The organism is Streptomyces sp. HPF1205, assembly GCF_020400825.1.
GTDB lineage: Bacteria > Actinomycetota > Actinomycetes > Streptomycetales > Streptomycetaceae > Actinacidiphila.
Genome location: NZ_JAINVH010000010.1, coordinates 173,015 through 229,956, shown reverse-complemented (window position 1 = coordinate 229,956; position 56,942 = coordinate 173,015). Strand labels below are relative to the sequence as shown.

Below are 56,942 nucleotides of genomic sequence, written 5' to 3'. Positions count from 1 at the left end.
CGGTGCGCTGGGCCACGCAGGCCCGCAGCACGAGCGTGCCGGATCCGCCGCCGCCGTCCAGCCGCAACTGGTAAGTGGGGACCCAACTGGCGCCCGGCACCTGGTACTCGACGTCGATGTCGACCGGGACGCGGCCGTCGGCGGGGGTGGCCGCGTCGCCGGCCGTCGGGCCGCCGGTCGCCGCGTCGCCGGTCGTCGCCGTCCCGGCGGGAGTGCCCGGCGCCGAGGTGTCGGTGGCCCCGGACGTGGCGCCCGGCGCCGAGGTGTCGGTGGCCCCGGAGCCCGCGGACCCGGAACCTGCGGCCTTGGGGCCCGACCCCGTGGTGCCGGTGACCTCGGAACCTGCGGCCACGGAACCGGTGGCGGGCTCCGGCGCGTTCGCGCCTTCCCCGGGGCGCCGCTCCCGCGGGCCGCCGAGGGCGAGCGTCACGACGGCGGTGACGGTGGGCTCGGCGCGACCGGTGCCCGCGGCCGTCGACGCCTCGTACAGCCGGGCCCGCAGGACGTCGACTTCGTGGTCGGCGTCGGCCAGCAGATCCTCGGTGGTGCGCAACCGCTCGTGCAGCAGGGCGAGCCGGGAGTCGACGAACCCGGCGAGCGCGAGCAGGGACTCCACCGGCGCCCAGCGCGGCGGATCGCCCCGCCGGGGCTGGAGCGGCTCGGCCCGCAGCCCCGCGACCTGCGCGATCTCGGCCTCCAGTCGCTCCTTGCGGTCCCGCAGCGCGGCCTGGCGGTCCTCGGCGTCCTCCACGTCCATCCGCAGGGCCGGCACGTCCTGCCCCCGGTGGACCCGGGCCGAGACGTCCAGCCGCAGGTCGGTCACCCGCGTCCCCGCGGGTCCGCCCAGCACCCGCCCGCGCAGGGACCGCTCGTACAGCGTGGGCGGCAGACCGCCGATCCGTACGGTGACCTCGCCGGCGCCGTCCCGCGGCACCAGGACCCGGGCGCGCCGCGTGCACACCGCCCCGGCCGCGTGCACCACGACCGACCTCACCTCGGACCGCACGTCCGGCTCGCCCGCACCGCTCCGGTCCACCCCGCCCACCGCGCCTTCCCTGGTCCCGGCCGCCGTCCCGACCCCGGGACCGAACTCGGTCCGTACCCTAGCGAAGTCGCCCGCCCGGACACGTCCGTCCCGCGGGCGGCGCTCGCGCCCGCCCGGGCGCGGCCGACCGCGTGGATCGGCCGCGGGTGGCCCGGTCCTTCCGGCCGGCCCACCGGGCCAGCGGCCGTCGCGGTCAGCGCTCGGCCAGCCGGCGCAGCGCGGTGGTGTAGCGGCGGGCGACCGCCCGTTGCGCCCAGTGCCCGCAGCGGCCGGTCGGCCGCAGGTAGAGGGCCGCGTGCCGGCTGATGGCGAAGACGGTGAAGTCCACCGCGCCGTCGGGGGCGCGCCGCAGGACGAACGCCTCCTCGCCGCATTCCGGGTGCCCGGGCAGCGTCCCGTACGCGAAACCGGCCATGTCCCGCGTCCGGACCGTCCAGACGACCTCGCACGGCGCCCGGACGGGCCCCCAGCGCAGCAGCACGCGAACGCCGGGCGCGGCCTCAGCGGCGGTGGCCGAGAGCCGCAGCAACGGGACGGCGCGGTGCATCCGCCACGTGAACAGGGCCTGCGCCGCGCGGTCGTAGGAGTCCGCGGGCAGGGAGGCGCGCACCCGCAGGGTGCGGAACCCGTCAGGCGGCGGCGAGCCGTCGCCCGCCGTCATGCCCACACGGGAATAGGTGAGGCCGGGCATGCGCGGAAGGTAGCAGCCCGACGCCCCGCTCCCGCCACGCGCGGGGGCGGCCCCGTGTCCCGGCCGGCCCTCCCGTGACGTGCCGGCGGCGTCCGTCAGAGGTCCGCCCTGGGCGGGCAGCGTCCGGGCCGCCGCGGCGGCGGGGCCCGCGGCACCGACCTGCCGGCCGCGGTCCCCGAACGCCGCGCCGCCGCGCGCCGCGCCCGGGTGCGGTCGGGATCCGCACCTACGCTGAGCGGTGAGATCGCCGAGAGCGGGAAAGGGCAGGAGATGCCCGACGTACCAGAACCCGTGGTCAAGCTGGTCCGGTGGAGCACCGAGCCGGCCGCCGTCCAGATCCTGCGGTCCACCGCCGCGTCCGTCATCGCCTACGCCGTCGCCGTCTGGCTGCTGCCCCACCCGGCGCCGCTCACCGCGCCGCTGACGGCCCTGCTCGTGGTCCAGGTGACCCTGTACTCCACGGTCACCACCGGCATCCGCCGGATCACCGCCGTCGTCGTCGGAGTGGCGATCGCCATCGGCTTCAGCGCCCTGGTGGGGCTGAGCTGGTGGAGCCTGGGACTGATCATCCTCACCGGGCTGCTGGTCGGCCGCGTGGTGCGGGTGGGGGAGTTCGAGGCCGAGGTGGCCATCTCCGCGATGCTCGTGCTCGGCGTGACGCGGGTGGCCAACACCGCTCTCGACAGGATCTGGGAGACGCTGATCGGCGCCGTGGTGGGGCTGCTGTTCAACCTGCTGTTCGCACCGCCGGTGTGGGTGCAGTCGGCCGGCGGGGCCATCGAGAACCTCGCCGACCGGATGGGCGGCCTCTTCCGCGACGTCGGCGGTGAGCTGGGCGGGCGCCTGCCCGTCGAGCGTGCCGCCGCCCGCCTCCACGAGGCCCGCCGGATGGACCACGCGATCGTCGAGGTGGACGCCTCGCTGCGGCAGGCCGAGGACAGCCTGCGGTGGAACCCCCGGGTGCAGGAGGGCGTCCTGTCCCGGATCGTGCTGCGCACCGGCCTGGACACCCTGGAGATCTGCGCGGTGGTGGTGCGCGTGGTGTTCCGCACCCTCACCGACCTCGCCAAGCACCGCACCGACGAGTCCCTCTTCCCGGCCGACCTGTTCCCCGCGGACATCGCCGCGCAATTGGAGCGGCTCTTCGCGCATGTGGCCGACGCGATCGAGAGCTTCGCCGTGCTGATCACCACTCAGGTGGCGGCCAACGCGGAGGAGGCGGAGGACCGGCTGGCGAAGGCGCTCGTCGACAGCGCCCACTGCCGCGACCGGGCGGCGGACCTGCTGCTGGCCGGGGTGCAGCGGCACCCGAGGCAGTGGCAGTTGCACGGCGCCCTGCTCGCCGAGGTCGACCGGATCCTGGACGAACTGGCCGTCGAGAAGCGGTCCGAGCGCCTGGTGGAGGAGCTCGACCGGTACGGACGGGAGATGAGCGAGCGCTATCCCAGGCTGGAGCTGATCAAGCGCCGCCTGGCGGGCCGCGGCGTCCACCGCCGCGCCGAGGTCCCGGTCCGCAACGCCTTCCGCTGACCCCGGGCGCCCGCGGCCCGGCGCCCGAGCCGGGTCCGGTCCCGGCCCCGGTCACGGTCCCGGCACCCGAGGCCCCCACCCGCCCCCACCCGGGTCCGGCCTCCCCGGGATGTCGGTACCGCGGGGGACAATGCGGAGCGTCAGGCCGCCGGCGGGCAGCGGACCCGCGGGCGGCACCCCGTACATCCCGCAGGGAGCCATGATGAACCACGCGGAACTGCTCGCCGACGCCTTCGGCCGGGTCAAGGAGAACGTGCACGCGGCCGTCGACGGTCTCACCCCCGACGAGCTGGGCGAGCGCCTCGACCCGGGCGGCAACTCCGTCGCCTGGCTGATCTGGCACCTGACCCGGGTCCAGGACGACCATGTCGCCGAGGTGGCCAGCCGGGACCAGCTGTGGGAGTCCGACGGCTGGCGGGAGCGCTTCGACCTGTCCCTCCCGGCCGCCGCCACCGGCTACGGGCACACCTCGTCCCAGGTGGCCAAGGTCCGGGTCAAGGACGCCTCGCTGCTGACCGGCTACTACGACGCGGTGCACGACGCCACCCTCGGCTACGTCGCGGGCCTGTCCGAGTCCGACCTCGACCGCGTCGTGGACGAGCGCTGGGACCCGCCGGTCACCCTCGGCGTCCGGCTGGTCAGCGTGATCGACGACGACATCCAGCACGCCGGCCAGGCGGCCTTGCTGCGCGGCACGCTGCTGCGCCGCCGGTGACCGGGAACGGGCGGCAGGCGGGGTCGGCACACGAGCACTCCGATGATAGGATTACTTAACCTAAGTTAAATAACTCTTCCGGGTGGAGTGTGACCGTCCAGATGGCGACCGAAGAAGACGTGCAGGGAAGGACCGGCCGGCGGGCACCGCGCATCGCCGCCGACCATCCGCTCTACAAGTGGGTGGCACTGTCCAACACCACGCTCGGCATGCTCATCGCGACGATCAACTCCTCGATCGTGCTGATCTCGCTCCCCGCGATCTTCAACGGCATCCGCCTCGACCCGCTCCAGCCGGGCAACGTCAGCTACCTGCTGTGGATGCTGATGGGCTACATGCTGGTCACCGCCGTCCTGGTGGTCACCCTCGGCCGCCTCGGCGACATCCTCGGCCGGGTCAGGATCTACAACGCGGGCTTCGCGATCTTCACGGTCACCTCGGTGATCCTCTCCGTCGACCCGGTCCACGGCGGGGGCGGCGCGCTCTGGCTGATCGGCTGGCGCGTCGCCCAGGCCGTCGGCGGCTCCATGCTGATGGCCAACTCCGCGGCGATCATCACCGATGCGTTCCCCGCCCGGCAGCGCGGCATGGCCCTGGGCGTGAACATGGTGGCCGGCATCGCCGGCTCCTTCATCGGCCTGGTGCTCGGCGGCCTGCTCGCCGAATGGAACTGGCGCTCCATCTTCTGGGTCAACGTGCCGATCGGCCTGGTCGGCACCGTCTGGGCGTACCGCTCGCTGCACGACACCGGCCTGCGCCGCCCGGCCCGGATGGACTGGTGGGGCAACATCACCTTCGCCGTCGGCCTGACCGCGCTGCTGGCCGGCATCACCTACGGCATCCAGCCGTACGGCGGCCACACGATGGGCTGGACCAACCCCTGGGTGCTGGCCGGCCTGATCGGCGGCGCGGCCACACTCGTCGTCTTCTGCGTGGTCGAGACGAGGGTCGCTCAGCCGATGTTCCCGCTGCGGCTGTTCCGCAACGCGGCCTTCGCGGGCGGCAACGCGGCCACCCTGCTGGGCTCCATAGCCCGCGGCGGGCTGCAGTTCATGCTCATCATCTGGCTGCAGGGCATCTGGCTGCCGCTGCACGGCTACGACTACGCCGACACCCCGCTGTGGGCCGGCATCTACCTGCTGCCGCTGACCGTCGGCTTCCTCGCCGCCGGGCCCATCGCCGGATACCTGTCCGACCGCTACGGCGCCCGGCTGTTCGCGGCCGCGGGCTTCGTCGTCATGGCCGGCTCCTTCGGCGGCCTGCTGCTGCTCCCCACCGACTTCAGCTACTGGACCTTCGCCCTTGTGGTGTTCCTCAACGGCCTGGGCGGCGGCCTGTTCGCCGCGCCCAACACCTCGATCATCATGGCCAGCGTGCCCGCCGACGCGCGCGGCGCCGCCTCCGGCATGCGCGCCACGTTCCAGAACGCCGGCATGGTCCTGTCCATCGGTGTCTTCTTCTCGCTGATGGTGGCCGGTCTCGCCCGGTCGCTGCCGCACACCCTCAGCTCCGGCCTGACCGCCCAGGGCGTGCCCGCGGCCAACGCCCACCAAGTGGCGGGCCTGCCGCCGGTCGGCACCCTGTTCGCCGCCTTCCTCGGCTACAACCCGATCCAGCAGTTGCTCGGCCCGCACCTGCTCGGCACGCTCTCCCCGGCCCACGCCCGCACCCTCACCGGGCGGCAGTTCTTCCCGCACCTGATCTCCGGGCCGTTCCACGACGGGCTGGTCGTGGTGTTCTCCCTGGCGATCGTGATGTCCTTGGTCGCGGCGGGCGCGTCGCTGATCCGCGCCCGCGGCGGCACGCAGGAGTGAGTCGCGCGCGACGCGACCGAAGGAGGCGCACCCCCCCATGACCGACCTCGACGGGCGCGGAAGGCGTCCCGCGCCCCCGGCGGCCGCCCCTTCCTCCGCGCAGGTGGCGCGGCTGCGGCTGGTCATCGCCCGTCTCTACCGCCAGCTCGCGCAGGCGTCCGGCAGCGACCTGGACCTCACCTACGCGCAGTTGTCGGCGCTGGCCAGGACGCATGAGCACGGCCCGATGCGGATCGGGGAGCTCGCCGCGTACGAGCAGGTCGCGGCGCCCTCGCTGACGCGCACGGTGGCGCCGCTGGCCGCGGCCGGGCTGATCAGCAAGCAGCCCGACCCGACCGACGGCCGCTCCCAGCTGGTCAGCGTCACGGAGAAGGGGGCCGCCCTGATCGACCGGATCCGCAGGCAGCGCTCGGAACTGCTGGCCCGGCGGATGGCCCGGCTCACCCCCGAGCAGGCCGGGGCGCTGGAGGCGGCGCTGCCCGTACTGGAGCAGCTCCTGACCGAACCGGCGGACCCGGACGGCGGCTGACCGCGGTCAGGGATCCCGCCGGGCGGGCCCGCCCGGCTCCAGCGGGGGCGCGGAGAAGCCGCAGTTCGCCCGGCACTGCGGGTGCGCGCACTGCCGCGCGCCACCCTCCTCGGCCTCCTTGAGCGCCTGCGGCGGCACCAGCCAGAAGGCCAGCAGCGCGGCGAGCGCGCACAGCCCCGCGCAGACGGCCATCGACTTGCCGAAGGCGGTGTCGACCTTGTGCGCGGAGCGGTACGCCTGGTCGGACAGGCCCACCACCAGCGGCAGCGCGGCCACCATCAGCAGCTGGGCGACCCGGGCCGCCGCGTTGTTGACCCCGCTGGCGATCCCGGCGTGGTCGACGTCCACCGAGGCCAGCACCGTCGCGGTCAGCGGCGCCACGAACAGGCTCATCCCCAGCCCCTGCAAGGTGACCGCCGGCAGCACGTCCAGCGGGTACGAGGAGGAGCCCGGCCCGACCCTGGTGAGCAGCAACAGGCCGGCGGCCGTGACCAGCGGCCCCACGGTCAGCGGCAGCCGCGGCCCGATCCGCTGCGCCAGGGCGCCCGCCGGCGCCGACAGCAGCAGCATCAGCACCGTCACCGGCAGCGTCGCCAGCCCCGACCCCAGCGCGCTGTACCCGGCGGCGATCTGCAGTTGCACCGGCAGGACGAAGAAGACCCCGCCGATCGCCGCGTACAGGCACAAGGTCACCACGTTCATCGAGGTGAACAGCCGGGAGGAGAACACCGACAGCGGCAGCATCGGGTGCGCGCGGCTCTTCTCGGTGCGGACGAACGCCACCGCGCACGCCACCGCGGCCACCGCGGGCACCACCAGCACCGGCCACGACGGGTGGCCGGAGGCCGCGATCAGGGCGTAGGTGACACCCGCCAGGGCCAGCGCGGCCAGCGCGGCGCCGCGCACGTCGAAGGCGCCCGAGGCCGTACGGTCCCGGCTCTCGGGCACGTGCCGCGCCGCGATCGCCACCACCACCGCGGCGACCGGCAGATTGACCAGGAAGATCCAGCGCCACCCCGGCCCGTCCACCAGGAAGCCGCCCAGGAACGGGCCGACCGCGCCCGCCACCCCGCCCAGGCCCGACCAGGCGCCCACCGCCTTGGCCCGGTCCCGCGGGTGGAAGGTGGACTGCACCAGCGCGAGCGACCCCGGAGTCAGCAGGGCGCCGCCCACCCCCTGCAGCGCCCGGGCCGTGATCAGCATCGCGCCGCTCTGCGCGGCCCCGCACAGCGCGGACGCCAGCGCGAACCACACCACGCCGATCATGAACACCCTGCGCCGGCCGTACCGGTCGCCGAGCCCGCCGCCGAGCAGGATCAGCCCGGCCAGCGTCAGCAGGTAGCCGTTGACCGTCCACTGCAAGGTCGCGAGGGTCACACCCAGGTCGGTGCCGATCCTGGGCAGGGCGATGTTGACCGCGGTCCCGTCCAGCATCGCCATGCCGGACCCGAGGACCGAGCAGGCCAGCACCCAGCGGCCGGCACGTGAGGACAGGCGCACGCCTGCCTCGGCGGGCTGCTCCGCGGTGATCGTCATCGGAAGCCCTCTCGCATCGCGGCGGCGGCACCGTTCGGCGCCTGCCGAAGCGGTACCACCCTACCGTCGAGGGCATGGACATCGCAGAGCCGATCAGCGAGAAAGCCGCCGCCGGCCGGTCCGGCACCCACCGGGCGATCACCCCGCGCATCTTGTACTTCGGCACCCCCGTCGTGCTGCTGTCGACCCTCAACGAGGACGGCTCGCCGAATCTGGCCCCCATCTCCTCGGCCTGGGCGCTGGACCGCACCGTCGTCCTCGGCCTGGGCGCGAACGGGCAGAGCGCCGCCAATCTCTCGGTACGGCCCGAGCTCGTGATCAACCTGCCGTCCGCCGGGCAGTGGCGGTCCGTGGAGGCCCTCGCCCCGCTCACCGGCCGCGACCCCGTGCCCGCGGCCAAGCGGCCGGTCTTCCGCACCGAACGCGACAAGTTCGCGGCCGCGGGCCTGACCCCGCAGCCCTCGCAGGTCGTCCGCCCGCCGCGGGTCGCCGAATGCCCGCTGCAACTGGAGGCCCGGACGGTACGGATCCGGGGCGGCGCCGCCGGCGGCTTCCTCATCGCCGAGGCCGAGGTGGTGCGGGTCCACGCCGAGGCCGGCCTGGTGGTGCCCGGCACCCAGCACATCGACCCGGGCCGCTGGAACCCGCTCATCTACAACTTCCGGCACTATTTCGGCCTCGGCGAGCAACTGGGCCACTCGTTCCGGTCACAGACACCGGCGGCAGGCGGCCCCGCGGACGTGGCGGAAGGGGCCGGCGCGTGAGAATGGCGGCGGAGCAGTTGAGGAAGACGTAAGCGTTGAAGCACTTCGAGCAGCCGAAGCAGCTAAGGAGACGTGCATGCCGCACGAGCGCGCCGGAACCCCGGCCCGGCCGGACGACCTGGTCGACGTCCCCCGCCTGGTCACCGCCTACTACGCGCTGCACCCCGACCCCGGCGAGCCCGCCCAGCAGGTGGCCTTCGGCACCTCGGGGCACCGGGGATCCGCGCTGAACACGGCGTTCAACGAGGACCACATCGCCGCCACCAGCCAGGCCATCTGCGAGTACCGCGAACGCCAGGGCACCACCGGGCCGCTCTTCCTCGGTGCCGACACCCACGCGCTGTCCGAGCCCGCCAGGGTCACCGCGCTGGAGGTGTTCGCCGCCAACGGCGTCACCGTGCTCGTCGACCAGGGCGACGGCTGGACCCCCACCCCGGCCGTCTCGCACGCCGTCCTCACCCACAACCGCGGCCGGACCGACGGCCTGGCCGACGGCGTGGTCGTCACCCCGTCGCACAACCCGCCGGCCGACGGCGGCTTCAAGTACAACCCGCCCACCGGCGGCCCCGCCGCCTCCGACGCCACCGGCTGGATCCAGGACCGCGCCAACGAGCTGATCCGAGGCGGCTTGAAGGACGTGCGCCGCGTCCCGTACACCCGTGCCCTGGCGGCCGACACCACCGGCCGCTACGACTTCCTCGGCGCCTACGTGGACGACCTGCCCTCGGTGCTCGACCTCGACGCGGTCCGCGCGGCCGGCGTACGGATCGGCGCGGACCCGCTGGGCGGCGCGTCCGTGGACTACTGGGGCCGCATCGCCGAGACCCACCGGCTGGACCTGACCGTGGTCAACCCGCAGGCCGACCCCACCTGGCGGTTCATGACCCTGGACTGGGACGGGAAGATCCGGATGGACTGCTCCTCGCCGTACGCGATGGCCTCACTGATCGCCCGCAAGGACGAGTACGCCATCGCCACCGGCAACGACGCCGACGCGGACCGGCACGGCATCGTCACCCCCGACGGCGGCCTGATGAACCCCAACCACTACCTCGCGGTGGCGATCTCGTATCTGATCGGGCACCGGGAGCAGTGGGGCCGGCACCTCGCGGTCGGCAAGACCCTCGTGTCGTCCTCGATGATCGACAAGGTGGCCGCGGACCTCGGGCGGCCGCTCACCGAAGTGCCGGTCGGCTTCAAGTGGTTCGTGGACGGACTCATCGGCGGCACCCTCGCCTTCGGCGGGGAGGAGTCGGCCGGGGCGTCGTTCCTGCGCCGCGACGGGAGCGTGTGGACCACCGACAAGGACGGCATCCTGCTGGCGCTGCTCGCCGCCGAGATCACCGCCGTCACCGGCCGCACCCCCTCCGAGCACTACGCCGACCTCACCGCGAGGTTCGGCGCCCCCTCGTACGCCCGGATCGACGCGCCCGCCGACCGCGAGCAGAAAGCCGTGCTCGCCAGGCTCTCGCCCGGCCAGGTACCCGCCGAGGAACTGGCCGGGGAGCGGGTCACCGCCGTGCTGACCGAGGCGCCCGGCAACGGCGCGCCGATCGGCGGGATCAAGGTGGCCACCGACAACGCCTGGTTCGCCGCCCGCCCCTCCGGGACCGAGGACGTCTACAAGGTGTACGCCGAGTCCTTCCTCGGCGAGGAGCACCTGGCCCGGGTGCAGGACGAGGCGCGGGCGATCGTCGCGGAGGCGCTCAAGGGATGAGGCCGGTCCGGCCGGGCCGCCTCCCGTGGGCGGGCCCGGCCGGACCGCGCGTCACGCCGACCGGGCGGCTCTCGGGCCCGCGTACGCGCCGCAGCCGCACGGCACCCGCCGTCCCCCCGGCTTCGCCCAGGAGGCCCTGGTCAGCCGCGCCCGGAGCGGCCCGGACGGAACCGGCGCACCAGCGCCGCGCCGCACAGCAGAAGGCCCGCGGCGCCGCCGGCCGTCCAGCCGACGCCCTGCGCGCCGGTGTGGGCGAGCGACGGGTCGTGGTGCGCGGCGCCCCGCGGCTCGTTCGGCGGGGCCGGGACCGGGTGGTGGGCCGGCGGCGGGGCGGTCACGGGCCGCGGGGAGTCGCCGTGGACCGAAGTGCCGTTGTTCGCCGCGGTGTTGCCGAAGACGGGGTTGCCGACGCCCACCACGTTCACCGAGTTGCCCGAGACGTTGACCGGCACGTCGGCCGGGATCTGCGCCGATCCGCCCGACAGCACGCCGGGGGAGCCGTCGGCGCGGCCTGTCGCCTCCGCGCCCGCGTGCCGCCCGGCGGGCGGGTGCGGCCGCGGGTGGGCGGGGCGGGCGCCGGTCCCGCCGGGCCGAGTCGTCGTGTGCGAGGCGTTCGCGCACGAGTTTCCGAAGGCGGGGTTGAGCAGCCCCACCACGTCGACGGTGTTGCCGCAGGCGTTGACCGGAACGCTCAGCGGCACCTGCACGGAATTGCCGGACGCGACACCCGGGGAGTCCGCCGCGCCGCCGGCCGCGGTCGCGTCCGCCTGCGCGTACCCGGCGGAGGCCAGCACCCCGCCGGCGACCATCGCCGTCACCAGTCCCTTGCGGGCGACTGCGTTCATTCGATACCTGCCTTCCGGACAATCCGCGCGGACAGCGTGTCCGCACCGGGCACAACGCTCCGGAGGGCCGAACGGGTCATGCTGAAGCGTTAATTCATCCCAAAGGGCGACAACGGGCCGGTCCGTCCGCGCCCACGGGCCGGACCGGCGCCTGCCGCCCCTTCTCGCCCCTTGCCGCCTCCCCCCGCTTCAGGCCGCGGTCCCGTCCACGGCGCCGCGCGCGGCGTACGTGAACCGCTCGATGTGCTCGCGCGCGGCGGCCAGCGCCGCGCCTATCTCCCTGGTGCCGGTGGAGACGCACAGCGTGTAGACGGTGTCCTGCAGTTGCTGCGCGAGCTGCGCCGCCGCCGCGGCGCCGCCCGGTTCCCCGTTCTCGTCCCGGGCGCGCAGCGCCTCGTAGCGCTCCACCAGGTTGCGCAGCACTGTGGGGTGGGCCATCAGCATCCTTGAGCTCCTCGGTGTTGGGCGAAGTCGAAGCCCGTCTGCCCGGTATCGGGCAACTCATGCGCGGTACACCGACGATGAGCCTGTGGAGCCGGTCACACCCGTGCCCGGGACGGTGGACTCACGGGATGTTGCACCATTTCACCAGCGAGACAGCCGTGTGCGCGGTGGCCGAGTCGTCGCCGTACAGGACCCCGTCGTCGGCACCCGAGGCGCCGAAGGAGACCACGGAGTCGCCCCAGGAGTGCAGGGTCTCCGTCACCGTGGCGGTGCCGCCGGTGTACCAGGAGATGTCGAAGCCGATGTCGTCGCTTCGCGTCGACGAGAAGTTCGAGCGGTCGCTGAACTCCATCCGCACGTGGTCGGCCTTCAGGTGCGCCGGGACCACCACCGACCCTGTCGTCAGCCAAAGGATGTGCTGCGGGGTGTACGAGACGTAGGGGGCGTAGCCGTAACCGGCCACGCCATCGGCGCCGTTGAGCCGGCTGACGGCGATGCTCAGCTCCGCCAGGGTGCCCTGGCAGCTCGCCGAGCCGTTCGCCAGGTAGGCGGCGCGGTCGTCGAGGTAGCCGGTCGCAGTGGTGATCGACGCGGTCGACATGGCCGACGCGGTGCCGGTGCGCGCCGCCGGGACGCCGCCCGGACGCGCCTGGGCGGTGGTGGTCAACGCGCAGGCCAGTGCGGCCGCGCCGGCCAGGACGGCGGCCCGCCGCGGCCGTGAGCGGCGCGGGCGGGACGGACGGACGTCGTGTGTGGCGGATTCCATGGCTGCTCCTTCGGTCGTGAACCGGTCAGGGCAGCCTGGCCCCGAGGTCTGGACGCGCTCTGGACATCGCCTGTACGGCGGTGCCCGAGGCCGCTCACCGCTCGCGGCGCCGCCTGCCGCCGGGCGGTCACAGTTCCGCGAGCCGCCGGCGTATCTCCGCGGCCGTCGGCGCGGCCAGATCCTCCGCGATCGCCAGCGCCTGCCGCCAGCACTCGGCCGCGGCGTCGCGGCGCCCGGCGCTCAAATGGACCCGGCCCAGGCAGTCGAGGGTCTCGGCCTCGCCGGAACGGTCGCCGCAGCCGCGGCGGCAGGCCAGCGCGTCCCCGGCGTGCGCGAGGGCCCGGTCCAGGTCGCCCATGGCCAGGTGGACGCGGGCCAGACCGTCCAGCACGCTTCCCTCCAGGCGCCGTTCGCCCCACGCGCGGAACATCGCCAGCGCCTGCTCCTGCGCGGCCACGCTGCGTTCCGGCAGTCCGGCGTCCCCGTACAGCTCGCCCAGGTTGGCCAGCACGATGGCCTCCCCGGACCGGTCGCCCACCGTCCGGGCGATCTCCAGCGCCTGCTCCTGGCAGTCGATGCACTCGGCGAGCCGGCCCATCCGGCGGAAGGTGTTGCCGAGGTTGGTCAGCACCCCGGCCTCGCCGGCGCGGAACCCGGTCTCGCGCATCAGCGCCAGCGCCGACCGGTAGTGGCCCACGGCCGCCTCGTACCGGCGCAGGAAGTGCTCGGCCACGCCGAGGCCGACGAGCAACCGGGCCTCGGCCAGCTTGTCGCCGACGGACCGGGCGCTGGGCAGCGCCAGTTGGTGCGTGCTGATCCAGTCCGCCCAATGGCCGCGCGACTCGAAGAACCCCCACAGGCAGCGGGCCAGTTGCCAGGCCTGCCGGTGGTGGCCGTGGCGGGCCGCGGCCTCGACGAGCGGCGCGAAGTTGGCGCGTTCGCCGTCCAGCCAGGTCAGCGCCGCCGCCTGGTCCGCGAACCGCAGGCCGGGCACGCCCTCGGCCGGATCCGCCCGGTCCAGCCGCTGGGGCCGCAAGTGCTCCTCGGCGCCGTCCACCGTCGCCAGGTAGTGGTCGAGCAGCCGTCCCACGGCCGCCCGGCGCCGGCCGGCGTCCTCGGCGCGGGCGCACTCGCCGGCCGCGTACACGGCCAGCAGGTCGTGCAGCCGGTAGCGGCCGGGCCGCGGCTCCTGCAGCAACTGGCAGTCCACCAGGCGCTGCAGCAGCGCGTCCGCCTCGGCGGTGCCCGCCGCGGCCAGCGCGGCCGCGGCGGGCACCGCGATCCCCGTCCCCGGGAACAGCCCCAGCAGCCGGAACATCCGCCGCTCGGCCGGCTCCAGCGACCGGTACGACAGGGAGAACGCCGCCGCGACACTGCGGTCCTGCGCGGTCAGCTCCTCCAGCCTGCGGTCCTCGCCGGCCAGGCGGTCCCGCAGGTGCGCCACCGTCCAGGCCGGGCGGTGCCGCAGCCGCGCCGCCGCGATCTGCACCGCCAGCGGCAGCATCCCGCAGGCGCGCACCACCTCACCGGTCGCCTCCGGCTCCGCCGCGGCCCGCTCCTGCCCGGCGACCGCCGCGAAGAGCGCCACCGCGTCCGGGTACGGCAGCACGTCCAGACTCAGGCACTCGCCGGCGTCGAGGCCGGACAGCCTGCGCCGGGACGTGATGAGCACCAGGGACGACGGCGAACCGGGCAGCAGCGGCCGGACCTGGCCTGCGTCGGCCGCGTTGTCCAGCACCAGCAGGGCCCGCCGTCCGGCCAGTTGGGCCCGCCACAGCGCCGCACGGTCGTCGGTGGCCGCGGGAACGCGGTCGCCGGGCACCCCCACCGCGAGCAGCAGCCGCTCCAGCGCCGCGGCGGCCGGCACCGGCGGCTGCCCCTGGCTGTGCGCGTGCAGGTCCAGATGCAGCCGCAGATCGGGGTAGCGGCTGCCCAGCAGCCCGGCGACGTGCACCGCGAGCGTCGTCTTGCCCACTCCGGCCATACCGTCGATCGCGCACACCCCGCGCCCGGCTGCCGCCAGCACCCGCTCGACCTCGCGTTCCCGGCCCACGAAATGGTCGCTGTCCCGGGGCAGGTCGACCCGCTGCCCGCCCGGCCCCGGGCCCTGGGTCCCGCCGGCCAGCAGCGCGGGGTCGGCCACCACGATCCGCTGCCGCAGCCCGGACAGCAGCGGACCCGGGTCGAGCCCCAGCGCCTGCGCGCAGGCCGCCCGCGCCCGCTCGTACGCCGCCAGGGCCTCCGACCGGCGGCCGTCCCGGTACAGGGCCGTCATCAGCTGCGCCCAGGGGCGCTCCCGCAGCGGCTGATCGACGGTGAGCGGACGGGCCGCCGCGATCGCGTCCCCGTACCGGCCCCGCGCGAGCAGGGCGTCGATCCGCTCCTCGGCCACCGACAGCCGCTGTTCGGCCAGCCAGGAGCGCTGCTCCCGCGCGAAGGGGCCCGGCACGCCGCCCAGCGCCGTCCCGTCGAACAGCTCCAGCGCCTCGCCCAGCAGCCGCTCCGCCGCCTCGGCGCGCCCGGCTCGCCACGCCCGGCGGCCCTCGTCCCGCAGATGCTCGAACACGCCCAGGTCGGTGGCCTCGCCCGGCAGTTCGAGCCGGTAGCCGGCCGGATGCGACCGCAGGTGGCGTCCGGGATCGCGGCGGGGGCGGTCGGGTTCCAGCGCGCGCCGCAGGCGCGCCACGTAGGTGTGCACCCCGCCCTCCGGGTGGTCCGGCAGGTCCTCGCCCCACAGGGCGTCGATCAACTCGGCCCGCTCGACCACCTGGTTGCGGCGCACCGCGAGCACGGCGAACAGCGCCCGCTGCAGCGGCGGTCCCAGCGCCACCTCGCGCTCGTCCACGAACGCCCGCGGCGGGCCCAGCAGCCGTACCGACAACCGCGGCTTCGCGCCGTCCCCCCGCACCGCTCCCTGCACGCGGCCCCCCCACGTATCCCGGCAGCCCGACCGGTCCTTCGAGCCCTCGCCTTCCGGCCCGGTCCCCACCCGGGCGGAACCGGCGGCGGCCACCGCCGTCAGGCGGCATCCAGACGCCGTCCAGAGCCCGTTGCCAGAATGCCCGCCACACAAGGCCCGAGGGAAGTCAGGAGCAGAGGGTGGGACATCGTGGACCATGGCGGCGCCGGGACGGGCGCCGCGCAGTGAGAACGGCCCTGGCAGGCGCGGCGTCGGGGGCGCTCGCCGTGCTCGGCCTGCTCGGCGGACCCGCCGCGCACGCCGCCTCCGGCCCGGGCGGGCCGTCGGTGTACTACGTCGGCGACGACGGCGGGCTGTGGAGCTACGGGCAGCAGGCGGACGGCAGTTGGACGACCGCCGCCGCGCAGGGCCCCGCAGGGGTGGCGCCGCCCGGCGCGCCGGTGGCGGCGACCCGCCTGCCGGGCGGACCGCCGACGGCCTACCTCGTGGGTTCGGACGGCTCGCTGCTGGAGGACTGCCCGGCGACGGGCGGGCCGGTCGCGCTCACCAAGCCCGGCTTCACGGCGCCGGGCACGCACCTCACCGCCACCGTCAAGGCCGGGCACGCGCTGGTGACGGTGCCCCTGGCGGCCTTGGCGGGCCAGGTGCTGGAGATCCCGCACCCCTGCGGACCGCCCACGGCGCTGCTGGCCGGCACTCCCCTGGACGACTACAAGGGCGGTGCCCACGCCTCCACGGGGCTGAGCGACGGGGGCGACGCGCTGTTCTGGGTGGACGCCGGCGGTGCGGTACGCGTCCAGTGGCGGGCCGCGCAAACCGGCGCGGTCAGCGAGAAGCAACTCACCGCACCGGGCACCGCGAAGCCCGGGGGCGGCGTCGCGGTCGCCGACACCGAGGCCGCGGGCACCTCCACCGGGGTGGTGACGCTTCTGTTCACCGGCCACGACGGCAGGGTCTACGTGGCGCACCCGGTCGAGGGCGGCGCACTGGCCGACGTCCCGCTGCCCGACACCACCGCACCGGTCAAGGTGCCGGACGGCGCGGAACTCGCCCTGCCCGTCGGGAAGTCCGCGCTGCGGGCGGCCTGGGCGGCGGGCGACGGCACGGTCACGGTGGCCACCTTGTCCCCGGCCGGACAGTGGCAGCACACCGACGCCCTCAGCGGTCCCGGGTTCACCGCGCCCGGGTCCTCGGTCGCGACAGCGCCGCCGGCCGACGGCGGCGACGGTGGCGACGGCGAATTCTGCGGCACCTACCCGCACCGTCCGGTCCGCCGGACCGGCCCGCTGCCCGACCCACCGCAGTGGGGGTGGCAGGCGGCCGGGCCGGACAACGTGACACCGGGCGCGGTGTTCGCCTGGGCCTGACGCCCGGCGGCCGGCCGCGTGTTGAAGGAGGGCCGCCCGGACCGCGCTGGTCCGGGCGGCCCTTCGCCGTCCCTGCGGCGGTTCAGTCGATGCCCCGCAGGATGTGGGTCTCGGTGGGGTCGTCCTCGTATCCGGCCAGGCGGATGGGCGCGCAGCGGGACCAGACGTCCAGCGGTCGTTCCTCGTCGAGGAGGGCGGTGCGTTCGCCGCCCTCCGATGCCTGGTCCTTGCGCGTGAACTGTTCAGGTGACACCGAGCACTCCTTAGCGTCGCGTGGCCCGGATACGCCGACGCAGGCGCGTGCATGCGTCGTCGGCGCCCGGCTGGTTCTTCTGTCTTCGGGCGGTGCGGACGCGGTGGCGCCGTGTGGTCTCCCCTCGCGGTCCCCGGCGGGAGCCGAGGGGAAGGGCCGGAAGCGCGGCCGAGGTGCGACTGGTTCCGGGACGGGATCCACGGCCAGGTACGTGCCGAGGATCCCGCACATCACCCACAGTTTAAGCCGGGGCGACCCCCGCCACCAGCCGGTTTCCCATGTACTCCACCGAACGGCGGGACGACCCGGACGCGGGCGGCCCGGGCGCGGTTGCTACGGTTCCCCGTGCTCAACAGCGAAGAGGGACAGCGCGCGGAAGGCGCCGACGGTCGGGCGGCCCGTCCCGGCACACCGCGGACCGCCACCGCCGAGCGGCGCTCCCGGCTGCTCGCCGACATCCGCCCGCTGCGCGAACACCCCGACTTCCGGCGGCTGTGGTTCGGCAACACCGTCTCCTACGTCGGCCAGCAGATGACGTCCATGGCCGTCGCCCTGCAGGTCTATGCCCTCACCGGCTCCAGCTTCCACGTCGGCCTGGTCGGCCTGTGCACCCTGGTCCCGCTGGTCGCCTTCGGACTGTACGGCGGCGCGGTCGCCGACGTGGTCGACCGCCGCCGGCTCGGCCTGGTGACCGCCACCGGCGCACTGCTGCTGTCCGCCGCCTTGGCCGCCGTCTCGATCGCGCACATACGCGTGGTGGCGCCCCTCTACGCCATCGTCGCCCTCCAGGCGGTCTGCTTCGCCATGAACTCGCCCGCCCGCTCCTCCATGATCCCCCGGCTCCTGCCCGCCGAGCAGTTGCCCGCCGCCAATGCCCTCGCCTCACTGGCCGGCGGCGTCGGCCAGATGGCCGGACCCATGCTCGGTGGGGTGTTCGTCGGCTTCTGGGGCTACCAGGCCGCCTACCTCGTCGATGTCGCCGCCTTCACCGCCTCCCTGTACGCGATGTGGCGGCTGCCCGCCATGCTCCCCGGCGACGTGTCCGGCGGCGCGGCCCGGGCCGCCGGAGAACGCGCGGCAGCGGACGGGAGCAGGCCGGCACAAGCCGGCGCGGGCGGACCCGCGCGGGCGGACGCGGCCGCGGGGGTCGGTGGGTCCGCGGACCGGCGCGCGCGGGTGGAAACGGCCGCGGGGGACGGCGGGCCCGCGGGGGCCGGTGGGCCCGCGGCCGAGGCGGGTGCGGAGCGGCGGCGGCCCTCGGTCGCCGCCGGTCTGCGCTACCTGGCCGGGCGCCCCAACCTGCGGACCACCTTCGTCTCCGACCTCGCCGCCATGGTGCTGGCGCAGCCGCGCGTGCTGTTCCCGGCGATAGCCGGCCTCTGGTACGGCGGCGACTCCCGGACGGTCGGTCTCCTGGCCGCGGCGCCCGCGGCCGGGGCACTGCTCGGGAGCGTGTTCTCCGGCTGGCTCGGCCGGGTCCACCGGCAGGGCCTGGCCGTGCTCGTGGCCGTCGCCTCCTGGGGCCTGGCCGTGGCCGTCTTCGGCCTGACCCGCGACCTCCCGCTCGGCCTCTTCTTCCTCGCCCTCGCCGGCTGCGCCGACACGGTCTCCATGGTCTTCCGCAACACCATGCTCCAGGCCGCCGCCCCCGACGACATGCGCGGCCGGCTCCAGGGAGTCTTCCTCGTCGTGGTCGTCGGCGGTCCGCGCCTGGGCGACTTCCTCGCCGGATCGGTCTGCGACCTCTTCTCGCCGACCGCGGCCGTCGTCGGCGGCGGCCTGGCCTGCGTCGCGGCCATCACCCTTGTCGGCCTCCTCCAGCGCGGCTTCGTCCGCTACGACGCGAGGAATCCGGTGGCCTGAGCCCGGCTCCGGTGCGACGGGCCGCGTCGCGGGCGCCCGGTGCGCCGCCCCCTTTCCGGTGCGCGCAGGCGGCAGCCCCGGACCGCGGTATCGCTCCCCACCCTCCCCGTCCCTGGCCGCACGCCCTCTTCCGGGCGCGAGGGCGGGGTCAGCGCAGCACGGCCGTGCGCGGCGCGAGCGGCTCGGGACGGTCGGACGGCCGGTGCGGGCCCCCAGGGTTCGAGGCCGCGGGGTTCGAGGGCGCGGGCGATGCGGGCGGGAAGCCGAGGGCCGCGAACAGGGCGGGTATCAGCGGCTCGACGGAGGACGCCTTTGAGCGCAGGACCGCCTCCACCCGCGCCGGATCCCGGTCCCCGCCGAAGCCCGCCGCGCGGGCCCAGGCCAGGGCGCCGCGGGCGTCCACCGGCACGCCCGCGTCCAGGGCGGCGCGCTTGCGGGCGACGGCGGCGGCGAAACCGGGGCCGCCGATCCACATCGCCGGATCGGACACGTCGTCCGGCACCTCCGCCAGCTTCTCGGCGGCCGCGTCCAGGTTCAGCCACGCCTCCCACCAGCCGCCGGCCGGGGTGAGTCCGCGGGCCAGCCCGTACCGCCCGCCGTGGACGGACACCGCGCACGCCGGCGCCCGCGTCCACGCGACCAGGTCCCGCAGCACCGACGGCGGGTCGGCCGCCGACCCGCCGTACCCGCACCGCACGGACTGCCAGCCGCCCGGCCGCACGTCCTGCGCCGACACCGACCACCCGGCGCGGCGGAAGACGGGCGCCTGCGGCAGCGGCGCCGCGCTGCGTCCCGTCACGATCTCCCCGCTGAACCCCGTCCCCATGACCGCCTCCCCGCGGATCCCCATCGAGTCCATGCGGAAAACGGTAGAGGCACCCACTGACAAAACCCCTGACCAGCTGATTCGTCCTCAGCGCGACAAGGCGGCCTCGGCGCCCGCCGTCACGCCCCGGGGACCTCCGCCACGTACACCCACAGTCCCGCCTCGCGCACGAAACGGCTGTTCTCGCGCTGCTCGCCGTCACGGCCGCGGATGCGGAAGCGGGCCCGGAAGTCGACCCTGCCCTCCTCGTGGAAGGCGGTGCCACCCTCGGTGGCCAGCACCTCCAGACCGGTCCACCGCAGGTCCGCGTCGAAATCGACGGACGGCGGCCGCGTCGCGGCGGACCAGGTGCGCAGCAGGTAGCCGGCGTCGTGTACGACGAAGGCGCTGTAGCGGGACCGCATCAGCCGTTCCGCCGTGGGCGCGGCGCCGCTCCCCGCGTGGAGGAGCCCGCAGCACTCCCCGTACGTCGCGGGCAGACCGCAGGGGCACGGAGCCGAAGGGCCGAGCGGGGCGGGGGAGGCGGGGGAGGTGGGGACGGTACGGCGTCGCGGCATGACCCGATTGTCCCATCCGGCCCACGCCCGCCCGCGCGGCCCCGCCGTCCGCGTCCACCTGCGTCCACCTGCGCCCGCGTGCCCCCGCCGTCCGCCAACCGCTCCCGCCCGCTCCCGGTCCCAACCGCTCCCGCTCCCACCCGCCCCCGGTCCCGCCCGCTCCCGCCCGGACCCGCTGTCCGCCGCCCGCGCGGCCCGCCGTCGGCCGCCCGCGGCCCCCGTTCCAGCCGAACGGTCCGCCGCCATTGGCCGCACCCGCTGGTTTTGTCCGCCGCCGGACGGAAAAGCGCTCACCATGGTGCAAATCGGGTACACGATGATGACGGAGCAGGCCGGCCCCAGGGACCTCGTCGACCACGTGGTCGCCGCCGAGCGGGTGGGCTTCGACTTCTCCGTCACCTCCGACCACTACTTCCCCTGGCTGGAGTCGCAGGGCCACTCGCCGTACGCCTGGAGCGTGCTGGGCGCCGCCGCGCAGGCGACCACCCGCATTCCGCTGATGACGTACGTGACCTGTCCGACCACCAGGTACCACCCGGCGGTCGTCGCGCAGAAGGCGGCGACCATGCAGTTGCTGTCCGAGGGCAGGTTCCGGCTGGGCCTGGGCTCGGGGGAGAACCTCAACGAGCACGTGGTGGGCGGCGGCTGGCCCGCGGCCTCGGTCCGGCTGGAGAAGCTGGAGGAGGCCGTCGGCATCATCAGAACCCTGCTGTCGGGCTTCGAGGTCAGCGAGCGGGGCCGCCACTTCGATGTGCGCGGCGCCCGGCTGTGGGACCTTCCCGACACCCCGCCGCCCATCGGGGTCGCCGTCTCCGGCGACCGCTCCTGCGCGATCGCCGGCCGGCTCGCCGACCTCGCCGTCTCCACCGAGCCCAAGCCGTCACTGCTGGCCGCCTTCGACAAGTACGGCGGGTCGGGCAAGCCCCGCGTCGGCCAGGTGCCGGTCTGCTACGACACCGACCGCGACGCGGCGATCGCCCGGGCGCACGACGAGTTCCGCTGGTTCGGCTCCGGCTGGAAGGTCAACTCGGAACTGCCGAACCCGGCCGGCTTCGCCGGCGCCACGCAGTTCGTACGGCCGCGGGACGTCGCCGAGGCGATCCCGTGCGGCGACGACGTCGGCGCCTTCGTCGAGGCGGTGCGTCCGTTCGCGGAGGCGGGGTTCGACGAGGTCGCGCTCGTCCAGATCGGCGGCGACCACCAGGAGCCGTTCCTGGACTGGGCCGAGAAGGCGCTGCTGCCCGCACTGCGCGACGCCTTCTGACCGCCCGCCGGCCGCGCCCCGTCGCCCCGCCTGCGACCGCGGCGCTGCCCGCCCGCTGTTCTCGTCCCGCCAGGCAGGAAGGAACCACCGTGAGCACCCCGCAGGACCAGGCCACCGACCCCGCCGCGCACGTCACGGTCACCCTCGACAGTTGCTGCAAGGAGGACGCGCAGGCCGTGCTCGCCGCGCTCCAGGGCAGTTTCGCCTCCGACCGGGCCCGGGACGACGCCCCGGGCGACGCGCCGAACGGGCGTCCCATCGTGTGGACCGCGACGTTCGACGTCTCCCGCACCCTTGGGCTGCCCGGCCCGGCCCGTCTGACCGAGCCGGTCACCGTCACCGCCCAGGGCGGCTACCACGCGGTGGACAGGCTGCGCGAGAGCCTCGCCGAGGCGTTCGCCGTCCGGATCCTCGGCACCGCCTCCGGCGACCAGGAGGAGGAGGTCACGTTCCGGCTGGCCAACCGGTAGGCGCGGCGGCCCGTCCGCGGGCCCGGAACCAGGGCGGCCGGGCCTGCCCCGGTTTCGGGACCGCGGACGGGGACAGACGTGCCCGTGGCATCGGAGTGGCCCGCAAGGGCGTGTCCCCGCGGGGACCGCGCCGCGCCCCGGACCGCCGGGTATACCGGGCGGAGTCCGCCGGACGCGGGCGAGGGGCGAGGGCCGAAGGTCGAGGGAGGCGATCGCGGATGGTGCGGGGAGCGGTGGCGGCCGCGGTCGGCGTACTGGTGTGGTGGGGTTTGCTGTTCCTGCTGTACGTGGTCCTGATCTCCGGCGTCCCGCCGCTGGAGGTGATGGTCGGCGCGGGCTTCGCGCTGCTCGGCGCGATCGCGGCCGAGGCGCTGCGGAGGGCCGAGCACCCGAAGGCGCGGTGGGGACCGCGTCTGGCGTCCGCCGCCGCGGCCTTCCCGCTCACGCTGCTGCGCGAGACCGGCCAGTTGGCCGCCGCCACCTTCCGCGCCCTGCGCGGCGCCCGGGAGTTCGGCACCGTCGTGACCGTGCGGCTGCCGCGCGACACCAGCGCGGCGATCGGCGCCACGCTGCTGTCGGCCAGTCCCGGCAGCTGCGTCATCGACATCACCGGCCCCGCCGATTCCCCCGCCGATTCCCCCGACACGTCCGCCGACACCCCGAGCCCCGGGCACGACCTGACGGTTCACGTGCTGGCCGATCCGCCCTCCCCCGTCGAACGGGCCCTGGGCGGAAGGAGGTTGCCGTGAACGTGTGGCTGTCCGCCGCCTGCGTGCTGCTGCCGGGCGGGTTCGCGCCGTGCCTGTGGCGGGCCTGCCGCGGCGAACCCCGGCAGCGACTGGCCGCCATGGCGCTGGCCGGCGTGATGGCCGTGGCCGTCTTCCTGCTCACCGCGCGCGGCATGCACCGCACCTCGTACGTGGACCTGGCGCTGGTCGGCGCGGTGCTGGCGCCCGCCGGGACGCTGGTGTTCGCCCGCTGTCTGGCCGGCGGGACGGGGCGCACCCCCGGTGAATGGCGGCGCGCGGGGGCGGAGAGGTGAACGCCGGTCATGTCCTCGCCGTCGCCCTGCTGGTGTGCGGTTGCGCCGCACTGCTGCTGTCCGCGCTCGCGCTGACCGTGCTGCCCACCCCGTACACCCGGCTGCACGCGCTCGCGCCGGCCACCAGCCTGGGGGTGCCGCTGATCTGCCTGGCGCTCGCGCTGGACGCCGGCGGCGGCCGCCAGGCGGTGAAGGTCCTGGTCATCGGGGCGCTGACGGCCGTCTCGGGGCCCGCGCTGACCATCGTCATCGGCCGGGTCATGGCCCGGCAGGGCGAGGAGCCCGCGCCGGGCGGCGGTGAGCCGCCGGCATGAACACCGCGCCCGCCGCAGTCGACTACCTGGTGATCGCCGCCCTCGCGCTGGTCACCGTGACGGCCACCGCCGCCGCCTGGACCCGTGACCCGGTACGGCAGTCCGTCGTGCTGGCCGTCCTCGGGCTGAGCCTGTCCCTGCTGTTCCTGTTCGCGCAGGCCCCCGACGTGGCGCTCTCGCAGCTCGCGGTGGGCAGCGCGGTCACGCCCCTGCTGATCCTCCTGACGGTGCGCAAGGTACGGCGCGGCGCACTCGACGAGGAGGGCCGTGGGCCCGGCGGCCGGGAGGAGGGCAAGTGACGCGAACCGCCAGGTCCGTGCTGTTCCTGGCCGCCGCGGCGGTGTTCGCCGCGGCCTTCGCCGCCGCCTGCGCCGGACTGCCCGATTTCGGTACGCGGCACCATCCCTACGGAGCCCGCGCGGTGCGAGCCGCGCTCGACCACCGCACCGCCAACGTGGTCTCCGCGGTCAACTTCGACCAGCGCGCCCTGGACACCCTCGGCGAGGAGTCCATCCTGTTCGGCGCGGTCCTCGGCGCGGTGGTGCTGCTGCGCCGGGCCCGCGACGAGGACCGCGCCGCCCCCGAGCCCGGCCGGGTCCTGCCGTCCACCCTGCTGCTCGGCGCGGGCCTGCTGCCGGTCACGGTGCTGGTCGGCGCGTACGTCGTGGCCCACGGGCAGCTCAGCCCGGGCGGCGGCTTCCAGGGCGGGGTGGTGCTGGCCACCGGGCTGCACGTGGCGTACGTGGCCGCCGACTACCGGGTGCTGCGCCGGGTGCGGCCGCTGGCGTTCTTCTCCGCGCTCGACGCGGTCGGGGCCGGCGCCTTCACCGCGCTCGGCCTGGCCGGGCTGATCGCCGGCGCCGCCTACCTGCAGAACGTCGTCCCGCTCGGCACGTTCGGCACGCTGTCCTCGGCCGGCCTGGTACCGCTGGTGAACGCGGCCGTCGGTGTCGAGGTCGCCTCGGGAGTGATCGTGCTGCTGGCCCAGTTCCTCGACCAGGCCGTGGAGATCGCCTCGCCGGACGGGAACGGCGCGGATCCGGCGGGCTCACCCGGCGACGACCGCGACGACCGCGACGACCGCGACGGAGATGACGACCGCGACGGAGATGACGGCCGGTGAGCTTCGTACCCTTCCTCGCCGCGGGCTGGATCTTCCTCGTCGGCGTCCACGGCTTGGTGACCAGCCGCAACCTCGTGCACGCCGTCGGCTGCCTGGCCGTCGCCCAGTCGTCCACGTACGTGCTGCTGCTCGGTGTCGGCTACCGCAGCGGCGCGACCGCGCCGGTCTTCGCCGACGTGCCGACGAGCACTCCCGTGGTCGATCCGGTGGTGCAGGCGCTGGTGCTGACCGACATCGTGGTGGGCGCCACCATCACCGCGCTGCTGCTGAGCCTGGTCATCCAGATCCGCAAGCGGACCGGGACCGTGGACCCCGAACACCTCACCGATCTGAAGGGCTGAGGGGGCGCCGGTGCCGGACACGGTCGACCTCCTCCCGCTGGCCGTCGCGATCCCGCTGCTGGGCGCCGCCGTCCTCGTCCTCGTCGGCCGCTTCCTGCCGCGTCCGGCGGTGGACGTGCTCGCCACCGCGTTCGCCGCCGCCGACGCCGCGTGCCTGGGCCTGCTGTGGGCGCGGGCCGGGGACCGGCGGGTGGTGTCGTGGATCGGCGGCTGGCGGCCGCACGGCGGGCACGGCGTGGGCATCGTCCTGGTCGGCGACCGGATCGGCATCGGCCTCGCCGTGCTGGTCACCGCCCTGATCCTGGCCGTACTCGTCTACTCCTGGCGGTACTTCGACGAACCGCCGAGCGGCCATCCGGGTGCCTTTCCCGCGCTGCTGCTGCTGTTCGAGGCCGGCATGTGCGGATTCGCCCTGACCGGCGACCTGTTCAACGCCTTCGTGTTCTTCGAGCTGATGGGCGTGGTCGCCTACGCGCTGACCGGCTACCGCATCGAGGACCCCCGCCCGCTGCACGGCGCCCTCACCTTCGGCGTCGTCAACTCCCTGGCCGCGTACGCCTCCCTGCTCGGCATCGGCCTGCTCTACGCCCGCACCGGCGAGCTCGGCATGGCCCAGACCGGCCAGGAGCTGGCCGGCCGCGGCGCGGACGCCCTGACCGTGACCGCGTTCGTCCTGATCGTCGTGAGCATGCTGGTCAAGGCGGCGGCCGTGCCGTTCCACTTCTGGCTGCCCGACGCCCACGCGGTCGCGCCCAGCCCGGTGTGCATGCTGATGTCGGGCGTGATGGTGGAACTTGGGGTGTACGGGGCGGCGCGCGTGTACCTGGTGGTGTTCGCGGGACCGGGCGGGATCCCACCGGACGCCTGGACCCGCACCATGGCCGGCCTCGGTGTGGTGACCGCGGTCACCGGGGCGGTGATGTGCTGGCAGCAGCGGCACCTCAAGCGGCTGCTGGCCTTCTCCACCATCGGCCACACCGGGCTGTGGCTGCTGGGCCTGGGCCTGCTGCGCCCCGGCGCCACCACCGGCACGGCGCTGTACGTGGCCGGGCACGCCGGGGTGAAGGCGGCCCTGTTCGGCCTCACCGGTGTCCTGCTGGACCAGCACGGCTCGGTCGACGAGCACGGCCTGTACGGGCGCGGGCGCGGCTCGCCCGGCACCGGCGTGCTGTTCGCCGTCGGGGGGCTCGCGCTGGCCGGGCTGCCGCCGTTCGGGACCGGACTGGGCAAGGCGGTCGCCGAGCACGCGGCCGGGTGGTACGCGCCCTGGCTGCCCGCGGTGTACGTGCTGGTGTCCGCGCTCACCGGGGGCGCCGTGCTCCGCGCCGCCCTGCGGGTCTTCTGGGGCGCCGGTCCGCGGCCCACCCGCAGCCACTCGGACGTGGAGACCACCGGTGAGGGCGAGGAGCCCGAGGTCCGCGACCCCAGGCGCCGGGTGCCCCCGACCATGACCGGTGTCCCGGCGGCGCTTCTGCTCGGCGCCCTCCTCGTCGGCACCGTGCCCGGCGTCGGCGAGGCCGTGGCCCGCGCGTCCCTGGCCTTCGACGACCGCACCGGCTACGTCGCCGACGTCCTCGGCCTGCCCGCGCCCGCCCTGGCCCGGCCCGTCCCCGAGGCCGGCTGGACCCCGGCCGGCGTGCTGCTCGGCCTGCTGTCCGCGGCCCTGGCCGCCGCCGCTGCCGCGGCCGCCGTGTGGCTTCCCGGCCGCCTCCCGGCCGCCGCCCGGGTCCGCCGCGCCGCCGCCACCGGCGACCGGCGGCTCGTCCTGCCGCTGCGGCGCCTGCACTCGGGCCTGCTCGGCGACTACGTCGCCTGGCTGACGGTGGGGCTGGCGGTGCTGCTGATCTCGCTCGGGGCGCAGCTGTAGGTGGAGATGTAGCCGCAGATGCAGCGGCGGCCCCCCGCGGCGTGGTCGGCGCCCCACGCGCCTGCCCGCGGCCCCGGCCGCCCCGGCGGCCCTCAGGCCGCCCGCGCGTGCTCGCGCACCCGGCCGGCCGCGTCCTTGTCGAGCGCCACCCGCACCAGCGCGGCGGCCAGCGTCGCCGGTCCCGCGTCGCCCGCGAGCGCGGCGAGCGCCTTCGGCTCGTCGGGCAGGCCCAGCTCGCGCGCGCCCCGCAGGGCCTTGCCGTCGATGTACGGCGCCGCCTCGGGCCAGACCGCCTGGGCCTCGCGCAGGAAGATGTCGGCGCCCGTCGGGCCGAGCCCGGGGAAGCGGCGCAGTTCCCGCCTGAGCCGGTCCACGTCGCCGCCCGCCCGTCGGCGCAGCTCGCGCAGGTCGCCGCCGTACTCCTCGGCGGCCAGCCGGGCGCCGTCGCCGAGCTGGGTCGCGGTCCGCTCGTCGTAGCGCCGGTAGCCGCCGCGGCCGAGCGCGTCCACCCGCTGCTGCCAACTCGCTTCGGCCATCCGCCGGGGGTCGCGCATCCCCGACCCGCTCAGCTCCCTGGCCGCCGCCACCGCGGTGTCCGCCCGGATCCGCGCGCTCAGCAGGCAGGCCAGCACCAGCAGCCGATACAGCGGCTGCGGGGTGTCCTTCAGGGCGATACCCGCCTGCTGCGCGTACGTCCGCCCGTACTCCTCCAGCAGCGCCCGTACGGTGTCGCGCTGTGTCGGGGCCATCTGCTCCACCTCCTGCCGGTGCGCGGGGGACCGGCGCCCGCGGCGCCGGGCGGCCGGTGCCGGTGACCGCGCACCTCGGGTACCCGGCCGCGCCCCGCGGCAACCGCTCGTCCGGGCGCCCGCCATGCGTGCCTGCCGTCGCGCCCACCGCCGTACCGCCCCGCCGTGCCGCCGGCCGGCCCGCTCAGCCGGCCGCGTGGGCGGCGCGCACCGCCGCCACCGTGTCGGCCTGGTCGGCGGTCTTGTCCTCGCGGTAGCGGATCACCCGGGCGAAGCGCAGCGTCAGGCCCGCCGGGTAGCGCGGCGAGGTCTGGACGCCGTCGTACGCGATCTCGACCACAAGCTCGGGGCGGACGGTCACCGTGAAGCCGTCGTCACGCACCGCCAGTTCACTCAGCCGCTCGGTCTGCCAGTCCAGCAGGGCGTCCGTCAGCCCCTTGAAGGTCTTGCCGAGCATGACGAACGAGCCGTCCTCGGCACGGGCGCCCAGGTGCAGGTTGGAGAGCTTGCCGGTGCGCCTGCCGTGGCCGCGCTCGGCTGCCAGCACCACCAGGTCGAGGGTGTGCACGGGCTTGACCTTCAGCCAGGAGGTGCCGCGCCGGCCCGCCGCGTACGGGCTGCCCGCGGCCTTGACGACGACCCCCTCGTGCCCGCGGTCCAGGGCCTGCGACCAGAACTCCTCGGCCGCCCGCGCCTGGTCGGGGTCGGCCGGGTCGGACACCAGGGCGCCGCGCACCCTCAGTTCCGCCGGCACCAGCTCCTCCAGGGCGGCGTGCCGCCGCGTGTACGGCTCGTCCAGCAGGTCGCGGCCCCCCACCGACAGCACGTCGAAGAACACCGCGTGCACCGGCAGGGCGCGGGCCGCCGCCGCCACGTCCACGCGGGAGGCGACCCGGCCCGCGGTCTCCTGGAAGGGCCTCGGGCGGCCCGTCGGGTCCAGGGCGATGACCTCGCCGTCCAGGACGAACTCCCGCGCGGGCAGACCCTCGGCCGCCGCCACGATCTCGGGCAGCCGGACCGTGACGTCGTCCAGCGTGCGGGTGAAGATCCGCACGCCCAGTCCGTGGCGATGCACCTGCACCCGGATGCCGTCCAGCTTCTCCTCCACCGCGCACGGCCCCAGCTTGGCCAGGGCCTGCGCCACCGACGCGGCGGTGCTCGCCAGCATCGGCAGCAGCGGCCGGCCCACGGTCAGCGAGAACTCCCCGAGCGACCCGGGGCCGCGCGCCAGCAGGGCTCGGGCGACCGGCTCCAGCGCGCCCGCCAGCATCACCGCCCGCCGCACGTCCGCCGGCGCGGCGCCGGTCGCCGCCGCGAGCCCCTCCACGGCGGCGGCGTCCAGCGCGCCCTGCCGCACCTCACCCGTGATCAGGCCCAGCAGATAGTGCTGCTCATCGGCGGTGGCCCGGGCGAACAGGTCCTGCAGCAGCGCCCGGCGGGCGGCCTGCGCGCCGGTGCCGGACACCTCCGCGACGGCGGTCAGGCCCGCGTCCACCTCCCGTACCGTCAGCGACGGCCGGTCCGCGGGCGCCGCGCGGTCGCGCAGCACGGACCAGCCCACGCCGAGCCGGCCCTGCGGCATCCGGCCGGCCAGGTAGGCGATGGCAATCGGCACGTCCTCGGGCTCGGTCGCCCGGAAGAAGCCGGCCAGCAGCGCGGTCTTGCGGGACCTGGCGGAGGTCCTGGCGATCTCCCGGGAGACGCGGGCGACTTCGGCGAAGAGCATGACCCCATCCTGCGACCGGCCGCGCCATCACGCGCGGGAGGCATCGACTGTTCGAATGTCTGTACGATACTGCGGTAAAGTGGCAAGCATGCACCACCTGCAAGCGTCCTTGTTCGCCGCCGGCGGCCCCGCCCTCGGCGACCTGGCCGCGGCACGCCGCACCCACCTCGGGCGCGGCGCCTGGATCGACGTCCTGCCCGGCTGGCTCGCCGGCGCCGACGACCTGTTCGAGGAGCTCGCCGGCGGCGTCCCGTGGCGCGAGGAGCGGCGCCAGATGTACGACAACGTGGTCGCGGTGCCGCGCCTGCTGTCGTACTACGGCGCGGGCGAACCCCTGCCGCATCCCGTGCTCGCCGAGGCCCGCGACCTGCTCACCACGCACTACGCGGCGGAGCTGGGCGAGCCGTTCGTCACCGCCGGGCTGTGCTACTACCGCGACGGGCGCGACAGCGTCGCCTGGCACGGGGACCGCATCGGGCGCGGGGACGCCCAGGACACGATGATCGCCATCGTCTCCCTCGGCGAACCGCGGCCGCTCCTGCTGCGTCCGCGCGGCGGCGGGCCCACCGCGGTGCGCCGGCCGCTCGGCCACGGCGACCTGATCGTCATGGGCGGCTCCTGCCAGCGCACCTGGGACCACGCCGTGCCCAAGACGCGGGCGGACGTCGGCGGCCGGATCAGCGTCCAGTTCCGGCCCCGCGGGGTCAACTGACGCCGCGCGCGGTCGCCCGGAACCCGACGGGGGCCTGGCCGGCCACCGCTCAGCCGCGGCCCGCGGGCCGCGGCTCCTGGGCCAGGCCCTCACAGGGCCGCGACATGGCCGCCGGCGGGCGGGAGCCACCGCCGAAGATGTCGAGCAGCGCCACCACCAGGGCCAGCGCGGCGAGCCCCGTCGCGGTCAGGACGCCGAGCTGGAAACCGCCCGCCCAGTCCGCGTGACCGGCGCCTACGCGCGAGAAGAACACCGAGCCGACCGCCGCGACGCCCGCCGCGGAACCGATCCGCTGCGCCGTCTGCAGCACGCCGCCCGCGCTGCCCGCCCGGGCCACCGGCACCTCGCTCAGCGTCAGGGTCTGGTTGGGCGCGATGACGAGACCGCTGCCGAGGCCGGCGAACAGCAGCGGCCCGGCCGTCGCCCAGCCCACGGTGCGGCCGGTGTCCAGGTGGACCGCAAGCGCCGCCGCCAGCAGCCCGGCCAGCACCATGCCCAGCCCCACCGCCACCAGCGGCCGGCCGAACCGGCTCACGATCCGGCCGCCGACCGTCGCCGCGACCGTGGAGCCCAGGGCGAACGGCATGATCGACAGGCCCGCCTCCAGCGCCGAGTACCGCATCCCGTTCTGCAGGTACAGGGTGAGGATGAAGAAGATCGCGGTGAAACCGGCGAAGTACACCAGCGACAGCAGCACCCCGAGGCCGTAGGAACGCTGCCGGAACAAGGTCAGGTCGACCAGCGGGGCGCGCCGCCGGGCGTAGAACCGCTCCCAGCCGGCGAAGCCGGCGAGGATCGCGAGGGCGAGCGGCACCAGCAGCCACTTCAGCGCGCCCTTCCACTGCTGCTCCTGGACGAACGGCAGCAGCAGCACCACCGTGCCCACGCCCAGCAGGCCCACCCCGACCGGGTCGAGGTCGCCCCGCGCCTTACGGCCGTCCTCCGGCGGCGGGGGAGGGGGCAGCAGCCGGTGGGCCAGCGGCAGCGCGGCCAGGCCGATCGGCAGGTTGACGTAGAACACCCACCGCCAGCCCTCGTGCGGTCCGAAGGCCTGGATGAGCAGCCCGCCGAGCAGCGGGCCGACCGCCGTTGACACGCCGATGGTCGAGCCGAGGATGCCGAACGCCCTGCCCCGCTCGGCGCCGCGGAACATCTGCTGGATGAAGCCGGACACCTGCGGTACGAGGATGCCGCCGGCGAGCCCCTGCAGCAGCCGCGCCAGCACCAGCCACGTCTCGTCGCGGGCGGCGCCCGCCAGCGCGCTGGTCGCGGTGAACATGGCCAGGCCCACCATGAACACCGCACGCCGGCTGCGGACGTCTCCGGTGCGTCCGGCGGGCACCAGCACCAGGCCGAACATCAGCGCGTAGCCGGACAGCACCCACTGCAGGCCGCTCTGGGAGGCGTGGATGCCCGTGCGGATGGACGGCAGGGCGACATTGACGATGCTGATGTCCAGCAGGGTCATGAAGCTCGCGGTCAGGCACACCGCCAGGGCCGGCCAGCGCCGGTCCGGACCGTCGCCGGGCCCGTCGCCGGGGTGTTCGGGCGCGGGGCCCTGCGCTGTGCCCACGGGGTGAGTCCTTTCCCTCGCGCGTCCCGCGCGTACGCCGGTCGCGTGCCCGGCACCTGCGGCCGCCATGCCTTGTGTGCCCCGGCGGGCCGGCGGTCATGCGGTGGGGGTCCCCCATCCGGGGTAGGCGAGCCGGCATGACGACCATGGGGCCCACGCTGGGCGTGGAGGAGGAGTACCTGCTGCTCGACGGCGGCACCGGGCTGCCGTCGCCGAGCGCCGGCCTGGTGCAGGCCGCGGCCCACCTGGAACCTGTGCTGGGCCGCGGGGAGGTCGAGAGGGAGCTGCTGCAGGCGCAGATCGAGGTGGCCACCCCGGTGTGCTCGGGGCTGGAGGAGGTCACCGCCCATCTGACCCGCTTCCGCCGGGCCGTGGCGGCCGCCGCGGAGCGCACGGGCTGCCGCCTGGCCGCGACCGGCGGCGCCCCGATGTCCGCCGGCCACACGGTGCCCGTCACACAGAGCAGGCGCTACCGCGAGATGCGCGCCGACGCGGCCCGCCTGGTGGACGAGCAGCTCATCTGCGGCATGCACATCCACGTCGCGGTGCCGGACCGGTCGGCGGGCGCCGCAGCGCTGGGCAGGCTGCGCCCGTGGCTGCCGGTGCTGGTCGCGCTCGGCGCCAACTCCCCGTTCTGGGACGGCCGCGACACCGGCTTCGCCAGCTGGCGCACCGTGGTCTTCGGCCGCTGGCCGGTCAGCGGCTCGCCGCCGTTCGTCTCCGGCGGCGCGGAGTACGAACGCCGGGTCGGCGCGGTGCTGGCCACCGGGGTCATCCGGGACCGCAAGCAGATCTACTGGCACGCCCGGCTGTCCGAGGGCTACCCGACCCTGGAGGTGCGGGCCCCCGACGTCCAGCTCGACGTCGACAGCGCGGTCACCCTCGCCGGCATCTCCCGCGGCCTGGTCGCGACCGCGCTGCGCGAGGCTCGGCACGGAGTGCGCCCGCTCGACCCGCCCGGCAGCATCCTGTACGCATCCGGCTGGCACGCCGCCCGGCACGGCCTGGACAACGACCTGGTCGACCCCCGGTACGGCACCCCGGGCAGCGCCGCCGAGGTGGTGGGCGCGCTGCTGGAGCACATCGGGCCCGCCCTGGACGACGTGGGCGACACCGACCGCGTCACGGACGGCGTCCGGCGCCTGATTGAGAACGGTACGGGTGCCGGCCGGCAGCGCCGGGCCATGTCCAACGGCGGCCTGGGCGAGCTGCTCGACCTGATCGCGCCGCTGCACGGCGTCCCGGGCGGCGGGACGCGGAAGGCCGGCGCGGCCGGCGGGTCCGGCGCGCAGGGGAGCGGCGCGACGCGCGGTCACCCGCCGGAGGGGGAGAGGATGACCCTGCCCGCCGGGTCGGGCACTGCCGGGAAGGAGCGATACGGACATGGCGGAGGATGACGACGACCGCGGCGTCGACGAGTGGGGCCGTCACGAGACCCCCGACGAGCGCGCCGACCGCCGCTGGGGGGACCTGCTGCAGGAGCTGAGGGTCGCCCAGACCGGTGTGCAGATCCTTTTCGGCTTCCTGCTGACCGTGGTCTTCCAGCAGCGCTTCACCCAGTTGTCGGACACCGACCGGCACATCTACGTCGTCACGGTCTTCCTCGGCGCGGCCACCACCGGCGCGCTGGTCGGGCCGGTCGCCATGCACCGCATCCTCACCGGCCGGCGGCTGAAGAGCCAGACGGTCACCGTGGCGTCCCGGCTGACCGTGCTCGGCCTGCTGTTGCTGCTGTGCACGATGACGTCCTCGATGCTGCTGGTGCTGCGGCTGGCGATGCGCGACAGCGGGGCGGTCTGGCTGGTCGCGGTGATCGTGGCGTGGTTCGTGCTGTGCTGGTTCGTCCTGCCGCTGTGGACCAGGTACCGCAGCGCGTCCGGCGACCGGTGAGCGCATGATGGAGACGTGGTGGCGAGCGCAATGCCCGTTTCCGTACCGGACGCCCGGGTAGGCGACGGTGCGTAGTCGCGGAAGGCGGGGAAGGCACCGGCCGTCCCTCGTCCTCCCGCCCGTCGACGTAGGACCGAAAGGACGTGAGGTTCCGTGCGAACCGCATTCCTGGTGGCACCCGAGGGCGTCGAACAGGTCGAACTGACATCACCCTGGCAGGCGCTCTCCCAGACGGGGGACACGCCGCAGCTGGTGTCCACCCGTTCCGGCACGATCCAGGCATTCGACCACCTGGACAAGGCCGACACCTTCCCCGTCGACGCGACCGTGGAGCAGGCCGCGGCCGACGACTTCGACCTTCTGGTGCTGCCCGGCGGGGTCGCCAACCCGGACTTCCTGCGGATGGACGCCAAGGCGGTCGCCTTCGTCAAGGCCTTCTTCGAGGCCGGCAAGCCTGTCGCGGCCATCTGCCACGCCCCCTGGACGCTGGTGGAGGCCGACGAGGTGCGCGGCCGCACGCTCACGTCGTGGCCGAGCCTGCGCACCGACATCCGCAACGCCGGCGGCACCTGGGTCGACGAGCAGGTCCAGGTGTGCCGGGCGGCTCCCGGCACGCTGATCACCAGCAGGAAACCGGACGACCTGCCGGCGTTCAACCAGGCGGTCCTTCGTGAAGTGGGTGCGTTGACATGACAGACCCCCGAGGCGGCGACGAGTCCGGCATGGGCGACGAGGTCTACCAGCCGGACCGGAGCGAGATCCGTGAGGACACCGGTCCCCTGGAACCCGAGGACACCCTGGAGGACCGGGGCCTGGACGAGGTCCTGGACGAGGGGTACTCGCCGCCCGAACGGCCCTACGCCGTGGAGGACACCGGCACCACCGCGCGCGAGCAGCGCACGGGCGAGTCGCTGGACCGCAGGCTGTCCCGGGAGGAGCCGGAGGGACCCGGCGCGGCAGGGGACGGCATCGGCGACACCTCCGACACCGACGGCGAGCCGCTCGACGACGAGGTCGGCGACCGCCGCTCCGGCCGGCTGGTCGGCCCCGACGAGGGCGCCCACCCCCGGCGTGACGGCGTGACCGGCGAGGACATCGGCATCGACGGCGGCGCGGCGAGCGCGGAGGAGGCGGCCGTGCACGTCGTCGGCGCCGAAGCCGGAGCCGACACCGGGGAGACAGCGGCGACGGATGCGCCGCCCGGCGCCGCGCCCGACCCGCCCGAGCGCGGGCGGCTGGGCGGCAGGCTGCACGCCTTCCGCCGACGGGACCGCGGCGAGGCCGCGGACGGGGAGGGCCGGGAGCGGCGCGGCGGGAGCGGCGCGGTCCCCGAGGGCGTGGCCGCCAGCCTGATCACCTCCGGCGGCATGCTGCTGGCGATGGTGGAGGACGTGCGGATGCGCGAGGCCCACCGGCCCGAGGAACTGCGGCAGCTCGCCGACACCTTCGCCCGGCACAACGCGGCGAAGGAGGCCACGGTGCTCAAGGTGCTCGACCGCCACCACGTGGCCGGGCAGGTCGTCGAGCGCGACCGCCAGGAGGGCACCTTGCTGCAGGACATCCTCGATCGGGCCCTCATGGGCCGGCACCCCTCGGACACCCACACCCTCACCGTGGACGGCGCCCTGGCGCAGATGTACCAGTACCTCTTCCACGAGCGCCGCGACCTCGTGCCCGCCCTGCAGCGGACGGTGCCGCGCGAGGAGAGCGAGACGCTGGCCGCCGCCTTCGAGGCCATAGACAACGGGTAGCGGGAACGGACGGCACGCGCGTGGCCGGTCCCCGGGCGCCGCCGGGACGGCCACGCGGCGCGACGGGACCGGCGACCCCGTTGCGAAGATCGCCGAGGTGGGGGCGCATACTGGCGCGGTCAGCACACGTGTCCGAGCCGCCCGCCGACAGCGCAGGCGCGCAGGAGACGGCGCGGAACGGTACGGGACGCGAGAAGGGGCGCGAGGGCAGTGGAGTCCGCGGACGGCCGGCGCGGGACGGCGCCGGAGCCATCGGCGGCCCCGGGAAGCGGGGGGCCCGACCCGGCTTTCTCGCACCCCGCGCTGTTCTACCGCGGAGACGACGAGTACCTCGACGCCACCGTGGCCTTCGTACGCCAGGGCCTGGCCGTGGGCGAGCCGGTGGCGGTCGCCGTGCCCGCGCCCCGCCTCGCCCTGCTGCGCACCGCCCTGGGCGGCAGCGCCGACGCCGTGCACTTCACCGACATGTCCGCGGCCGGGCGCAATCCGGGGCGGATCATCCCCGGCGTGCTCCGCGCCTTCTGCGACACCCGGGGCCCGGGCCCGGTCCGGATCATCGGCGAGCCGGTCTGGCCGGGCCGCAGCGAACTGGAGTACCCCGCCTGCGCCCAGCACGAGGCCCTGATCAACATGGCCTTCCACGGGCGGGCGGCGACCATCCTGTGCCCGTACGACGCCCGCGCGCTGGCCCCCGGGGTGCTCGCGGACGCCTGGGCCACCCATCCCGTCGTCATCGAGAACGGCAGCGAGCGGCGCAGCCGGGCCTACGCGCCCGAGCACGTCGTGGCCGCGTACAACACCCCGCTGCCCGAGCCCCGGCACCCCGCGGTCTTCGCCTTCGACGACGAACGCCTGCGGGAGGCGCGGGAGTTCGCGGTACGGGTGGCCGCGGGGTTCGGGGCCGGCCGGACCGGGCTGGAGGACCTGTCGCTCGCGGTCGCCGAACTCACCACCAACAGCGTGCTGCACGGCGGCGGGTCGGGCGAGATCCGGCTGTGGGCCGAGGACGGCCACCTCGTGTGCGAGGTACGCGACCGCGGCCGGCTCGCCGACCCGCTGGCAGGCCGCCGCGTCCCCCCGCCGGGCAGGCCCGGCGGGCGCGGCCTGCTGATGGTCAACCACCTCGCTGACCTGGTCCGCACCCAGACCGGCCCGCGCGGCACCGTCATCCGCGCCTACCTGGCGCTTCCCGCCGCGCCCGGCCGCGGCCACGGGGGCGGCGTCCCGAGCGCGCCCCCGTCGCCCGCCGGCCACTGACGCCCGCAGGCCCCCTCCTGAGGCGCGCGAGGCGCGGAGAACCGCGGGTCCCGGCGTCCGCCTTCGTCTCCTGAAGGCACCGCACACCCCCTTGACGGCCAGGCGGCGGACTGGCTTCATGTGGTGCGATCGACGTGGGAGCGCTCCCAAGGCTCCGCGGCCGGTCCTCCCCCCACACACCGGTGAAGGGATCACCGAAGTGACACGCCTCCTGGCCAGACTCCGCACCCGCCCGCGGCGCGGCCGCCGGCTGCGCCCGGCGCTCGCCGCCCTGACCGCGGCCGCCGCGCTGCTGCTGCCGGCGGCCGCGATCCAGCCGGCGCACGCCGCGACCGTGCGCACGTGCGACCCGCAGGGCGTCATCGCGGCCGGCGACTACACCATCCAGGCCAACGAGTGGAACTCCACGGCCCAGCAGTGCATCACCTACACCGGTGGCACCGCCTGGTCGGTGGACACCGCCGACTTCAACCTGAGCGGCGGCGCCCCGGCCACGTACCCGTCCATCTTCAAGGGTTGCCACTGGGGCGAGTGCACCCCGAACAGCGGGCTGCCCATCCAGGTGAGCAAGCTGGGCAGCGCCGTCAGCTCGTGGAGCACCACGCAGCCCGCGTCGGGCGCCTACGATGTCGCGTACGACCTGTGGATCAACTCCACGCCCACCACCTCGGGACAGCCCGACGGCACCGAGATCATGATCTGGATCAACTCCCGAGGCGGCGTGCAGCCGTTCGGCGGGAAGACCGGCACCTCCTCGGCGGCGGGCCACAACTGGGACGTGTGGACCGGCCAGCAGACCTCCTGGAAGATCATCTCCTACGTCCTGCAGGGCGGCGCCACCGCGGTGAACAACCTGGACGTCAAGGCGCTCATCGCCGACGCCACCAACCGCGGCTCGGTCAACCCCTCGCACTACCTCATCGACGCCGAGGCGGGCTTCGAGATCTGGCAGGGCGGGCAGGGCCTGGCCACCAACAGCTTCTCCTTCAGCGCGAGCACGGGCGGGAGCACCGGCGGCGACACCCAGGCCCCGTCCACCCCGGCCGGCCTCACCGTGACCGGCACCACCGCGTCGTCCGCCTCGCTGAGCTGGTCCCCCTCGACCGACAACGTCGGCGTCACCGCCTACGACGTGTACCGCGGCGGCACACTGGCGGGCACCACGGCCGGCACCTCGTTCACCGACACCGGGCTGGCCGCCTCGACGCCCTACACCTACACCGTCAAGGCCCGCGACGCGGCGGGCAACACCTCGGCGGCCTCGGCCGCGGTGACCGCCACGACCGCGGCCTCCGGCGGCGGTACCGGCAGCGGGTGCACGGCCACCTACACCGTCGCCAGCGACTGGGGCAACGGCTTCACCGCCGACGTCACCGTCACCAACAAGGGGTCGGCGCCGACCCATGGCTGGACGGTGAGCTGGACCTACGCCGGGAGCCAGCAGGTCACCAACGCCTGGAACGCCACCGTCACCCAGTCGGGTGCCTCGGTGAGCGCGGCCAACCTGGGCTACAACGGGGCCATCGCCCCGGCCGCCGCCACCCAGTTCGGCTTCCAGGGCACCTACAGCGGCAGCAACCCGGTCCCCACGCTGACCTGCACGGCGAGCTGACCGCGGCGGACAGCGGCGGACACCGGCGGACAGCGGCACGACCGAAGCCGGCGTGGCCGGGCCCCGGGCCCGGCCACGCCCCCGTCACAGCCGCGCCAGCGTCGGCAGCAGCCGCGCGGCCGCCTCCACGTCGGGGGTCAGCGGGCGGTCCTCGGTCGCGGCCGGCAGGCCGGCGGCCAGGACCGTGAACGCCGGGGCGTCCGGCCAGGGGCCCGGGTGGGCGCGCACCGCCCGTACGGCGGCGACCAGTTCGCAGGCCAGCACCAGGCGGTAGGCGTCCACCGCGCGCTGCGCCTGCCGCACCGCCTGGGACGCGAAGCTCGCCGCCTCCTCAAGGCCGCGGGAGAGCACCGTGTGCCCCGCCGAGGCCGGATCGGCGCTCAGCCGCAGTTCGGCCAGCGCCGAGTTGGCGCTGTACTCCAGGATCATCATCCCCGAACCGGCCGCGGAACCTCCCGCGAGGAACGGCCGCAGCCCCGTGATGTCCGGGTCGCCCAGGTGGGACAGCCGCGCCGCGGACAGCCGGCCGGTCTGCAGCAGCGCCAGGCACAACTGGTCGAGCGCCAGGCCCAGCGGAGCGGCGAAGAAGCCGCCGTGGTGGTAGACGGCCGGCCCGCCGTCCGGCCCGTCCTCACTGATCAGCGGGTTCTCCGAGGGGCAGTTGACCTCGACGGCGACGACCCGGTGCAGCGCGTCGACCGCCTCCAGCGCGGGACCGTGCGCCTGCGGGAACGCCCGGAAGCCGTAAGGATCCTGGATCCGCCGGGCCGCCGCCCGCGGCCGCTCCGGGACCCCCAGCAGCCTGCGCACCTCCGCCGCCGCGCGCACGGTCCCCGGGTACGGCCGCAGGGCGTGCACCGGGGCCGCGTACGCCTCCAGGGAGCCGGAGACCGCGGCCAGCGAGAGCGCCGCCACGACGTGCGAGGCCCGCAGCAGGACGTCGATGTCGTGGCAGACCAGGGCCGCCTGACCGAGAGTCAGGGCGTTGCTGCTCATCAGCGCCAGCCCGTCACCGGGCTCCAGCCGCACCGGCGGCGGTACTGGCCGCCCGGCCACGGCCGGTTCCCCGCCGGGCCCCTCGCGCCGCCCGCCGGCGGACACGGCGGGCCCGCCGTCGCCCGGCTCGCCCCCGTACCGCCACGGGAGTTCGCCGATCAGGGTGAGGCCGGTCTCGGCCAGCGCCGTCAGGTCGCCGGTGCCGACCGCGCCGAACTCGTGCACCGCCGGACGGACGCCCAGCCGCAGCGCGGCCACCAGAGCCTCCACGATCACCGGCTGCGCCCCGGAGCCCCCGGCGAGCAACTGGTTGGCGCGCACCGCCAGCATGGCCCGGACCTGACGGGCCGGCAGCAGGGCGCCGACACCGCCCGCGTGGCTGCGCAGCAGCCGCAGGTCCTGGTCCGCCCGGTCCTCGTCGCTGAGGAACACCATGCGGTTGGCGCCGACGCCGGTGTCCCGCCCGTACATCCGGCCGCCCGCGGCCAGCCGCCTCGCCGTGTGCCACGAGCGCTCGGCGCGGGCCAGCGCCGCGGGCGGCACCTCGGGCACCGCCGACCGGTCCGCGAGGCGGGCCACCGCCGCGGCGTCCAGACCCGACCCGTCAAGGACCACGGCCGCCTCCCGCGCGCGGGAGACGGCCGTCGTGCGGTGCGGGCGGCGCGAGGGGGCGCCGGGAGCGGCGGTCACGTCCTCGGGCCTCCCAGTGTCCGGGCGGCGCGCCGGCTCAGACCAGGCCGGCCGAGGACAGCCACGCCTTGGCGACGGCGAGCGGGTCCTTGCTCTCGGTCTGCACCTGCGTGTCGAGATCGAGCAGCGTCTTGGTGTCGAGCTTGGCCGACACCGCGTTGAGGGCGGCGACACCGGCCTGCGGCAGCGCCGACTTGTAGACCAGCGGCAGGACGTTCTCGAAGCCGAAGAGGTTCTTCGGGTCCTGCAGGACGACGAACTTCTCCTTGGAGATGGTCGTGTCCGTGGTGAAGATGTCGGCCGCCTGGACGTTGCCGTTCTTCAGCGCCTGCTCGGTCAGCGCACCACCGGCGTCGAGCGCCTTGAACGACTTCGGTGTCAGGCCGTAGACCGACTTCAGGCCCACCAGGCCCTGCTGGCGGGTCTGGAACTCCGGTGAGCCGCCGATCGTGATCTCCGAGCCGTGCTTGGCGAGGTCCGCGATGGTGGAGGCCGACGTGAGGCCGTACTTCTTCGCGGTGTCAGCGTTGACCGTCAGCGAGTCCTTGTCCTGCGCGGCCGACGGCTGCAGCACCGTCAGCTTGGGGTCGAGCTTCTGGGTTATGGCGCTGTCCGTCGCCTCCATGGTGGTCGGCGCGGCCTTCGGGTCCAGGTAGGCCAGCAGGGCGCCGTTGTACTCGGGCAGCACGGTCACCGCGCCGTTCTTCAGCAGGCCGTAGGTGGTCTCCCGGGTGCCGATGTTGGGCTTGTAGGTGACCTTGATGCCCTTGGCCTTGAGCGCCTCGCCGTAGATGTCGGCGAGCAGGGTGCTCTCGGCGAAGTTGTTGGAGCCGACGACCACGGTGCTGCCGCTCGGCTTGGAACCTGCCAGCGGGTCCTTGGTCTTGTCCGATGAGGACGAGCCGCAGCCCGCCAGCAGCGGCGCCGTCACCGCGGCGACGACGGCCACCGCGGACAGGCGAAGGAACGTCGGGCTGGACCAGTTCTTCCGTTGAGAAGTCACGGTTACCGCTTCCGGGCTCGCAGGGTTGTCGATGTGGTGATCGAACCATTTCACAGCGTGCTTCGATTCGAGATCCAATCCAGCCGGTTCGGATCGAGTCAATAGCGTCCCGGTCACTGATTGGCATCGATGCCCACCGGACAGCTATCCGCCCTGGTGGCCGACGATGCGCGGCCCCGGCGTGGCTTTTGACACGGATGTTTGGCCGGGGGGTCGTTACTGGTCACCGGAAGGCGGTAGTCTCCGAGCAGTTGGCCCGGTGATCGACAAAGCGCGGTGTTCTGGCGTCCCGTCCTTGTCCCCACTCGGCGCCGCGGCCCAACGACCCTCCACGGCCGGTGGCCGTTCCCCGCGGCCGAGCGGGAGGGTGGGTGAGCCGAGGGGAAGCGACGCGGGAGGACTGGTGTCCGTGGAGGAGGTGGACGGGCCGGCGCGGCCGGTCCGGGTGCCGCAAGGGCCGCAGGCCCGGCGCAGCTTCGCCGACCGGTGGCCGTTCCGCCGCAAGCTCACCGTGCTCGTCGGCGTCCCGCTGGTCGTGGTCGGCCTGCTGCTCGCCTATGTCATCACCGGCCTGGTCGGCCAGGCCAGGCACGCCGCCTCCGCGGCCCGCCTGGTCCGCGACAGCCGCCAGGTCGCCGAACTCGTCGACTGCGTGCAGACCGAGCACCAGCAGGCGCTCCTGCTGTCCGTACGGTACGAGGCCGCCACCTCCGGCCGCCGCCCCTCGCTGAGCGACTACCGGGACGCGCGCGCCGCGGTCGACGCCCAGGTGCAGATGGTGCGGCTGACCTTCGGCTCCCGGCTGCCCGCGGCCGAGGCTCAGGTGCTGGACGGGATCAACGGCTGGGGGAGCCTGCGCTCCACGGTCGAGCAGAGCTACCTGCCCGCCGACAACATCGACCCCGCGTACCTGTCCGCGATCGACGGCCTCATCGACGGCCTCGGCCTGGACCGGAACCTCGCCGACACCCGCACGGGCAGCCTGCTGGACTCCCTGCTGCGGGCGGAGGCGGCACACAGCTCCTTCGAGACGGCCGTGTTCTCCGCCCAGACCGGCGACACCAACGCGCTGATCGAGTTCGTCAACGCCGTCGGGGACGAACGCCGTTACGCCGACCAGGCCGCGCGTTTCGGCCGGTTCGCCACGGACCGGCAGCGCGGCGAACTGGCCGGGATCGAGCAGAACCCGACGTGGAACACCATCGACCTGCAGTACGCGGCGCTGCAGGTCGACCCCAGCTCCCTGGAGGCCACCGGGGCCCGGCAGGTGCGCGCGGCGTTCACCAGGGCACTGCGCTCGTACCCCCAGTACCGCGCCGAGGCCCAGAACCGGCTGAGCATCACCAACTCGCTGATCGACCAGATCGCCTCCCGCGCCGACGCCGCCTCCAACCGCGCATGGTGGCGGGCCGCGCTGCTGCTGGGCGCGGCCCTGGTGGCCTTCATCGGGTGGCTGGCCCTGTCGGTCGCCGTCCGCCGCTCGGTGATCCGGCCCGTGCAGGCGCTCACCGGCGCCGCCGTCCAGGTCGCCGAGACAGCGGGGCAGGAACTGGCGCGCGTCGCCGACGACGACGCGGACGACGCCGGCGCGCCCCGGCTGCCCGAGGTCCCGGTCCTGGCCCACGACGAGATCGGCGACCTCGCCGAGGCGTTCAACCGGGTCCAGGGCACCGCCACCGCCCTGCTGGAGCGCCAGGTGCTCAGCCGCCGCAACGTCGCCGAGATGTTCGGCAACGTCGGCCGCCGCATCAGCAACCTGACGGCTCGTCAGCTCTCGCTGATCGACGCCGTCGAGCGCGGCGAGACGGATCCGGAACTGCTCGACCGGCTCTACCGCATCGACCACCTCGCCTCACGCCTGCAGCGCAACGCCGACAGCCTGATGCTGCTGGCCGGCATCCGTGAGCCCGGACTCGACGCGGGGCCGACACTGCTGACCAACGTGGTGCGCGCCGCGCTCGGCCGGATCGAGGGGTACCAGCGGGTGTCCCTGCGTGCCGACAGCGACGTGACCGTCGCGCCCGACATCATCGCCGACCTGACCCTGATGCTCGCCGAGCTCGTGGAGAACGCCGTGTCGTTCTCCCCGGCCGGCAGCCCGGTCGAGGTCGTCGTGCGCAACGGGCCGGACGGCGCGCTGATCGCGATCAGCGACCACGGGCTGGGCATGGACCCCGAACGCCTCGCCGAGGAGAACGCCCGGCTGATACGCCGTGAACGCCTCGACCTGGTGCCGACCAAGGTGCTCGGCCTGTTCGTCGTCGGCAGCCTGGCCCGCCGCTGGGGCATGCGCGTCACGCTCAGCAGGACCCCGGGCGGCGGCCTCACCAGCCAGGTGGCTCTGCCCTCGACGCTGCTCCTGCTGATGAGCCACTTCGCCGACGGCCCGGCGTACGACACGACGGGCCCGGGCGCGCGCAACGTCGACGCCCGTGAGGCGCTGCTCGCCGCGGCCGAGGAACTGCCCGAGTGGGGGCCGCCGGGACGCGAGCCCGCCTGGGGCCTGCCGGAGGGCGCGACCGTACCCGACCTGCCCGAGCTTCCGCACGCGAGCGCGTCCGGCGACCGGCCCGGCGGCGGACCCGGCGGCGGACCCGGCAACAGTGCCGGCGCCGGCCCGGAGGCCGTCCCCGTGCCGCCGTTGCCGCGCCGCCGCGCCGCCCGGAACACGGCGGGCGAGGGCGCGGCGGGCGAGGACGCGGCGGGCGAGGACACAACGCGGGCAGCGACCCCGAGTCCGCCGCCGCAGGCGCGGCCGGGCGACCCGGGCGGGGACGCAGGCAGCAATCCCGTGCGGGAGCCCGCCGACGACGCGGACGCCCCGGCCGGGGACGGTCCCGGCACCACGGCCGGGGACGGCGCGGGCTCCGGCGCCCCGCCGCTGCCCCGGCGGGTCCCGCGGCAGGGCGGGGAGCGGACCGCGGACCCCGCGGCGGCGCCGGAATCCGGCCCGGAATCCGGCCCGGCGGCCGAACCGGCACCGACCGCTGACCCCGCGGCCTCCGCACCGGTAACCTCCCGTACGGCGGCGCCGCCCTCGGGCGCCCGACCGGACAGGGGGCAGGCACGGCCGCTGCGCCGGCGGGTACGGGGGGCGACGCTCCGGGCGACGCTGGGGGACGGGGACCGGCCCACGACGCGGCCGGAACCCAGGATCGCCGACGCCGAGGCGGTCAGGAACGAACTGGAGGAGTTCGAGGCGGCGGTGGAGCGCGCACATCGCGACAGCGCCGCCACCGCGGACGAACCCGGCACCACCGAGCACCGAGCAGGGCTTCCGGAAGGAGCGCAGCAGTGACAACGCCGACAGGGGACTCCCAGGCAGACCAGGTCGCGCCCGGCGACCTGCGGGCCGCCGCAGCCGACTTCACCTGGCTGCTGAGCCGGTTCGCCACCGAGACGGCCGGCGTGGTCGACGCCATCGCCGTGTCCTCGGACGGACTGCTCATCGCCGTGTCCCAGTTGCGCGACAGCTCCGATTCCGAACGGCTGGCCGCCATAGTGTCCGGCATGACCAGCCTTGCGGCAGGCGTCGCGGGCAACTACGGTCTGGGCGGCCTCAACAAGGTCATCATCGACCTGGAGGAGGGTCACGTCCTGATCTCGGCGATCGGCAGCGGCGCCGTCCTGGGCGTGGTGACCTCCAAGGAGGCCAAGCTGGGCAACATCGCGTACGAGATGACGCTGTTCGCCAACCGTGCCGGGGCGGCGCTCAGCCCGCAACTCGTGCTCGAACTGAAGAACAGCGTCGGTTCCGCGCCGGCCGGGTGACGGCTGCGGCCCGACGGAACCGGGGAAGAAGGAGCGCCAATGACGGCCGGTGACCCGCCATCCGGCGAGGACGCCATGCCGGGCGCGCCCGCCGCACCCGCCGGGCGTGCCTTCGGGCCGCCGCCCGACGGGAACGCCGGCAGCGCTCCCGGACCTCCCGCGGAGCAGGCCGGCCGCGCCCCGGCCGTGCGGCCCTTCCTGGTCACGGCGGGACGCGTGGCGGGCACCGGGTCGGGCCCGCCCATGCCGCTGGAGACGCAGGTGGTGGCCACCGCGCAAGCCCTGGAGGAACTCGACCGGCTCACCTTCGAGCGGCACGACATCGTCGCCCTGTGCCGGCGCCCCCAGTCACTGGCCGAGGTCGCCGCCCGGCTGCGGCTGCACCTGAACGTGGTCCGCGTCCTGGCCCAGGACCTGGAGGCCGGCGGGCACCTGACGATCTACGTCCCCAGGCCGGAGGCCGCTCACGACCTGTCCGTCCTGCGCCGGGTCATCGACGGCCTGCGCGCCATACCCGACTCCCGGGAGACGACCCCGTGACACCGACGAATGCCACGGCCGGCGGCCGCGCGCAGCAGACCGCCGACCGGCCGCCGCTGCCGGTCAAGCTGGTCATCGCGGGAGGCTTCGGAGTGGGCAAGACCACGACCGTCGGCTCCATCTCCGAGATCACCCCGCTGACCACCGAGGCGTCCATCACCGAAGTGGCCGCGGGCGTGGACGACCTGGCCCGCACCCCGGGCAAGACGACCACCACCGTCGCCATGGACTTCGGCTGCGTCACCATCGACCCCACGCTCAAGCTCTACCTGTTCGGCACCCCGGGACAGGAGCGCTTCGCGTTCATGTGGGACGACGTGGTCGAGGGGGCGCTGGGCGGACTGGTCATCGTCGACACCCGGCGGCTGGACGACTGCTACGCCGCCGTCGACTACTTCGAGCACAGGCGGCTGCCCTTCGTGGTCGCCGTCAACGCTTTCGACGGGCGCGTCGAACACGACCTGGACGAGGTGCGCTGGGCCCTCGACGTCGCCGACCAGGTACCGCTGATCGTCTTCGACGCCCGCGAACGGGGATCCGTGCGCGACGCGCTGCTCGCCGTCCTGGAACTCGCCCTGCGGCGCGCCCAGTCCTGACCGCCGGCGGGCGCACCGCCTGGCCGCCGACGACGCCGGGCCCGGCCGCGCGGCCGGGCCCGGCGTCGTCGGTTCCGCGGTCGGGGCCCGGATTCAGCGTCCGCGACGAACGCCCGGGGAGACCGCCACCCGCTCCACCACCCAGAACAGGCCGATCATCGCCAGCGCGAGTCCCGCGATCAGCGTCGCGCCGCCGACGACGGTCTCGTAGTTGCGCTGGTAGAGCCCGTCGATGACGTAGCGGCCGAGGCCGCCGAGGCTGACGTACGCGGCGATGGCGGCCGTCGAGACCACCTGGATCGCCGCCGACCGCAGGCCGCTGAGGATCAGCGGCAGCGCGACCGGGAGTTCGACCTGGAAGAGCACCGCGGCCGGGCCCATGCCCATGCCGCGGGCCGCGTCCACCGGCCCCGGGTCGACCGTGCGCACCGCCTCGTACGTCGTCACCAGGATCGGCGGGACGGCGAGCGCCACCAGCGGGATCATCACCGGGACCAGCCCGATGCCCAGCCAGAAGAACATCAGCACCAGAAGGCCGAAGCTGGGCAGCGCGCGGGCGGCGGTGGCGATCAGCGCGAGGACGTTGCCGCCCCGCCCGGTGTGACCGGTGACGAGCCCGGCGGGCAGCGCGATGGCGGCGGCGATGCCCAGCGCCGTGAAGGAGTACTGCAGGTGCTCCAGCACCCGGTGCGGAATGCCGTCGTAGCCGTGCCAGTGGGCGCCGTCGCTGAAGAAGGCGTTGATGAAGTGGAAGATGCTCACCTGGCCCCCTCCCGTACCGCCGGTTCGCCCGCGGCCTGCTCGGGGGCGGGTCCTGTCGCGGCCGTCGGGGACGGGCGCCGGCCCGGACCGCCGCCGCGCGGCATCCACGGCGTCAGCAGCATCCGCAGCCCGATCAGCAGCCCGTCCAAGGCGATGGCCAGGATCGCGGTGGTGACCACGGAGGTCACCGCCAGGTTGGAGCGGTGGTAGACGCGGGCGTCGCTGAGCAGGTTGCCCAGGGCGCCCTCGTTGCCGATGATCGAGCCGATGCTGACCAGGCTGATGCTGGAGACCGTGGCCACCCGCAGTCCGGCGAAGATCGCCGGCACCGCGATGGGCAGCTCCACCTGGAAGTAGCGCTGGAAGGAGTTGAACCCCATCGCCTCGGCCGCCGCCAGCGTCTCCTGCGGCACCGAGCGGACGCCGTCGACGATCGCCGGGACCAGCACCACCAGGCTGTAGACGGTGAGCGGGATCATCACCGTGGTCTCCGTGGCCCCGGTGTAGTCGATGAGGAAGACGAAGAAGGCGATCGACGGGATCGCGTACAGGATCGTGGTCACCCACAGCACCGGCGGATAGAGCCAGCGGAAGCGCACGCACAACTGGGCGATGGGCAGCGACAGCGCCAGCCCGCCCGCGACCGGTATCAGCGCCTCCCGCAGGTGCTCGCCGACCAGGCCGAGATAGGTGTGCTGCAGGTCGGAGGGGATGTCGAAGAACCCCGCGCCGCCGCTCACCGGGCCGCCCTCGCCGCGCCGCCCGCGCTGTCGCGCTTCTTGCCGCCGGCGCCGTCCGTGGGCTCGGCACCCGCGCGCTCGCCTTCCGCGCGCTCGCCGTCCACGCTTCGGCCGCTCCCGCCGTCGCCGGGTGCCGCGCCGTCCGAGGAGCCGTCCGCCGCGCCCCGCGCCGACTTCGCGCGCTCGGCCTCCTGGTGCCGCGCGTGGGCGCCGCGGATCGCGGTGGCGATGGCCTCCTGCGAGGCGACGCCCACCACCCGGCCCGTGTCGTCCACGGCGACGGCCCAGCCGGTGGGGGAGAGCACCGCGCAGTCCAGGGCGTCGCGCAGGGAGTCGCGGCCGGACTCGAACGGCCTGCCGTGCGGCAGCAGCGCCTGTACGTCGAGGCCGTGGTGCGCCGCCTCCTCGGCGGGCGCCCAGCCGAGCGGCCGGCCGTCGCCGTCGGTGACCAGCAGGTACGCCGGGCCCGCCGCCGCGCACTCGGCGAGGCGCCGGGCGTCGGCGTCGGCCGGGACGACCGGAGCGGTGGTCAGCTCCAGACCGGCGGAGCCGAAGAACGACAGCCGCCGCAGACCCCGCCCCGAGCCCAGGAAGTCCTCCACGAACTCGTCGGCGGGCGCCGACAGCAACTCGTCCGGCGGCGCGAACTGGGCCAGTTTCCCGCCGGTGCGCATCACCGCGACCATGTCGCCGAGCCGGATCGCCTCGTCGATGTCGTGCGTGACGAAGACGATGGTCTTGCCCAACTCCTCCTGGATGCGCAGCAGTTCGGCCTGCAGGCCGCCCCGGACGATCGGGTCGACGGCGGAGAACGGCTCGTCCATCAGCAGCACGGGCGGGTCGGCCGCCAGCGCCCTGGCCACGCCCACCCGCTGCTGCTGGCCACCGGAGAGCTGGTACGGGTAGCGCTTGGCCAGCGAGGCGTCAAGACCGACCCGCTCCATGAGCTCCATCGCCCGCGCCCTGGCCCGGCCGCGGTCCCAGCCGAGCATCCGCGGCACGGTGGCGATGTTGTCCACGATGGTGCGGTGCTGGAACAGCCCCGCGTTCTGGATCACGTAACCCATCGACCGGCGCAGCGCGTTCACCGGCTGCTCGGTGATGTCCGCCCCGTCGAGAAGGATCCTGCCCTCGCTGGGGTCCACCATCCGGTTGATCATGCGCAGCGTCGTGGTCTTCCCGCAGCCGGAAGGCCCGACCAGTACGGTGACCGACCCGTCGGGTATCTCCAGGGACAGCCGGTCGACAGCCACCGTCCCGTCGGGATACCGCTTGGTAACCGACTCTATTCGTATCAAGGTCCGGACCCCTTACGGACTTGGCATGTTGAGGGGAGAGTTTAGACCGTGAAAGTCGCGCCCTGTTGCCGCCGGGGCGCCCGGGGCGCGGCGAAATCCCGTGGCGGCGCCCGTGACGGGCGGGCCAGGATGGCCGCATGGGACGGTCGTTCGAGGAACTGGTGGCGGAAGCCGACGCGGCGCCGACGGCGGGCTGGGACTTCTCCTGGCTGGACGGGCGGGCCACCGAGCAACGGCCCTCATGGGGCTACCAGAAGGCCATGGGGGAGCGGCTCGGGCGGGTCCGGGCCGCGCTGGACATCCAGACGGGCGGAGGGGAAGTGCTCGCCGGAGTGCCGCGCCTGCCGCCGGTGATGGCCGCCACCGAGTCCTGGCCGCCCAACCTGGCCAAGGCCACCGCCCTGCTGCACCCGCGCGGCGCCGTCGTGGTCGCCGACACCGACGAGCCGCCGCTGCCCTTCGCCGACGCCGCCTTCGACCTCGTCACCAGCCGCCACCCGGTCACCGTGTGGTGGGACGAGATCGCCCGCGTACTGCGGCAGGGCGGCACCTACTTCGCCCAGCACGTCGGCCCGGCCAGCGCCCTCGAACTCGTGGAGTTCTTCCTCGGCCCGCAGCCCGGCGCCCACCGCGGCGCCCGCCATCCCGACCGGGCGCGCGCCGGTGCCACCACGGCGGGCCTGGAGGTGGTGGACCTGCGCACCGAGTCGCTGCGCATGGAGTTCTTCGACATCGGCGCCGTGGTGTACTTCCTGCGCAAGGTCATCTGGATGGTTCCGGGCTTCACCGTCGCCGCCCACGAGGACCGGCTGCGGGACATGCACGAGCTCATCGAGTCCGAGGGGTGCTTCCTGACGCACGCGACCCGCTGCCTGATCGAGGCGCGCAAGCCGGAAGCCTGAGCCGCCCGGGAACCGTCACGGGCCGCGGCGCCCGGCCGCGTAGCCACGGCCCGGGGCCCGTGAGCGTTCACCGCGCGGAACGCACCGCCGTGTGGACCGTCGTCGCCGTCAGGAAGAACAGGTCGGGCCGCCGCCTGACCCCGTGCGGCGAGCCGTCGTCCAGCAAGGCGTCCAGGACCGGCACGTCGTCCTCGTCGAGTTCGGTACCCAGCACCTCGCGGACCCGGCTCAGGTGCGCGTGCAGGTAGTCGCGTACGGTGCCGTCCACCGGCGCCTGCAGGTCGGTCAGGAACGTCCGGGAGCCCGCCGGGGTCAGTCCCGCCCGCCGCAGCATCGCCGGCCAGTCCTCCACCACGGCGACCGCGCCCGGCAGTTCGGACCGCATCACGGTGAACCACTCGCCGTTGACCGCGTCGATCCGTGCCTCCAGCCCCGGGCGGCCGAGCCCGAAGTCGCGCGGCAGGAAGCGCATCGGCAGTCCCCCCTCCGCGACCGCCAGCAGCCCGCCGTCCCGCAGCGAGCCGGCCAGCCGGTTCAGCGCGTCCTGCTGGTCGCCGAGGTGGTGCACGGCCCGGCTCGACCAGATCAGGTCGGCGCCGCCGAGGGCGCCGAAGTCCTCGGGCAGGTCGACCCGCAGGGTACGGAAGCGCTCCGCCTCCACGCCGGCTCCGGCCGCGCGCAGCGCCGCCCGCTCCAGCAGGGGTTCCGAGCCGTCCACGGCGACGACCTCGGCCCCTGGGAAGGCCCCGGCGAACACGCACGCGGCCACGCCGGGCCCGCTGCCCACGTCGAGCACCCGCCGCACCCGCGTGCCGCGTTCCGCCAGCAGGTCGCCCAGCCACTGCGCCGTCTCGGTCAGCGACGCCAGGGTGATCTCGCCGGCCCGCTCCAGGTGGTCGGCCATCGCCGCCCAGTCGAGTTCCTGGTCGCCGCCGGGGTGGGAGTGGGGGTGGGAGTGCGCGGGGGAGTGGGCGTGGCCGCCGTGCCCCTCTCGTCCGTTCGTCATGGGAGCGACCATGCGCGACACCGTGTACGCGCGCAAGTTCCTTTGCCGATACGGCAAGGAGCGTCCTTCGTACGGCGGCTCGGCCGATCGCGGGCCACGAAGCGGCGAGGGCCGCCCCGGCGTCTGCCGGGGCGGCCCCCATCCGTGCGACCGGTGCGTCAGACGGCGCTCACCGAGCCGTGGCGGTGCTTGCGGGCGTAGTACACCGCGCCGCCGCCGGCCACCAGCACGGCCCCGCCGATGCCCAGCGGGAGGGCCGGCCAGGAGCCGCCGGTCTCGGCGAGCTGCGTGGACGGGTTGTTGGCGGACGTACCCGAGGTCGAGGAGGTGCCGGCCGAGGAACCGGCCGTCGCCGAACCGGTGGCCCCGTCGTCCCGGCCGCCGCCGGATCCGCCGTGCGCGCTGATCGGCCGGACCGACTTCACCGAGCCGTCACTGTTCAGCAGCACCTGCTTGTCGTTGGGGTGCCGGAAGTCGAACGCGCCGTCCAGGGAGCCGGCAGTGGCGTCGAAGGAGGCGTCACCGATCCGGCCGGTGCGCCAGTTGTCCTCGATGAAGCGGGTGATCGACGCCGCCTCGGTGCGGGTGTGGTCGACCGAGTTCACCTTGCTGTACGGGGAGATCACCAGCAGCGGCTGCCGGGTGCCCGGGCCGCAGCGGTCCGCGTAGCCGCCCGCGGCGGCCGGACCGGCCTGGCAGGCCGGGCTGTCGTACGCCTTGCCGTTGGAGGCGAGCTTGGTGTCCTTCGAGCCGTTGGAAGGCGTGGCGAAGGCGTGGTCGTACCAGCCGTCGGAGTCGTCGTACGCGATCACGACCGCGGTGTCCTTCCACTGCGGCGAGGACTGGATCGCGTTGATCTCGTCGACCAGGAAGTGCTGTTCGTCGGTCGGGTCGGAGTAGGCGGCGTGGCCGTCCTGGTACTCCGCGGCCTTCAGGAAGCTGACGGCCGGCAGGTTGCCGCCCTTGAGCGCGGTGTCGAAGTCGCTCAGGTCGTAGTTGTGGTTCGCCTGGCCGTCGTGGCCGATCTCGGCCGCGTTCCGCGGCGGGAGGTGGTGCGGGTTGGAGGTGGACTTGTAGTACTGGAACGGCGAGTGGTGCGGGCTGTAGTCCTCCACCGCCACGCCGCCGACGTTGGTGTGCGTGTCGCCGGCGCAGGTGGCGTAGTCGCCGGCCTTGCCGTCCCAGGCCGTGGCCGGCCGGAAACCGCCCTGGAACCAGCCCCAGGTCACACCGCGCTGGTTGAGCATGTCGCCGATGTTCCTGCCCTGCATGACCGCCAGCGCGTTGCTGCTGGTGTGGTCCTTGTCCGAGCAGTCGTCGTAGGCCGGGTCGGGGTCGTTGATGACCGTGCCGACGCCCTTCGCGTCCGGCGACTGGACGGTGTACGCGTCCGGCGTCGCGGTCTGCTTCGGGTTCTCGCTGCCGCTCTTGGGGTCGACCGAGATCACCCCGTGCGTCTGGCCGGAGACGAGGTTCAGCGCGCCCGGCGTGGAGGGCCCGTAGGTGCTGCTCCAGGAGTTGTCGCTCAAGGAGTAGTGCTGGGCGTAGTTCCACAGGCCGGTGACGGTGTTGCCGTCGTAGTAGTCCATCACCAGGCCGGGCTCGCCGAACAGCGGGGCGGAGCACGTGCTGCTCTCGGTGTTCTGCACGTACGCGTCGGCCTTGCCGCCGTCCGCCGCGTACTGCTCGGGGCCGTAGCCGTGGTTCTGGTCGCAGGTCATCGCCTTGCCGGGACCCAGCCGCTTTGGCGCGTACTGGTTCGGGTTCTTGCTCAGCAGACCCGCGCGGGCGAGGGTGTCGATGTCCTTCGGGGTGTGCCTGGCGGCGGTGAACCTGGTGCCGTCGGTGTTGGCCGCCACCGGGTAGGTGCCGAAGTAGTGGTCGAACGAGACGTTCTCGTCGAAGATGACCACCAGGTGCTTGACGGGGGTCGCGGTGCCGCCGCCGTGGTGCGCCGGGTCCGCGTACGCGGCCGGCGCGGTGCCGCCCATCAGCACGAGGGCCGCGGCTCCGGCGAACGCCCCCCAGCGCGCGGGGCGCCTGAGCGCTCCCGACTCTCCATTCCTGCCCGAACCGCTTGTGGTGCTCATGTGCTCCCAGCCTCCGCTAAGTGGCGCTTCGCGTGTGCCGCTGACTCAATTCGCGCACGATGTCGAACGAGATCGTCCCGGACGTACCACGACATGCCAACAGACCGTCGATGGCGCTCAGGTGAACAGCGAGTCAGGAAATCCGAGGGAACTCTTTACTCCCCCTTGGTGATCGGGCGCGGTTTCCGGCCACCGACCGCCCTTCTCAGGCCAGCAGTGCCCGTCCCAGCCAGTCCGAGCGGTCGCGTACCCCGGGCAGCGCGAAGAAGTACCCGCCGCCGAACGGCGTCACGTAGTCCACCAGCGGCTCGCCCGCAAGCCGCTTCTGGACCGTCTCGAACTGCCGGACCAGGTCCCGCTGGTAGCAGACGAAGATCAGGCCCATGTCGAGATCGCCGTTGCTGTCCATGCCGCGGTCGTAGTTGTACCCGCGCCGCAGCAGCCGGGAGTCCGCGGTCCGCGCGGTACGCGGATTGGCCAGGCGTATGTGGCTGTCCAGCGGTATCACGTCGCCGGTCGGGTCCTGGGCGTACGCCGGCGTGTCGAACTCCCCGTCGCCGTCCAGCGGCGCGCCCGTCGCCTTGCTCCGGCCGAAGATCCGCTCCTGCTCGGTGACCGACACCCGGTCCCAGAACTCGACCAGCATCCGGATCACCCGCACCACCTGGTACGAGCCGCCGGCCGCCCACGGCGGCTCGCCGTCACCGGCCGTCCACAGCAGGCGGTCCGCGACCGCCGGGTCGGTGACGTCCGGGTTGGCCGTACCGTCCTTGAAGCCCAGGTGGTTGCGCGGTGTGCCGCTGGGCCTCGGGGGACTGGTGAACCCGTCGATCCGCCACCGCACCTGCATGCCGCCGCGGGTGTGGCGGGCGATGTCCCGCAGCGCGTGCAGCACCGCGTCCGGGTGCGCCGCGCCGATCTGCAGGCTCAGGTCGCCGTGGCACCAGGCCGGGTCGAGGTCGTCGTCGGGGAACGCCGGCATCCGCTTCAGCCGGGCCGGGCGGCGCCCCGCCAGCCCGAACCGGTCGTCGAACAGCGACGCCCCCACCCCGACGGTGACCGTCAGTCCGTCGCCGGGCACCCGCGGGCCCAGCGTGCCGCTGTCCGACGGCGGGCCGGTGATCCCCAGCGGCGCCGGCGTGCCGCCCGCGGTCAGGAAACGGGCGCGCTCGGTCACCGCACGCAGCAGTTCGGTCAGTTCGCGGCGGTCGGCGGCCGTCACGTCGTAGGACAGGAAGACGGTGGAGCGCTGGACGGGTTCGGCGATGCCCGCCTGGTGCACGCCGTGGAAAGGGGCGGGGCCGCCTCCCGCGCCCGCGCCCGTGTCCGCGCCCGGGCTCGCCGTGGCGCTCGCGTCCGCGGTCAGGGCCGCGGCGGCGGCGCCCGCCCCCGCGACCGCCCCGACCGTTCCCACACCGAGCGCCGCGCCGCGCAGGAAGCCGCGCCGCCGCAGGGCCCCGGCGGCCTCGGGCGTGTCGGTCATGCCGTCCTCCGTACGTCGAAGATCGTCGCCACCGGGGCGAGTCGTTCCAGCAGGTCGCCCACGTCGGCGTTGATCCGCTGCCGCTGGTCGTGGGAGAGCGCGCCGAGCGGGGTCCACGAGCCGCCGCGGTGCCGATCGTCCAGGTCCCGCTGGGTGCGGTCCAAGGCCGCCTCCAGCTGCGGCAGTTGCGGGTCGCGGGGGACCAGCAGCGCGTGCAGCTCGGCGAGCACCTCGCGCGTGCCGTCCAGATTGGCCCGCGCGGTGGCGAGGCTGGTGCCGCTGCCGTAGTCGGTACGGCCGGTCAGCTCGAACTGCTGCGTGTTCTCCAGGATCTCGTGCGCCCGCAGCCCCAGGTCGGCCGGGTCCATCCGGGCCTGCGCCCAACTGGCGCGCAGCGCCTTGGTGTCGCTCACCAGCCGTGCCGCCGCGCCCCGCAGCGACGCCGCCGACGCGCCGCGCCACAGCCCGTACTCGATCCGGTGGAAGCCGGTGAAGCCCGGGTCGTCCACGGCGCCGCCGGCGCGGGCCGCCGTGCCGTTGATCCTGCCGTCCGCGTCGCCGAACGTGCCGTAGGCGGCGCCCATCCGCTCGTACACCAGGTGGGCCGCCAACCAGTCGCGCCGCGCGGCGGCCAGGTCCCCGCCGGTGATGTCCGCGTCGAGCTTGACCGCTCCGGCGACCAGGTCGTTCATCCGCGCGCCGATCCACTTCTGGTACGCGAGCGCGGGCGGGATCAGGTCGTGCCCGCTGACCGGCAGCGCGGCGGGCCCCCGCGGGGCGTGCCCCGGCACGACCACCGACGGGCCGGTGACCGCGTCCGCGTCCTCCGCCAGGCACTTGAAGGCGTACGTGCCGCTGCCCAGGTCCACCACCATCGGCCGGGTCGTGCCCGGCGCGAGCCCGTCGACCTCGCCGTAGACCTGCCCGGTGCGCGGATCGGTCAGGTACACCTCCGCGGCGGCCGCGCCCGTGTTGCGCAGGTCGAAGGCCTGCGTTCCGGTGTGCGGGCGCACCCAGCCGTGCCCGCAGCCGCCCGGCGAGACCAGGACGGTGGTGTGCCGCAGGCCGTCCGCCGCGGGGGCGGCGGCCTGCTTGGCGTCGTCCCGGCCGCCACCTCCGCCACTGCCGCCGTAGGCCAGCACTCCGGCGGTCACCGCGGCCGCGGCCGCCACCGCGGCGACGGCCTGCCACATGCGCCCGCGGCGGCGCGAGGAAGAGGAAGAGGAAGAGGACGGCGGCCGGCCGGTCCTGACCGGTCCGGACCCGGTGGCGTCCGTGCCCCGGGGGCCCGCGGGCTCCGGGGAGCCGTCCGCGGACCCCGCGGGGAGGCCGTCCCCGACGCTCTCCCCGGAGCCGTCCCCGCGGTGGTCCCGGGGACGGGCCGGGGAATCGGCCCGGGAATCGGCCCGGGAATCGGCCTGGTGATCGGCCCGGGGGCCGGATCCCGCGACAGCCCCGGCATCGGGCGTCGCCGCGGGCTCCGGCACGGGCGCGGCGGGTTCGGCGGACACGGCCGGACCTCCGGAAGTCGGTGCGTGGCGGAACTCAAGGGCGCCTCACCTTATGCACCGCGCGGACCGCGCACCCAGTCCCCGCCGCAACCGCTGCCCACAATTCCCGCGGGGTTCACCCGCTCGTCACAGTGCGGGCCGGCCGGGCCGGCCGGCGTGCGGCGGCCGGCGGCCGGCGCGGTCCAAGCCGGTCCGGGGGCGGTCACGGTGTGGTCGCCGGCTCGGTCGTCGGCTCGGTCGTCGGCCGGGTCGCGGCGGGGTCGCCCTCGCCCGGCCGGCGGCGCGGCCCTCCCCGCTCGCCGCCGCGTTCGAGGCGGCGGCGCGCGAAGCGCTCGCCTGAACGGCGGCGGCTCGCGGGGCGCTTCCCGCCCCGTCCGCCCGCCCGGCCCTGTGCGGCGCTTCAGCCGCAGGTCAGCAGGCCCGCGTTCTGCTTGGCCGTGAGCACCCGCCGCACACTGTCGTCCACGTTCCTGCGCAAGGCGGCGTCCTGCGGCAGCCGGGCCAGCACCGCCGAGGTCATCGGGCCGATGTCCGCCGGCTGGACGGTCAGCAGGACGTTGCCGCCGGCGGCGAAGAAGTCCAGGGCCCGCCGGGCCGGCGTACGGTCGGCGACCGCCACGGCCTGGCCCAGGTCGTCGGAGATGATCACGCCCTTGAAGCCCAGCGAACCGCGCAGCAGGGTGCGCAGCACCACCGGGGAGAACACGGCCTGCCGGGACGGGTCGATCCTGGCGTAGGTGGCGGAGGAGACCATCACGAACGGCACACCCGCGTCGATGGCCGACTTGAACGGCTGCAGGAACGGGTCGGTGCTGGTGGTGACCCCGTCCACCACGCCCGCCGTCGTGTCGGTGTTGCCGGTCACCCGGCCCAGCCCCGGGAAGTGCTTGGCGGTGGCGACGACGCCGGCCCGCGCCATCCCGCGAAGGAAGGCGGTGCTGTGCGAGGCCACGGTCGCGGGGTCGGTGCCGTACTCGCGGGACAGCTTCCCGATGGGGGCGTTGACGTTCACCAGGGCGGGCGGCACGGTGTCGGCGACCGGCGCCAGGTTCATGGTGACCCCGGCCGCCCGCAGCTGCCGGCCCCAGGTCTCGGCGTCCTTCTGCAGCGTGGCCGGCGCCGAGGTGCCCTGCCGCGCGGCGCTCGGGATCACGCTGAACCCGGGGCCGTTCAGCACCTGCACCAGACCGCCCTCCTGGTCGGTGGCCACCAGCATGCCCACCGTGACCCCCTTGACGGGCGAGGTCAGGGCCCGCGCCCGGTTCGCGACGGACCTCACCGCCGCGGTCCCCGCGTTCGTGTGCACCTTCAGGAACACCGAGCCGGTCTTCCCCTGCCTGATCGCCGCCGCCTCGGCCGTGGTCATTCCCGTGGTGCTCACGGAGGTCATGAACAGCTGCCCCACCCGCTGCGCCTGGCTCATGGCGTTCACCGTCCGGTCCACGCAGCTCGACGGCCGCGTGGTCCCGGTGGCCGCGCCCGACGAAGCGGTCGGCCGCGTGGCGGAGCCCGGCACGGACGACGCCGAGGTGGTCGGGCTCGCGGCGGTGCCGGTGGCGGTCGTGCCACCGGTGCCCGAGGGCGCTGCCGACGACACGGTCGGCGTACGGCTGTTGCCGTCGCCGCACCCGGCGACGGCGAGCAGCACCCCCGCCGCGAGGCAGACCGGCAGCCGGCCGGC

The 56,942-nt window shown here is 74.9% G+C and carries 51 protein-coding genes and 1 pseudogene (2 of these 52 running past the window's edge); 29 read left to right on the top strand and 23 right to left on the bottom strand.

The window, feature by feature from the left end:
* Positions 1-1,045: the 5' portion of a DUF4139 domain-containing protein gene (locus K7G61_RS14510; RefSeq protein ID WP_225847199.1), read on the bottom strand. 1,379 nt of this gene lie to the left of the window's left edge; the window shows 1,045 of its 2,424 coding nt (coding positions 1-1,045); its start codon is at positions 1,043-1,045; its stop codon lies beyond the left edge, outside the window.
* Positions 1,046-1,238: 193 nt separating this feature from the next.
* Complete coding sequence (locus K7G61_RS14505) at positions 1,239-1,736, bottom strand: DUF1990 domain-containing protein (RefSeq protein ID WP_225847198.1); 498 nt, start codon at positions 1,734-1,736, stop codon at positions 1,239-1,241.
* A 270-nt stretch (positions 1,737-2,006) separates the two neighbouring features.
* Here K7G61_RS14505 and K7G61_RS14500 point away from each other — a divergent pair, with 270 nt between their 5' ends.
* From K7G61_RS14500 to K7G61_RS14485, 4 genes are all read left to right on the top strand, one after another.
* Positions 2,007-3,266 carry an aromatic acid exporter family protein gene (locus K7G61_RS14500; RefSeq protein ID WP_225847197.1) on the top strand — a complete coding sequence of 420 codons (1,260 nt, stop codon included), beginning with the start codon at positions 2,007-2,009 and terminating at the stop codon, positions 3,264-3,266.
* A gap of 202 nt (positions 3,267-3,468) precedes the next feature.
* Positions 3,469-3,981, top strand: a complete 513-nt coding sequence (locus K7G61_RS14495; RefSeq protein WP_225847235.1) for a DinB family protein — start codon at positions 3,469-3,471, stop codon at positions 3,979-3,981.
* Positions 3,982-4,082: 101 nt separating this feature from the next.
* Positions 4,083-5,795, top strand: a complete 1,713-nt coding sequence (locus tag K7G61_RS14490; RefSeq protein ID WP_374204131.1) for an MFS transporter — start codon at positions 4,083-4,085, stop codon at positions 5,793-5,795.
* 37 nt (positions 5,796-5,832) lie between these two features.
* Complete coding sequence (locus K7G61_RS14485; protein WP_225847196.1) at positions 5,833-6,324, top strand: MarR family winged helix-turn-helix transcriptional regulator; 492 nt, start codon at positions 5,833-5,835, stop codon at positions 6,322-6,324.
* A gap of 6 nt (positions 6,325-6,330) precedes the next feature.
* Here K7G61_RS14485 and K7G61_RS14480 read toward each other — a convergent pair whose 3' ends face one another.
* Positions 6,331-7,860, bottom strand: coding sequence for an MFS transporter (locus K7G61_RS14480; protein ID WP_225847195.1), 1,530 nt, complete (start codon positions 7,858-7,860; stop codon positions 6,331-6,333).
* 74 nt (positions 7,861-7,934) lie between these two features.
* Between K7G61_RS14480 and K7G61_RS14475 the strand changes: the two genes are divergently transcribed.
* Complete coding sequence (locus K7G61_RS14475) at positions 7,935-8,624, top strand: flavin reductase family protein (protein WP_225847194.1); 690 nt, start codon at positions 7,935-7,937, stop codon at positions 8,622-8,624.
* 76 nt (positions 8,625-8,700) lie between these two features.
* Positions 8,701-10,341 (top strand): phosphoglucomutase (alpha-D-glucose-1,6-bisphosphate-dependent), encoded by a 1,641-nt coding sequence (pgm, locus tag K7G61_RS14470; RefSeq protein WP_225847193.1) that lies wholly within the window; start codon positions 8,701-8,703, stop codon positions 10,339-10,341.
* 140 nt (positions 10,342-10,481) lie between these two features.
* Here pgm and K7G61_RS36960 read toward each other — a convergent pair whose 3' ends face one another.
* The 4 genes from K7G61_RS36960 to K7G61_RS14450 all read right to left on the bottom strand — a co-directional run bounded on the left by K7G61_RS36960 (position 10,482) and on the right by K7G61_RS14450 (position 15,304).
* The gene (locus K7G61_RS36960; RefSeq protein ID WP_225847192.1) at positions 10,482-11,186 is read right to left on the bottom strand and encodes a chaplin; all 705 of its coding nucleotides are present in this window, start codon (positions 11,184-11,186) and stop codon (positions 10,482-10,484) included.
* Between the two features lie 189 nt (positions 11,187-11,375).
* Positions 11,376-11,630, bottom strand: coding sequence for a DUF5133 domain-containing protein (locus K7G61_RS14460; protein ID WP_225847191.1), 255 nt, complete (start codon positions 11,628-11,630; stop codon positions 11,376-11,378).
* Positions 11,631-11,751: 121 nt separating this feature from the next.
* Positions 11,752-12,396 carry a hypothetical protein gene (locus K7G61_RS14455; RefSeq protein WP_225847190.1) on the bottom strand — a complete coding sequence of 215 codons (645 nt, stop codon included), beginning with the start codon at positions 12,394-12,396 and terminating at the stop codon, positions 11,752-11,754.
* Positions 12,397-12,523: 127 nt separating this feature from the next.
* The gene (locus K7G61_RS14450; protein WP_225847189.1) at positions 12,524-15,304 is read right to left on the bottom strand and encodes a BTAD domain-containing putative transcriptional regulator; all 2,781 of its coding nucleotides are present in this window, start codon (positions 15,302-15,304) and stop codon (positions 12,524-12,526) included.
* 236 nt (positions 15,305-15,540) lie between these two features.
* On the opposite strand from K7G61_RS14450, the gene K7G61_RS14445 reads away from it, so the two are divergent.
* Positions 15,541-16,683 (top strand): hypothetical protein, encoded by a 1,143-nt coding sequence (locus K7G61_RS14445; protein WP_225847188.1) that lies wholly within the window; start codon positions 15,541-15,543, stop codon positions 16,681-16,683.
* Between the two features lie 82 nt (positions 16,684-16,765).
* On the opposite strand, the gene K7G61_RS14440 is transcribed toward K7G61_RS14445, so the two are convergent.
* Positions 16,766-16,936 carry a hypothetical protein gene (locus K7G61_RS14440; protein ID WP_225847187.1) on the bottom strand — a complete coding sequence of 57 codons (171 nt, stop codon included), beginning with the start codon at positions 16,934-16,936 and terminating at the stop codon, positions 16,766-16,768.
* Between the two features lie 345 nt (positions 16,937-17,281).
* Here K7G61_RS14440 and K7G61_RS14435 point away from each other — a divergent pair, with 345 nt between their 5' ends.
* Positions 17,282-18,799, top strand: coding sequence for an MFS transporter (locus tag K7G61_RS14435; RefSeq protein ID WP_374204130.1), 1,518 nt, complete (start codon positions 17,282-17,284; stop codon positions 18,797-18,799).
* A 148-nt stretch (positions 18,800-18,947) separates the two neighbouring features.
* Here the strand turns inward: K7G61_RS14435 and K7G61_RS14430 are convergent, their stop codons facing one another.
* A complete protein-coding gene (locus K7G61_RS14430; RefSeq protein WP_225847186.1) occupies positions 18,948-19,658 on the bottom strand; it encodes a hypothetical protein in 711 nt (236 codons plus the stop codon).
* A gap of 86 nt (positions 19,659-19,744) precedes the next feature.
* Positions 19,745-20,182, bottom strand: coding sequence for a YchJ family protein (locus tag K7G61_RS14425; protein ID WP_225847185.1), 438 nt, complete (start codon positions 20,180-20,182; stop codon positions 19,745-19,747).
* Between the two features lie 295 nt (positions 20,183-20,477).
* Here K7G61_RS14425 and K7G61_RS14420 point away from each other — a divergent pair, with 295 nt between their 5' ends.
* The 9 genes from K7G61_RS14420 to K7G61_RS14380 all read left to right on the top strand — a co-directional run bounded on the left by K7G61_RS14420 (position 20,478) and on the right by K7G61_RS14380 (position 26,603).
* Positions 20,478-21,446 carry an LLM class F420-dependent oxidoreductase gene (locus K7G61_RS14420; protein ID WP_225847184.1) on the top strand — a complete coding sequence of 323 codons (969 nt, stop codon included), beginning with the start codon at positions 20,478-20,480 and terminating at the stop codon, positions 21,444-21,446.
* An 89-nt stretch (positions 21,447-21,535) separates the two neighbouring features.
* Positions 21,536-21,916, top strand: a complete 381-nt coding sequence (locus tag K7G61_RS14415) for a hypothetical protein (protein WP_225847183.1) — start codon at positions 21,536-21,538, stop codon at positions 21,914-21,916.
* 218 nt (positions 21,917-22,134) lie between these two features.
* The gene (locus K7G61_RS14410; RefSeq protein ID WP_225847182.1) at positions 22,135-22,665 is read left to right on the top strand and encodes a Na+/H+ antiporter subunit E; all 531 of its coding nucleotides are present in this window, start codon (positions 22,135-22,137) and stop codon (positions 22,663-22,665) included.
* Positions 22,662-22,958 carry a monovalent cation/H+ antiporter complex subunit F gene (locus K7G61_RS14405; RefSeq protein ID WP_225847181.1) on the top strand — a complete coding sequence of 99 codons (297 nt, stop codon included), beginning with the start codon at positions 22,662-22,664 and terminating at the stop codon, positions 22,956-22,958. Before K7G61_RS14410 ends, K7G61_RS14405 begins: the two co-directional genes overlap by 4 nt.
* Entirely contained in the window at positions 22,955-23,272 is a 318-nt protein-coding gene (locus tag K7G61_RS14400) for a monovalent cation/H(+) antiporter subunit G (protein WP_225847180.1), read from the top strand. The genes K7G61_RS14405 and K7G61_RS14400 overlap by 4 nt, the downstream gene beginning before the upstream one ends.
* Positions 23,269-23,571 carry a DUF4040 domain-containing protein gene (locus K7G61_RS14395; RefSeq protein WP_225847179.1) on the top strand — a complete coding sequence of 101 codons (303 nt, stop codon included), beginning with the start codon at positions 23,269-23,271 and terminating at the stop codon, positions 23,569-23,571. Before K7G61_RS14400 ends, K7G61_RS14395 begins: the two co-directional genes overlap by 4 nt.
* A complete protein-coding gene (locus K7G61_RS14390) occupies positions 23,568-24,395 on the top strand; it encodes an MnhB domain-containing protein (RefSeq protein WP_374204129.1) in 828 nt (275 codons plus the stop codon). The genes K7G61_RS14395 and K7G61_RS14390 overlap by 4 nt, the downstream gene beginning before the upstream one ends.
* The gene (locus K7G61_RS14385; protein ID WP_225847178.1) at positions 24,392-24,736 is read left to right on the top strand and encodes a sodium:proton antiporter; all 345 of its coding nucleotides are present in this window, start codon (positions 24,392-24,394) and stop codon (positions 24,734-24,736) included. The genes K7G61_RS14390 and K7G61_RS14385 overlap by 4 nt, the downstream gene beginning before the upstream one ends.
* 10 nt (positions 24,737-24,746) lie before the next feature.
* Positions 24,747-26,603 carry a complex I subunit 5 family protein gene (locus K7G61_RS14380; protein ID WP_225847177.1) on the top strand — a complete coding sequence of 619 codons (1,857 nt, stop codon included), beginning with the start codon at positions 24,747-24,749 and terminating at the stop codon, positions 26,601-26,603.
* 92 nt (positions 26,604-26,695) lie between these two features.
* On the opposite strand, the gene K7G61_RS14375 is transcribed toward K7G61_RS14380, so the two are convergent.
* Together K7G61_RS14375 and K7G61_RS14370 are read right to left on the bottom strand one after the other, a co-directional pair.
* Complete coding sequence (locus tag K7G61_RS14375) at positions 26,696-27,352, bottom strand: endonuclease (RefSeq protein ID WP_225847176.1); 657 nt, start codon at positions 27,350-27,352, stop codon at positions 26,696-26,698.
* A 184-nt stretch (positions 27,353-27,536) separates the two neighbouring features.
* Complete coding sequence (locus K7G61_RS14370; protein WP_225847175.1) at positions 27,537-29,078, bottom strand: ATP-dependent DNA ligase; 1,542 nt, start codon at positions 29,076-29,078, stop codon at positions 27,537-27,539.
* Between the two features lie 88 nt (positions 29,079-29,166).
* On the opposite strand from K7G61_RS14370, the gene K7G61_RS14365 reads away from it, so the two are divergent.
* Positions 29,167-29,790, top strand: coding sequence for an alpha-ketoglutarate-dependent dioxygenase AlkB (locus tag K7G61_RS14365; RefSeq protein WP_225847174.1), 624 nt, complete (start codon positions 29,167-29,169; stop codon positions 29,788-29,790).
* A gap of 49 nt (positions 29,791-29,839) precedes the next feature.
* Here the strand turns inward: K7G61_RS14365 and K7G61_RS14360 are convergent, their stop codons facing one another.
* A complete protein-coding gene (locus tag K7G61_RS14360) occupies positions 29,840-31,432 on the bottom strand; it encodes an MFS transporter (RefSeq protein ID WP_374204128.1) in 1,593 nt (530 codons plus the stop codon).
* Between the two features lie 68 nt (positions 31,433-31,500).
* On the opposite strand from K7G61_RS14360, the gene K7G61_RS14355 reads away from it, so the two are divergent.
* From K7G61_RS14355 to K7G61_RS14330, 6 genes and pseudogenes are all read left to right on the top strand, one after another.
* On the top strand, positions 31,501-32,760 hold the full coding sequence (locus tag K7G61_RS14355; protein WP_225847172.1) for a glutamate--cysteine ligase: 1,260 nt from the start codon (positions 31,501-31,503) through the stop codon (positions 32,758-32,760).
* Entirely contained in the window at positions 32,747-33,253 is a 507-nt protein-coding gene (locus tag K7G61_RS14350) for a DUF6328 family protein (RefSeq protein ID WP_374204127.1), read from the top strand. Before K7G61_RS14355 ends, K7G61_RS14350 begins: the two co-directional genes overlap by 14 nt.
* Before the next feature lie 153 nt (positions 33,254-33,406).
* Positions 33,407-33,946, top strand: a complete 540-nt coding sequence (locus tag K7G61_RS14345; RefSeq protein ID WP_225847171.1) for a type 1 glutamine amidotransferase domain-containing protein — start codon at positions 33,407-33,409, stop codon at positions 33,944-33,946.
* Positions 33,943-34,413: pseudogene (locus K7G61_RS14340) on the top strand (DUF5709 domain-containing protein); the annotation flags it as partial. The gene K7G61_RS14345 and the pseudogene K7G61_RS14340, both read left to right, overlap by 4 nt.
* An 801-nt stretch (positions 34,414-35,214) precedes the next feature.
* On the top strand, positions 35,215-36,261 hold the full coding sequence (locus K7G61_RS14335) for a sensor histidine kinase (protein WP_308190634.1): 1,047 nt from the start codon (positions 35,215-35,217) through the stop codon (positions 36,259-36,261).
* 199 nt (positions 36,262-36,460) lie between these two features.
* Positions 36,461-37,873 (top strand): cellulose binding domain-containing protein, encoded by a 1,413-nt coding sequence (locus K7G61_RS14330; RefSeq protein ID WP_308190633.1) that lies wholly within the window; start codon positions 36,461-36,463, stop codon positions 37,871-37,873.
* Positions 37,874-37,957: 84 nt separating this feature from the next.
* On the opposite strand, the gene K7G61_RS14320 is transcribed toward K7G61_RS14330, so the two are convergent.
* A complete protein-coding gene (locus K7G61_RS14320; protein WP_374204126.1) occupies positions 37,958-39,559 on the bottom strand; it encodes an aromatic amino acid ammonia-lyase in 1,602 nt (533 codons plus the stop codon).
* Between the two features lie 37 nt (positions 39,560-39,596).
* On the bottom strand, positions 39,597-40,562 hold the full coding sequence (locus tag K7G61_RS14315; RefSeq protein ID WP_225847170.1) for an ABC transporter substrate-binding protein: 966 nt from the start codon (positions 40,560-40,562) through the stop codon (positions 39,597-39,599).
* 403 nt (positions 40,563-40,965) lie between these two features.
* Here K7G61_RS14315 and K7G61_RS14310 point away from each other — a divergent pair, with 403 nt between their 5' ends.
* Genes K7G61_RS14310 through K7G61_RS14295 form a run of 4 tightly spaced genes read left to right on the top strand, consistent with a single transcriptional unit; the run spans position 40,966 to position 45,469 of the window.
* On the top strand, positions 40,966-43,860 hold the full coding sequence (locus K7G61_RS14310; RefSeq protein WP_374204125.1) for an ATP-binding protein: 2,895 nt from the start codon (positions 40,966-40,968) through the stop codon (positions 43,858-43,860).
* Positions 43,857-44,333, top strand: coding sequence for a roadblock/LC7 domain-containing protein (locus K7G61_RS14305; protein WP_225847169.1), 477 nt, complete (start codon positions 43,857-43,859; stop codon positions 44,331-44,333). The genes K7G61_RS14310 and K7G61_RS14305 overlap by 4 nt, the downstream gene beginning before the upstream one ends.
* Before the next feature lie 39 nt (positions 44,334-44,372).
* Positions 44,373-44,873 (top strand): DUF742 domain-containing protein, encoded by a 501-nt coding sequence (locus K7G61_RS14300; RefSeq protein ID WP_225847168.1) that lies wholly within the window; start codon positions 44,373-44,375, stop codon positions 44,871-44,873.
* Complete coding sequence (locus tag K7G61_RS14295; RefSeq protein ID WP_225847167.1) at positions 44,870-45,469, top strand: ATP/GTP-binding protein; 600 nt, start codon at positions 44,870-44,872, stop codon at positions 45,467-45,469. The genes K7G61_RS14300 and K7G61_RS14295 overlap by 4 nt, the downstream gene beginning before the upstream one ends.
* A gap of 93 nt (positions 45,470-45,562) precedes the next feature.
* Here K7G61_RS14295 and K7G61_RS14290 read toward each other — a convergent pair whose 3' ends face one another.
* The 3 genes from K7G61_RS14290 to K7G61_RS14280 are packed head-to-tail and all read right to left on the bottom strand — an operon-like array spanning position 45,563 to position 48,269.
* Complete coding sequence (locus K7G61_RS14290; RefSeq protein WP_225847166.1) at positions 45,563-46,231, bottom strand: ABC transporter permease; 669 nt, start codon at positions 46,229-46,231, stop codon at positions 45,563-45,565.
* Positions 46,228-46,971 (bottom strand): ABC transporter permease, encoded by a 744-nt coding sequence (locus K7G61_RS14285; RefSeq protein ID WP_225847165.1) that lies wholly within the window; start codon positions 46,969-46,971, stop codon positions 46,228-46,230. The genes K7G61_RS14290 and K7G61_RS14285 overlap by 4 nt, the downstream gene beginning before the upstream one ends.
* Complete coding sequence (locus K7G61_RS14280) at positions 46,968-48,269, bottom strand: ABC transporter ATP-binding protein (RefSeq protein WP_225847164.1); 1,302 nt, start codon at positions 48,267-48,269, stop codon at positions 46,968-46,970. The genes K7G61_RS14285 and K7G61_RS14280 overlap by 4 nt, the downstream gene beginning before the upstream one ends.
* A gap of 137 nt (positions 48,270-48,406) precedes the next feature.
* Between K7G61_RS14280 and K7G61_RS14275 the strand changes: the two genes are divergently transcribed.
* Complete coding sequence (locus tag K7G61_RS14275) at positions 48,407-49,171, top strand: class I SAM-dependent methyltransferase (protein ID WP_225847163.1); 765 nt, start codon at positions 48,407-48,409, stop codon at positions 49,169-49,171.
* A 67-nt stretch (positions 49,172-49,238) separates the two neighbouring features.
* On the opposite strand, the gene K7G61_RS14270 is transcribed toward K7G61_RS14275, so the two are convergent.
* From K7G61_RS14270 to K7G61_RS14250, 5 genes are all read right to left on the bottom strand, one after another.
* On the bottom strand, positions 49,239-50,177 hold the full coding sequence (locus K7G61_RS14270; RefSeq protein WP_225847162.1) for a methyltransferase: 939 nt from the start codon (positions 50,175-50,177) through the stop codon (positions 49,239-49,241).
* Positions 50,178-50,335: 158 nt separating this feature from the next.
* Positions 50,336-52,267 (bottom strand): phospholipase C, encoded by a 1,932-nt coding sequence (locus K7G61_RS14265; protein ID WP_225847161.1) that lies wholly within the window; start codon positions 52,265-52,267, stop codon positions 50,336-50,338.
* 205 nt (positions 52,268-52,472) lie between these two features.
* Positions 52,473-53,750 carry an iron uptake transporter deferrochelatase/peroxidase subunit gene (efeB, locus tag K7G61_RS14260; RefSeq protein ID WP_225847160.1) on the bottom strand — a complete coding sequence of 426 codons (1,278 nt, stop codon included), beginning with the start codon at positions 53,748-53,750 and terminating at the stop codon, positions 52,473-52,475.
* Entirely contained in the window at positions 53,747-54,943 is a 1,197-nt protein-coding gene (locus tag K7G61_RS14255; protein WP_225847159.1) for an EfeM/EfeO family lipoprotein, read from the bottom strand. Before K7G61_RS14255 ends, efeB begins: the two co-directional genes overlap by 4 nt.
* Positions 54,944-55,661: 718 nt before the next feature.
* A protein-coding gene (locus K7G61_RS14250; protein WP_225847158.1) for a glycoside hydrolase family 3 N-terminal domain-containing protein crosses the window boundary here: on the bottom strand, positions 55,662-56,942 show its 3' portion. 87 nt of this gene lie beyond the right edge of the window; only the last 1,281 of its 1,368 coding nucleotides appear in the window; its start codon lies off the right edge, out of view — the gene reads right to left on this strand; it ends in the stop codon at positions 55,662-55,664.

Coding starts and splice junctions, on each gene's coding strand:
- K7G61_RS14455 (WP_225847190.1), bottom strand. CDS start 12,396: ATGGAATCCGCCACACACGACGTCCGTCCGTCCCGCCCGCGCCGCTCA.
- K7G61_RS14410 (WP_225847182.1), top strand. CDS start 22,135: ATGGTGCGGGGAGCGGTGGCGGCCGCGGTCGGCGTACTGGTGTGGTGG.
- K7G61_RS14255 (WP_225847159.1), bottom strand. CDS start 54,943: ATGTGGCAGGCCGTCGCCGCGGTGGCGGCCGCGGCCGCGGTGACCGCC.
- K7G61_RS14350 (WP_374204127.1), top strand. CDS start 32,747: ATGGCGGAGGATGACGACGACCGCGGCGTCGACGAGTGGGGCCGTCAC.
- K7G61_RS14420 (WP_225847184.1), top strand. CDS start 20,478: ATGGTGCAAATCGGGTACACGATGATGACGGAGCAGGCCGGCCCCAGG.
- K7G61_RS14360 (WP_374204128.1), bottom strand. CDS start 31,432: ATGGCGGCCGCAGGTGCCGGGCACGCGACCGGCGTACGCGCGGGACGC.
- K7G61_RS14265 (WP_225847161.1), bottom strand. CDS start 52,267: ATGAGCACCACAAGCGGTTCGGGCAGGAATGGAGAGTCGGGAGCGCTC.
- K7G61_RS14370 (WP_225847175.1), bottom strand. CDS start 29,078: ATGCTCTTCGCCGAAGTCGCCCGCGTCTCCCGGGAGATCGCCAGGACC.
- K7G61_RS14480 (WP_225847195.1), bottom strand. CDS start 7,860: ATGACGATCACCGCGGAGCAGCCCGCCGAGGCAGGCGTGCGCCTGTCC.
- K7G61_RS14485 (WP_225847196.1), top strand. CDS start 5,833: ATGACCGACCTCGACGGGCGCGGAAGGCGTCCCGCGCCCCCGGCGGCC.
- K7G61_RS14505 (WP_225847198.1), bottom strand. CDS start 1,736: ATGCCCGGCCTCACCTATTCCCGTGTGGGCATGACGGCGGGCGACGGC.
- efeB (WP_225847160.1), bottom strand. CDS start 53,750: ATGACCGACACGCCCGAGGCCGCCGGGGCCCTGCGGCGGCGCGGCTTC.
- K7G61_RS14495 (WP_225847235.1), top strand. CDS start 3,469: ATGAACCACGCGGAACTGCTCGCCGACGCCTTCGGCCGGGTCAAGGAG.
- K7G61_RS14355 (WP_225847172.1), top strand. CDS start 31,501: ATGACGACCATGGGGCCCACGCTGGGCGTGGAGGAGGAGTACCTGCTG.
- K7G61_RS14275 (WP_225847163.1), top strand. CDS start 48,407: ATGGGACGGTCGTTCGAGGAACTGGTGGCGGAAGCCGACGCGGCGCCG.
- K7G61_RS14425 (WP_225847185.1), bottom strand. CDS start 20,182: ATGCCGCGACGCCGTACCGTCCCCACCTCCCCCGCCTCCCCCGCCCCG.
- K7G61_RS14365 (WP_225847174.1), top strand. CDS start 29,167: ATGCACCACCTGCAAGCGTCCTTGTTCGCCGCCGGCGGCCCCGCCCTC.
- K7G61_RS14430 (WP_225847186.1), bottom strand. CDS start 19,658: ATGGACTCGATGGGGATCCGCGGGGAGGCGGTCATGGGGACGGGGTTC.
- K7G61_RS14490 (WP_374204131.1), top strand. CDS start 4,083: ATGGCGACCGAAGAAGACGTGCAGGGAAGGACCGGCCGGCGGGCACCG.
- K7G61_RS14270 (WP_225847162.1), bottom strand. CDS start 50,177: ATGACGAACGGACGAGAGGGGCACGGCGGCCACGCCCACTCCCCCGCG.
- K7G61_RS36960 (WP_225847192.1), bottom strand. CDS start 11,186: ATGAACGCAGTCGCCCGCAAGGGACTGGTGACGGCGATGGTCGCCGGC.
- K7G61_RS14460 (WP_225847191.1), bottom strand. CDS start 11,630: ATGCTGATGGCCCACCCCACAGTGCTGCGCAACCTGGTGGAGCGCTAC.
- K7G61_RS14395 (WP_225847179.1), top strand. CDS start 23,269: ATGAACACCGCGCCCGCCGCAGTCGACTACCTGGTGATCGCCGCCCTC.
- K7G61_RS14375 (WP_225847176.1), bottom strand. CDS start 27,352: ATGGCCCCGACACAGCGCGACACCGTACGGGCGCTGCTGGAGGAGTAC.
- K7G61_RS14300 (WP_225847168.1), top strand. CDS start 44,373: ATGACGGCCGGTGACCCGCCATCCGGCGAGGACGCCATGCCGGGCGCG.
- K7G61_RS14500 (WP_225847197.1), top strand. CDS start 2,007: ATGCCCGACGTACCAGAACCCGTGGTCAAGCTGGTCCGGTGGAGCACC.
- K7G61_RS14475 (WP_225847194.1), top strand. CDS start 7,935: ATGGACATCGCAGAGCCGATCAGCGAGAAAGCCGCCGCCGGCCGGTCC.
- pgm (WP_225847193.1), top strand. CDS start 8,701: ATGCCGCACGAGCGCGCCGGAACCCCGGCCCGGCCGGACGACCTGGTC.